Source organism: Arthrobacter celericrescens, assembly GCF_003614925.1.
GTDB lineage: Bacteria > Actinomycetota > Actinomycetes > Actinomycetales > Micrococcaceae > Arthrobacter > Arthrobacter celericrescens.
Genome location: NZ_QYLP01000036.1, coordinates 1 through 57,671, shown reverse-complemented (window position 1 = coordinate 57,671; position 57,671 = coordinate 1). Strand labels below are relative to the sequence as shown.

Here is a 57,671-nt window from a genome sequence, read left to right as displayed (position 1 = left end):
ACGGCGGCGGTCTGCGGCACGCCGACCACGGTTGCCGGCGCCCTGATCCGGCGCCTCGAGCACATGGACCGCGGACCGTACGCCGGGCCCGTGGGCTGGCTGGATGCCGCGGGCAACGGGGAATGGGGCATCGCACTGCGCGGGGCCGTCATTGAATCCCCCACGTCGGTGCGGATGTTCGCCGGCTGCGGGATCGTGGAAGGCTCGGTGCCGGAAACCGAGCTTGCCGAAACCTGGGCGAAGTTCCGCCCGATGCTCGAATCCCTCGGCATCGAGCGCTGAATCTGGGATCTCAGACTTGAGCGGGCCCCGCGGGCTTGATTTTTCCACGACTTGGTTATCCAATAGTGAAACTTAGTTTCCTGTGACGAACATCTCACGGTCGGCGCTACACTAAAGACCGATTTGCTTCGAGTCCCCCGCAACAAAAGGTAAACAAATGCATATCTCCCGTTCGTTCCTCGGCAGTTCCAAGGTGAAGGCAGCAGGTCTTCTCGCTGCAGGTGCACTCGCCCTGACCGCCTGCGGCGGCGGCTCCCCGGCCCCCGCGGCCAGCACTCCCGGGGGCGTCACCCTGATCAACGCAGGCAAGCTCACCGTCTGTTCGGACGTCCCCTACGAGCCGTTCGAATTCCAAAAGGACGGCCAGACCGTCGGCTTCGACATCGACATCGCGAAGGAAATCGCCAAGGACCTCAACGCAGAGTTGAGCATCGTGGACAGCTCCTTCGAGGCCATCGAGACCGGCACCGCCCTGACCCAGTGCGATCTGTCCATCTCGTCGATCTCCATCACGAACGTCCGGAAATCGGTCATGGACTTCTCCACCCCGTACATGGATGACGACCTGACGCTCCTGGCAACCACGGCCTCTGGCATCACCAACATTGACAGCGCCAAAGGCAAGAAGGTGGGCGTCCAGCAGGCCACCACCGGCGCCAAGTACGCGGCCGAAAAGGGGATCGACGCCCAGCAGTTCGAGGACACCGGTCTCCTGGTGCAGGCAATCCAGGCCGGCACCATTGATGCGGCCCTGGGCAACCAGTCCGTTCTCGCCTACGCCATCAAGGACAACTCCGCCTGGAAGCGCGTGGAGGACTACGCGAGCGGCGAAAAGCTCGGAATCGCCTACAAGAAAGGCAACACCGCCATGGGGGACAAGGTCAACGCGACCCTCAAGCGCCTCACGGACGACGGCAGCCTGAAGAAGTTCGAAACCACCTGGTTCGGCGAAGCTTCCAAGTAGCGAGCGCTTCGGGCCCGCTACTGAGGCCTTCGCCCTCCTGAGAACCACACAGCCGGGGCCCCGGACACGCTGAAACCCAGTACGTCCGGGGCCTCAGCCACGCACTACGAATGTGAGCACCCCATGGCAATGACCGCACGTCAACGCGCCAGAGTAAGCCTGTATGTCCAGGCCGGAATCTTTATCGTGGCTGTGGCCGCCCTGATTCTGGCCACGGACTGGAAGACCGTCGGCAACAGCGTCTTCAACTTCGGCAAGATCGGCCCGATGTTCCCCGGCATCTTGGTGACCGGTTTGCTAAACACCTTGATCTACACGGCTTTGGGCTTCGCAGTGGGCTTGTCCGGCGGTTTGCTGCTGGCCCTCATGAAGCTCTCCAGCTTCCCGCTCTACCGCTGGATCGCCACCGGATACATCGAGTTCTTTCGCGGCATCCCGGCCCTTCTGGTCTTCATCGCCTTCGGCTACGGCGTTCCCTTGGCGTTTGGCGTTCAGTGGAACGTCACCATCATCGTGATGGTGTCGCTGGGCATGGTGGCCGCGGCCTACATCGCCGAAACCCTCCGCGCCGGCCTGCAGGCTGTACCGAAGGGCCAGACGGAGGCCGCCCGCTCGCTGGGAATGCCGCAGTGGCGGGCCATGGTGACTATCGTGATCCCCCAGGCATTCAAGATCGTCCTGCCGCCGCTGACCAACGAGATCATCCTGCTCACCAAGGACTCCTCGCTGATCTACGTGCTGGGCCTGACCGCTTCGCAGTATGAACTCACCAAGTTCGGCCGCGACGGCATTTCGAGCCTCGGAGCCGGCCTGACGCCCCTCCTGGTTGCGGGTGCGCTCTACTTGGTCATCACCATCCCGTTGAGCCTCTTGGCCCGGAAGTTCGAAAGCCGCAGCGCGCGGACCAAGCGATAGGCAGGAACCATGAACGACGTCGAACAAAACACCAACCCGGCCCAGGTCAAAGCCGCCGGTGTGTCTATCAAGGACCTCCGCAAGTCCTACGGCTCCAACGAAGTACTCAAGGGCATCAGCCTGGATGTGCGGCCGGGTGAGGTCGTCTGCCTGATCGGGCCCTCCGGATCCGGCAAGTCCACCCTGCTGCGCTGCGTGAACCTGCTCGAACAGCCCAACGATGGCGCCATCCATGTGGGCGGCTTCGAGGCCACGGACCCCGACGTGGACATCGACAAGATGCGCCGCAAAGTGGGCATGGTGTTCCAGCAGTTCAACCTCTTCCCGCACCTGGATGTGCTGCGCAACTGCACGGTGGCCCAGACCAAGGTGCTCAAGCGCTCCCAGGACGAGGCGGACAAGATCGCGCAGGCGAACCTGGACCGGGTGGGCCTGGGACATCTCTCCAAGCGCTTCCCGGACCAGCTCTCCGGTGGCCAGCAGCAACGCGTGGCCATCGCCCGTGCGCTCAGCATGAACCCCGAGCTGATGCTCTTCGACGAGCCCACCTCGGCGCTCGACCCTGAAACGGTGGGCGACGTGCTAGCCGTCATGCGCAAGCTCGCCCGCGAAGGCATGACCATGCTCGTGGTCACGCACGAAATGGCCTTCGCCCGCGAAGTAGCCGACCGCGTGGTCTTCATGGACGGCGGCGTGGTGGTGGAGGAGGGCGTCGCCGAGCGCGTCATCGGCGCCCCGCAGCAGCCGCGCACGCAGGAGTTCCTGCGCCGCGTCCTGGACCCGACCCACATCGAGGTCGCGGAAGACTAGGCGCTTCCAAGACAACGAAAGGCTCCGGCATTTCTGCCGGAGCCTTTCGTGTGCCTGCGTGGCGTTAGCCGAGCTGGCTGCGCAGGCGGTCCAGCTCGGTCTTGGTGACCGGCAGGACGGTGCCGTGGCGCGGTGCCCGCGGCAGTTCGTAATTGGTGGCGAGCTTCCAGTCCGGGTTTTCGAGGCTGGTGCTTTCCAGCGGGATGTAGCCGCGGCCGCCGAACTCGTCGACGAACAGGTAGTACTTGTCACCCGTGTTCGACTTGAAGACGGTGGGCCCCTCAACTCCGCCGGTTCCGGCCTTCTTGCCGATGCAGTTCACCATCAGGGACCAGTTGCGCGGGCTGCTTCCCGGCAGGTCTACCGCCAGGAGATCGTCCGACTTCTCCTGCATGATGTCCAGGCAGCCTGAGACCTGGCCTTCGTCCTTGGTGAAGCGGTAGAACGTGCCGTTCTCCTCGATGACCGTGGAATCAATGACCGAGTTGCCGGGATCGTTCCAGACCTTGGCCTCGGTGAAGGTGCGGAAGTCCCGCGTGGTGGCGTACATCATCTTGTTGTAGGTGCCGCCGCTGTGGTTGGGATCGTTGTCGGCGTAGATCTTCGAGGCCCAGTACACGACATACGCGCCGATCGTGGCGTCGTAATGCGCCTCCGGCGCCCAAGTGTTCCCGGCGGTGTCCGGGGAAACCTTCACGTGCCGCTGCGCGGACCAGCTGACGAGGTCGGTCGATTCCCACACCTCGATGTACCGGCTACCCTGGCGCTGGGATGCGTCCCAGCTGGTGCCGCTGCCGATGGAGAGGTCGGTGGCGATCAGGTAGAACTTGTCGCCTTCGGGCGAACGGATCACGAACGGATCGCGCAGGCCCTTGGTGCCGAGGCTCGAGGTGAGCACGGGCTTGCCGCCGTTCAATTCGTCCCATTTCAGGGCGTCATTGCCACGGCTGGCGGCCAGGTAGATGTTCTCGCCGGCGAGGTCGTTGCCGGTGAAGTACGCGAAGGCGTAGCCTTCCTTCGCCTCGGCCTTGGGCAGCGGCAGCACCGTCACGCGGAACTTCTTCCGGACCTTCGCCTTGCCGAAGCTCACGGTGGCCTGGAGGTTGAGGACGGCGGACTTGCTGCCGTAGGCGGGCCGGGTGACTTCGCCCGTGTCGGTGATGACGGCGTCGTCGCCCGACTTCCATTCCACCGTGGTGCCGTGCAGTCCCGCCGTGGGAAGGGTGATGTTTCCACGGATCGCATCGGCGTCCCACACGGTCAGGGCTACGGAGGCCTCACTGACTTTCTGGTCGTCGCTGATGTCCTCGAGCACCGTGATGTCGAAGGATTTCGACGCCGATGCCCCGCCCGAGCTGGCGGTGGCCGTGAGGGTCACCGCAGCGTTTCCGCTCCGGTAGGCCGGTCGGGTGACCGTGCCGTCGGCGGACACGATGGCCGGGTTGGAGGAGGACCAGCTGTAGGCGGAGCCGTTGGGGCCGCTGGCGGGCAGCGTGAGGTTCGCGGTGACGGCGCTGGTGTCCCCGAGGGACAACTCCTGCAGGTCGAGGGCGACGCGCTGTTCCGGGGAAACGTAGCCGAGCTCGCGGACCTCGTCGGCCGAGAGCGCGCGGTTGTAGATGCGGAAGTCGCGGACCTGGCCCTTGAGGTACTTGTCGCCGCTGTAGACGGAGCGCCCGAGGTAGTTCGCCGTCGTCGTCCCTGCCCCGATGCTGCCCGGCGTGATGGTGACGCCGGTCTTCCGGGCGACTTCGGCGCCGTCCTCGTAGAGGACCGCGGTTCCGCCGCTGAGGGTGTAAGTGATGGTCTTCCAGGCGCCGCGGGCGAGGTCACGGTTGGCGCTGGTGGTCTGCTCGGTGGACCAGTTGCCGGTGGCGATGGAGGTCCGGTACGCGTTGCCCGTGGTGAAGAGGTAGCCGTTGCCTGTCCCGTTGCTGGTGTTGCCCAGGCCCCAGATGAAGTAGGGCGTGCCTTGGTCGGCGGCGATCTTCACGTCCGTGGAGACCGTGATGGAGTCGAGGCCGCGCATGACGTCGTTCGGCAGCCTGACGTGGCCGTTGCTGCCGCCGAGCCGCAGCCCCTCGCTGCCGAGCGAAGTGGCGTCGCCGCTGATCACGCCGTCGCGTCCGTTGCCGGAGCTGTCCTGGGCCACCGTCCCGGCGGTGTCGGTGAGGTTGTACTTGAGGACCAGGCCATCGTCGACGGCGGCATTTGCCGGGGCAGCGGCGACCAGGCCGCCGAGCGCCAGGGCTGCCGACGCGGCCAGCGCGGCCGCCATCGTAATTGCCGGGCCCGTGCGGGCCCGTGGGTGTGTGGGGAGCATGGGGACTCTTTCGTTCGGGCGACCCGAAGGCCGCTGTGGGTTGATGGGAGGAAGCTCAGGGGGCCAGCCGGGCTGTCAGCGCTTCTCGCTTGCCGACGTCGTGAATACCGCCCGCTGCGCCGCGCTGCAGACGCGGTCAGCGTCCGCGCGGCTGAGGGAGCTTTCGGCAACCCAGGCGTCGGTCACTTGGGCGACCCGGCGGAGCAGTTCGGATTTGTTGGCGAACGGGGCGGCCTGCCAGACGTCGTCGAGGAGCGTCGTGTTGTTTGCCCGGGCAGGGTTGGCCACCCCGGAGTCCACGCCGCCGATCACCACGGAAGGCTCGGTCCGGCGGAAGTAGGAGTGGAAGGCATCCTCGGTGCCCTCGAGGAAGGGCGCCAGTTCGACGCCGGCGAGGGTGAAGTGCAACGGCTTGCCCGCCACGGGCCGCAGGGCCGGGGCGAGGTCGCCGTTGAGCCGGGCGGTCCCGTAGAGGCCGAACGGGAGGAGCCCGGTGCGCTTGTCGCGTGCCACGAGGTGCACCGGCCCGTACATGAGGCTCTGCACCGTGGGGTCGTCCAGTGCCCGCTCGGCGCGGAGCGTGAACGGCATGTCGACGTCCACCGTGTCCCCGTTCTTCCAGGTCCGGGCGAGGCCGAGGTAGCTGCCGGGCACCGCCGTCGCCGTCACGGGGGCGCCGTTGATTCGGACCGTGAAGCCGGCGGTGGCCCAGGCCGGGACCCGCAGCCGTAGCTCGAACCGGCCGGATCCTCCAATCTGCAAAGTGGTCTTTTGTTCGAAGGGGAAGGAGGTGGACTGCGTGACGGTGACGTTCTTCGCGGTCCAATCCAGGGTGGACGGAATATAGAGGTTGACGTAGAGGGCGCTGCCGTCCTCCGCGGCGAAGTACACGGAGTCCTGGTATTTCGTCGCCGATTCCAGTCCGGTGCCTTCGCAACACGTGGTGCCCTGCTTCGGCGTGAAGTCGCGGACGGCGCCGGGCTGCAGGCCGATGAAATAGGTGGCCAGCGGCAGTTCCGCGCTTTCCTTGTCCTGCTTGGAGCCGAGGACCTGGTTGAACAGCGCCCGCTCGTAGTAGTCCATGTAGGCGGGGTCCTGCCGTCTGAAGAACAGCTCGCGCGAGAGCTTGAGCATGTTGTAGGCGCAGCAGGATTCGGCGTCGGTGGTGTTCAGGGTGGCCGCGATCTTTTCGCGTTCCTTCCAGAACTCGCCCTGGCTGGTGCCGCCGATGCTGAACATGCGGGTGGGCACCACCATGCCCCAGAAGTTGCGGGCCGCCGTCAAGTAGCGCTCCTCGCCGGTGGCGTTGTGCATGAGCACCAGGCCGGTGAAGATCGGGATGTGCTGGTTGGCGTGCAGGCCGGCGAGCACGTCCTTGTTCTGGGCGCACGCGTCGATGAGGTAGTCGAGGTCGAAGTACCTGGCGAGCTCCAGGTGCTCGGGCTTGCCGGTGTGGCCGTACGTCTCCAGGATGGCTTCAACGACGCCGCCGTACTCGCCGCTGGAGAAGATGCCCCACATGCGCTGCCGCACCGCTGGGGTGAGTTTGCCCAGCCGCGAGTGCATCCAGTCGCAGAGCCCGGCGGCCAGGTCCAGGGCCTGTGGTTCGGCGGTGGCCGCGTAGGCGTCAAGGAGGCCCTTCAGGATCTTGTGGGCTGTGTAATAGGGAGCCCAGACGCGGAAATAGTCGGGAGTGGTCCGGCTTTCCAGTTCGATGAACTGGGTTTCCGGGTAAGCCGCCAGGAAGCCGGGGTGGCTGGGCAGGCCCCAGGTCCGCCGGACGGCAGCGTTGCGGCCCTTGCCGGAGGCATCGGCCAGCACGGTGCCTCCGCTTTCGCCGCAGGCGAGGGAGACGACGTCGCCGTTCCCTGCCGAGGTGCCCGACGCCGGGGCTGCCGCCAGTTCCTCGAGCTGGGCCGCGGTGAGCGCGGAGGACCAGATGTTGACGTCCTGGTAGGTGCCGGCGAAAACGGGGTCGTTGTACTGCGAGCGGCCGAGCCACACATTGGCCAGGCTTCCCAGCTGGGCCGGGGTGAGGGTGAGGGCGTTGTTCCGGCCGGCCTGTTTTCCGTTGACGTACAGCGTTCCGGCCTGGCCGTCGAGGCTGACGGCAACGTGGCTCCACTCGTTGACCGGCAGCGGCGCGGCGCCCACGATCGTCTGCTCTCCCCCGGCGAAGTTGCGGGTGATGGCGAACCGGGGCAGTCCGGCGCCGTCCCGCTGCGCGAGGAAGGCGTAGGTTTTGGTGTCGTTGCCGAAGTCGAAGACCCTCGCCCAGTTCGCCGAAGCCGTCGGGCGGATCCACGCGGCGAAAGTCATCGCCGTCAGGCCGTCCACGGAACCGGCGGGCAGCTGGCCGTACAGATAGGCGCCCCGGGCGAACTCGACGGCGGTCCCATCGAGGCGGCCCGCGGTGGCCTGGATGGCGGGTTCCCGGGAGAGCGCGTCCCGGCATTCGTGGAGGGACGCCACCATGTTCCGCAGTTTGGTGCCGAACAGCTCCTCCCCCGTGCCGGCGTAGGCCTGGGCCAGCATCGACATATGGTGGCCGGTGAAGTGACCGCGCAGGTTGCCGTTGGCCTCGCCGTCGAGCCCCTCCCAGCCGCCGGCGGGCAGCGGCACCACTCCGGGAACCGGCTGCAGGCCGGCGTTGGCGCGGAAGACGTTCAGGTAGCGGCGTTCGTCGTACCCGCGGGCGAAGTTCAGGATCAGCTCGCGCTTCCGGGCGAAAACGCCGGGGCCCAGGCTGACGTCGGACAGTTTGAAGGGACTGAGCCTGCCTGCGGCGGTTGCGGTTGCCGCGGGGCCTTCCGCCGCATTCGCTGCCGCGGCGGCGAGCGGCGGCAGCCAGGGCAGGGCGGCCGTGGCCGCGCCGAGCCGGAGGATGTTGCGTCGGGACACGTGATTCGTCATTGGATCTCCTCGGGATGGTCCGGGTGGAATGTCCGGGTAGGGGGAAGGCCCGGCTGTGCAAGCCAGCCGGGCCTTCCCGGTCAAAGCCATGGGGCCTTGGTGGTTGCCTACTTTCCGGAGCCTGCGGCGAGCCGGATGAAGGTGACCGACTTGGGCTCGAACGTGTAGGTGAACGCCGTGCCGGCGCCGTTGAACGTGCTCGACGCCGGGGCCAGGTTCAGCCCGTCGGCGGTCTGGGCCAGTGTGGTCACCGCCGCCGTGCTGCCGATGGTGGCGGCGCCGTCCACCTTGATGTCCACCGGGGTCTTGTCGGTGGAGGTGTTGACCACCTTCACGATGGTGTCGCCGGATGCGGCATCCTTGGTGACCACGGAGTAGACAGGATCGGCCTGGGTGTCATCCACGGTGCCCCACAGGACGTTGTCCAGGTAGAGCTTGGCCGTGCGTCCGGTGACCTCGATCCGGATATCGTATTCGCGGCCGGTCTGGATCACGGTGTTCTTTTCCAGGACGTTGGTCTTGCCGCCGTTGACGGCCTTTTCGACGACGGACTTCGAGTTGTTCCAGCCGCCCAGGTTCCACCAGTAGTAGTTCCCGGTGTCCTTGACGCCGAAGGCGACCAGGAAGCCTTCCGAACCTGCCAGCTTGGTGGCCTTGGTACTGAGCGTGTAGTTGTTCCAGGCTGCGTTCCCGGCGGTGACCATGGTGTTCTGCGCGGTGGTGCTGGACTGGACGTAGCCGCCGTCCTGGATGGACCAGGACCCGGTGCCGTTGCCGGTCCAGGCCGCGGCCGTTCCGGAGAAGTCGTCGCTGAACAGGGTGCTGCCGTCGGCTGCGGTGACCTTGACGTCGTCGTACTTGGCGGAGGTTGCCCAGGTGGACAGGCCCACCTTGCCGGCGATCGGGACCACCATGGACGCGGGGTTGAGCTGGGTGCTCGGCACTACGGCGGTTCCGGTGTTGTTCATGAACAGCTTCTGGACTTCGTAGTTGGGCGTGGTCCGCACCGTGGTCCCGTCGAAGAACATCATGTCCGGGCTCCACTGGGTGTTGGCCTCGTTGGCGATCAGCGGGGCGTAGGACGCCATCTTGACCACGTCGGCGTTCCGTTCGAGTCCGGTCATGTAGGACGCTTCGGCCAGGGCGTTGTCCGGCTTGTTGCCCTTGGAGGCGTATTCGCCGAGGAACACCTTGTAGCTGTCGCGGCTGTAGGAGTCGTAGCGGTGGTTGTTGTTCAGGAACCAGGACGGCTCGTTGTAGTAGTGCTCGTCCACCAGGTCCACGCCGGTGGTGGCGTTGAATGCTGAGAGGTCGTCGAATTCCGGTCCTTGGCTGAACGGGCCGGTGTTCCCGATGATCTTGATCCCGGGGTGAGCCTTGCGGACGGCGTTGTAGAACTGGGTGAAGTACGCCTTGAATTCCGGCTTGTACTCCTCGTTGCCCAGGCTGATGCGGTCCAGCTTGTAGGGTTCCGGGTGGCCGTAGGCGATGCGCTTTGCACCCCAGGTGGTGCTGGCGTCGCCGTTGGCGAACTCGATCAGGTCGAGGGTGTCCTGGATGTAGCGGTCCAAGGTGGCCTGGTCCGGGGCCTGCTTGTTATCTCCGCAGCCGGTCACGCCGACGGGCACAACCGGCACGGGGATGGCGCCCATGTCCTCGGCCCACTGGAAGTACTCCATGTAGCCAAGCCCGTAGCTCTGGTTGTAGCCCCAGAAGTTCCGGTTGGCCGGACGCTGCTCCACCGGGCCGATGGTTTCCTTCCACTGGTAGGTGCGCGCCCGGGTGTAGTTGGGTGCCGAGTAGCTGTCGTAGTTGCCGGTGTTGACGATGCAGCCGCCCGGGAAGCGCAGGAAGCCCGGCTTCAGCGCCGCGATCTTCTCGGCGAGGTCCTTGCGGAGCCCGTTGTCCCTGCCGTTCCAGGTGTCCTGCGGGAACAGGGAAACCATGTCGAGGCGGACGGTACCGGTGCCCTGGACAACGGTGGCGAGGCGGCCGGCGGCCGTGGAGCTCTTGGGCGAGAGGGTCACCGTGTACTTCGCCCAACTGTCGCCCTTGACCTTGACGGTGGCCAGGGCCAGCCGCGTCCCTTCGGGCGTTTCGAGCGTCACCGCGAGGGTGGATCCGGCGGGGTTCGTGGTGCGCGCCCACACCGAGTAGTCGTACTTCTTGCGCGCTTCGAGCTTCTGCCCGGCGTTCCATCCGCTGTTGCGGACGCCGACGCCGGCCCCGCTGCCTGCGCCCGCGCTGGTGGCATCGATCCGCAGGTAGTTCCGGTTGTTCCCGTTCAGGCGGTTGTCATCGTCGACGACGGCGACCGTCCCGTCGCCGCCGCGCCGCAGCGTCTCCCACGCGGTCATGGGCGTGTAGGCGCGGTTGTCGGCGGAGTTGAACTCGAAGGAGCGGTTCTGCACGAGTTCGGCGTAGATGCCGCCGTCGGCGCCCTGGTTGATGTCCTCGTAGAAGATTCCGTACATCGCCGGATCGATGGCGGGGCCGCTTTGCGCGGCGTTGACGGTGATGGTCCGGTTCTCGGTGGGCTCGGCGCTGGCGCCGATGGCCGGCGCGACGGCCAGGACGGCTGCTGCCAGGGAGCCGGCGAGCACCATGGTGCATACCTTCCTGGCGGGGGTGCTTGCTTTGTGTGACATGGGAAAGGGCCTTTCTCCATTGAATGGTCCGCCGGGACTGCGGCACTGGATCGGGGCGGCATCCCTCGGTTGTGAACGCTAACAACGGGACCGCCGGAAACGAGTATTCGCCATGGCGGCGCCACTTGTAAAGGGGGTTTTCAAAAGCCAGGAGCCGGTTCCGCGCTGGCCCGGATTTGTGACACAGGCTACTTGACGACCAAATTGTTAGCGTTCACAATGTTTCGCAGAGCGCATCAGCTCACTTGCAGCAATGGCGGTGTACGAGTTTCTCCCGCCTGCATGTACCTACGCCTCCGGGAGGAAGTTGTGTTCAAGAAATCCCTGTTTGCGGTGGCCGCCGCATCCCTGCTGACCCTCACTGCCTGCGGTGGAACCGCCGGCGCCGGCGGCGCTGCCGGCACCTCCGGCTCCGACAAGATCACGATGGGCTTCGCCCAGGTCGGCGCCGAAAGCGGCTGGCGCACCGCCAACACCAAGTCGGTCCAGGACTCGGCCAAGAAGGCCGGCATCGACCTTAAGTTCTCCGACGCCCAGCAGAAACAGGAAAACCAGATCAAGGCCATCCGCTCCTACATCCAGCAGAAGGTGGACGTCATCGCCTTCTCGCCGGTGGTGGAATCGGGCTGGGACACCGTGCTGAAGGAAGCCAAGAACGCGAAGATTCCGGTGATCCTCACCGACCGCGCTGTCGACTCCGCGGACAAGTCCCTGTACAAGACCTTCCTCGGCTCCGACTTCGTGGAAGAAGGCAAGAAGGCCGGCGAATGGCTGGTGCAGGATTCCAAGTCCGCCAGCGACACGGTCAACATCGTCGAAATCCAGGGCACCACCGGCTCCGCCCCGGCCAACGACCGCAAGGAAGGTTTCCAGGAAGCCATCAAGGCCGATCCGAAGCTGAAGGTCATCGCTTCCCAGAGCGGCGACTTCACCCGCAGCGGCGGCAAGCAGGTCATGGAGGCATTCCTGAAGAACAACGCCGACATCGACGTCGTGTTCGCGCACAACGATGACGAGGGCCTCGGCGCCATCGAAGCCATCGAAGCGGCAGGCAAGGTGCCCGGCAAGGACATCAAGATCATCACGATCGACGCGGTCAAGGACGGCATGACCGCCCTGAGCAACGGCAAGATCAACTACATCGTCGAATGCAGCCCGATGCTCGGCGACCAGCTCATGGACCTGGCCAAGAAGGTCGTCGCCGGCGAGAGCGTGCCCGAGCGCGTCGTCACGGAGGAAACCACCTTCACGCAGGAGCAGGCCAAGCAGGTCCTGGCCACGCGCCCCTACTAGGCCCGTACCCGGTCCCGGCGCTCCCGGAAGTACCGTGCGGCGGCGGCCCAGCGCCGCCGTCGTACGGTCTCCGGCCGCAAGAAGACCCAGCACAGAAAAGACAAGAGGATGAACGAAATCGTTCCGGTCGTCGAGATGACCGATATCTCCATCGGCTTCCCGGGGGTGAAGGCGCTCGACGGCGTCGGCTTCCGGCTCTACCAAGGCGAGGTCCACGCCCTGATGGGCGAGAACGGCGCCGGGAAGTCCACCCTGATCAAGGCCCTGACGGGGGTGTACACGATCGACTCCGGAACCATCACGGTGCTCGGAGAGAACAAGCGCTTCTCCGCGCCGGCGGAATCCCAGGCCGCCGGCATCAGCACCGTCTACCAGGAAGTCAACCTCTGCCCCAACCTCACCGTCGAGGAAAACATCCTGCTGGGACGCGAGCCCCGGCGCCGCGGATCGATCGACTGGAAGGGAGTCCGGAGCCGTGCGCGGGAGGTCCTCGCGGAACTGCACCTGGAGCACGTCGATCCCGGGTCCCTGCTGTCCAGCCACTCCATCGCGGTCCAGCAGTTGATCGCCATCGCCCGCTCCGTGGAGGTCAGCGCCAAGGTCCTGATCCTCGACGAACCGACGTCGAGCCTGGACGCGGGCGAAGTGGCCCAGCTCTTCGGCGTCATCCGCCAACTGCGGGACAGCGGGGTGGCCATCCTCTTCGTTTCGCACTTCCTGGAGCAGGTCTATGAAATCTCCGACCGCATGACGGTGCTCAGGAACGGAAAGCTGGTGGGCGAATACCTGACCCGGGACCTGTCCCGCATGAGCCTGATCTCCAAGATGATCGGCAAGGAGCTGGAGGCCCTCGCCGAACTGGACGAGGCGCCCGCCCGGACGCGCACCCGTTCCGAAGAAGGCAGCACGCCCTTCCTGGAAACCGAGGGCATCGGCCGCAAAGGCTCCGTGGCGAACGTGGACCTGTCCATCCACCCGGGCGAGGTCCTGGGACTGGCCGGACTCCTCGGCGCCGGCCGTACCGAGATCGCCCGGCTGCTCTTCGGCGCCGACAAGGCAGACGCAGGACTCATCAGGATCAAGGGAAACGAAAGGAAAATCCGCTCCCCGCGTGCCGCCATCGACCGCCGCATCGCCTTCTGCTCGGAAGACCGCAAGAAGGAAGGGCTGATCGGGGACCTGTCGGTCCGCGACAACCTGGTGCTGGCCATGCAGGCCAGCAAGGGCTGGGCCCGCCGCATCCCCCGCCGGACCCAGGACGAACTGGTGGCCGAATACATCGAAGCGCTGGACATCCGGCCGGCCAACCCCGATGCCCTCATCAAGAACCTCAGCGGCGGCAACCAGCAAAAGGTGCTCCTCGCCCGCTGGCTGGTCACCCATCCGGAACTCCTCATCCTCGACGAACCCACCCGCGGCATCGACATCGGCGCGAAGACCCAGATCCAGAAGCTCGTGAACCGGCTCGCCGCCGAGGGCATGTCCGTGCTCTTCATCTCCTCCGAGCTCGAGGAAGTCCTGCGCGTCAGCGACCGGATCGCGGTCATCAAGGACCGGGAAAAGGTCGCCGAAATCAACAACGACGGCGTCTGCGCCGAAGACGTCATGGCCGTCATCGCCGGAGGTACCCAATGACATCCCTGCTCAAACACCGCCTCGCCTGGCCGGTCATCGCGCTGGCCGCGCTGCTGCTGCTCAACCAGCTCTTCCGCCCGGACTTCCTGGCCCTGAGGATGCAGGACGGACACCTGTACGGCAGCCTGATCGACATCATGCGCAACGGCGCACCCACCATCCTCATCGCCCTTGGCATGACCCTGGTGATCGCCACCCGGGGCATCGACCTCTCGGTGGGTGCCGTGGTGGCCATCGCCGGCGCGGCATCCTGCGCCTACATCGCCGCCTCCCCGGAACCGGGGTCCCCCGCAACGGCACTCACGGCGGTCCTGATCGCCGTCGTCGCCGGCCTCGCGGTGGGCGCCTGGAACGGATTCCTGGTGGCCACCATCGGCGTCCAGCCGATCATCGCCACCCTGGTGCTGATGACGGCCGGCCGCGGCATCGCACAACTCATCACCGGCGGCCAGATCATCTCGGTCACGAACGACGGCTACAAGGCGATCGGCGCCGGCTACCTGTTCACGCTGCCGGTCTCGATCCTGATCACGGCGGCCGTCTTCGTGCTGGCCGCGGGCCTGACCCGGCGCACCGCGCTCGGCACCCTCATCGAAGCCGTCGGCATCAACCCGGTGGCCAGCCGTCTCGCCGGCCTACGGTCGCGGAACATCGTGTGGATCGTCTACGTCTTCAGCGCCGTCTGCGCAGCCTTCGCCGGCCTCATGATCAGCTCCAACGTCACGGCGGCGGACGCCAACAACGCCGGCCTCTACATCGAGATGGACGCCATCCTGGCCGTGGTGATCGGCGGTACCTCGCTGGCAGGCGGCCGCTACACGCTCACCGGCACCGTGGTGGGCGCCTTCATCATCCAGACCCTGACCACCACGGTCTACACCCTCGGGATTCCGCCGGAAGTGACCCTCGTCTTCAAGGCGCTGGTGGTCATCACCGTCTGCCTGCTCCAGGCGCCCAAGGCCAGGAAGCTGTTCGCCCGCGTCAAGGCCCCCGCCCGGCCCGCCGCAACGGAACCCGCCAAGGAAGAGGTGGCCCTCTGATGTCCCCGAACTCTACGCTCGCACCCTTCGCCATCCGGAAGGGCTCCGCACCGCGCAGGCAGCTGCGCGGGAACGCCCGCTACGCCCCCACCTTCGCAACGCTCGGACTCTTCCTCGCCATGTTCGCCGTGGGTGCGGGGATGTACCCGAGCTTCCTGTCAGGCCAGGTGTTCCTGAACCTGTTCATCGACAACACCTTCCTGATCGTCCTGGCCGTCGGCATGACCTTCGTGATCCTCACCGGCGGGATCGACCTCTCGGTGGGGGCCGTCGTCGCGCTCTCCATGATGGTGGCCGCCACGCTGCTGCAGCAGGGCTGGAACCCGGCCGCGGTGATCGTCCTGGTGCTGCTGATCGGCAGCACCCTCGGACTCGCGATGGGCCTGATCATCCACCACTTCGAGATCCAGCCGTTCATCGTGACCCTTGCGGGCATGTTCCTGGCCCGCGGCCTCTGCTACGTCATCAGCCTCGATTCGATTCCCGTGACCGAAGGCTTCTTCACCGGCATGGCGCAGGCCCAGATCCCGCTTCCCGGCGATCTCTTCGTCTCCCCCGGCGTGATTCTGGCCCTGGCCATCGTTGCGGCGGCGTTCTTCGTGCTGCACCACACCCGATTCGGCCGGACCGTCTACGCGATCGGCGGCAACGAAAACTCGGCCATGCTGATGGGCCTGCCCGTCCGCACCACCAAGGTCCTTGTCTACGCGCTGAGCGGCTTCTGCTCCGCCGTGGCCGGCATCCTGTTCTCCTTCTACAGCCTCTCCGGATACAGCCTCGCCGCCCAGGGCATGGAACTCGACGCGATCGCCGCCGTCGTGATCGGCGGAACCCTCCTGACCGGCGGCACGGGCTATGTCCTGGGATCGGTGGTGGGGGTGCTGGTCCTCGGCATCGTCCAGACCTTCATCGCCTACGACGGAACCCTCAGCTCGTGGTGGACGAAGATCGTCATCGGCGCCCTCCTGCTGGCCTTCATCCTGCTGCAACGCCTCTTCACCCGGAAAACCACCTGACCCTGCACCACCGCCACCGCTGGCCGATGCCCGCCGAAAGGACCACCCCATGGATATGAACCGCCACCTGTCCCGCCGCCTGCTCCTCGGTTCGGGGAGCGCCGCAGCAGCCGCCGCCGCGTTCGCGGGAGCCGGGGCGGGCAGCCTATTGCTCGCCCCCGGCGCCGCCGCCGCGCCCGCTCAGGAACCCCCCGTCATCAACCCGGTCGTCCCGAAACGGGCGGATCCGTGGCTCATGAAGCACACGGACGGTAAGTACTACTTCACGGGGTCCGTCCCCGAGTACAACCGGATCGTCCTGCGATCCTCTGCCACCATCGCCGGGCTGGGTGCCGCAACGGAAACGGTCGTCTGGACCCGCCCGGCGTCCGGCACCATGGGCGGGCACATCTGGGCCCCGGAACTGCACCACTTCGACGGCAAGTGGCACATCTATTTCGCCGCCGGCGACAGCAACGACGTCTTCCGGGTGCGCATCTACGTTATCTCCACGGATGCCGCCGATCCGACCGCCGCCGTCTGGGGACCGCCCGTCCGCGTGTACACCCACGCGGATACGTTCTCCCTCGACGCCACCACCTTCGAGCACGCCGGCATCCGCTACCTCCTCTGGGCCCAGAGCGACACCGGCGTGAACTCCAGCCTGTACATCGCCTCGATGTCCTCGCCGTCCACGCTCTCCAGCGCCCCGGTCCGCATCGCCGTCCCCACCCTGGACTGGGAGACACGCGGCTACAAGGTGAACGAGGGCCCGGCGGTGCTCACGCGGAACGGCCGGGTCTTCGTCACCTTCTCCGCGAGCGCCACCGATGCCAACTACTGCATGGGCCTGCTCACGGCGGACGCCTCCGCGGACCTGCTCAGCGCCGCCTCCTGGACGAAGACGCCGACGCCGGTGTTCACCACCAACGACGGTTCCAAGCAGTACGGGCCCGGGCACAACTCCTTCACCGTGGACGAGGACGGCAACGACGTGCTCGTCTACCACGCCCGCTCCTACCGGAGCATCGTGGGCGATCCGCTCTACGACCCCAACCGGCACGCCCGGGTCCAGCACCTGCACTGGCGTGCGGACGGCACCCCGGACTTCGGCGTCCCGGTGGGCGACGGCGAACTTCCGGTCCGCTTCAAGCCCGCCTCGGTGCCCGGCAGCTTCCTCGCGCACGACGGCGTGACCGTCACCGCCGCTTCCTCCCCCGCCCTGGGCGCCTCCCAGTTCCGCATTGCTCCCGGCTACGCCAAGAAGAACTCGGTGGTCATCGAACCGGTCCTGGCCAAGGGCCACTACCTCCGGCTGCAGGGAACGGCGCAGGGTTCGGCGGTGACCATCGCCGCCACGGAGGGATCGTCGTCGGCGTTCCTGAAGCGGGCCGGCCTTTCCGACTCCGCCGGAGCCTCCTTCGAATCGGCCGACATTCCGGGCTCGTACCTGCTCCTGAGGGACGGCGTGCTGTGTGTCGCCAAACCCGGTAGGGAGGAGCGCCCGGCAGCCACTTTCTTCCTGCAGGACTGACCTCCATCCCCCGGCGTCCTGTGAGTTGCTTCACAGGACTTCGGGGGATATCATGTCCATTAATTGTTAGCGCTAACAGCATCACAAGGAATTACAGCAGGAAATCCACGTGGCGCTGACACCACCATGCCGGGCGCAGATGGCCGGCCACGCGACGAGCACCGACGCTCCCGCGCAAGCACGATTCGCCGCCCCCAGTGGGCCGCGGAAGGAGAACAACGTGAGAATCAAGAAGCTCCTGGGCGCCGTCGCCGTCGTCCTGGCCCTTGCAGCAAGTACCACCGCGTGCGGAAGCCGGCCGGGCGCGGCCCCGGCCAGCGGAGGCGCCGACGCTTCCGGCGCCCTGGTGGGAATCTCCATGCCGACCCAGACTTCCGAACGGTGGATCGCGGACGGCAAGAACGTCTCCGAGTCCCTCACGAAACTCGGCTACAAGACAGACCTCCAGTACGCCAATGACGATATTCCCACGCAGGTCTCCCAGATCGAAAACATGTTGACCAAAGGCGCGAAATCATTGATCGTCGCCGCCATCGACGGCACCACCCTCACCGACGTCCTGGCCAAGGCCAAGGAACAGAACGTCAAGGTCATCGCCTACGACCGCCTGATCAACGGCACCCCCAACGTGGACTACTACACCACCTTCGACAACTACGAGGTGGGCGTCCAGCAGGCCACGTCGCTGCTGACCGGCCTCGGGCTGCTGGATGCCGACGGCAAGAAGGTCGAAGGCAAAGGCCCGTTCAACGTGGAACTGTTCGCCGGCAGCCCGGACGACAACAACGCGAACTTCTTCTGGACCGGCGCCATGGACACCCTGAAGCCCTACCTCGACGCCGGAACCCTGAAGGTGCCCAGCGGCCAGACCAAGTTCGAGCAGGCCGCCATCCTGCGCTGGCAGGCCGCCACGGCGCAGAAGCGCATGGAGGACATCCTCACCGCCGCGTACGGTTCCGGCAAGAAGCTCGACGGCGTGCTCTCGCCGTACGACGGCCTGTCCATCGGAATCATCTCGGCCCTGACCAGCACCGGCGGCTACGCCAAGGACAAGCTGCCCGTGGTGACCGGCCAGGACGCGGAAAAGGGCTCGGTCAAGTCGATCATCGCCGGCGAGCAGTACTCCACGATCTTCAAGGACACCCGCAAGCTCGGCGAGCAGGCCGTGAAGATGGTGGACGCCTCCCTGAAGGGCCAGCAGCCGGAAATCAACGACGACAAGACCTACAACAACAAGGTCAAGGTGGTTCCGGCGTACCTGCTGAAGTCCGTGGTGGTCACCAAGGACAACTACAAGCAGGAGCTGATCGACGCGGGCTACTACACGGAAGCCGACGTCAAGTAGCCACCATGAACGTACCCATTCTTCAGATGCGCGGGATCACCAAGACGTTTCCCGGCGTCAAGGCCCTCCAGGATGTCACCCTGGACGTGAACCGCGGCGAGGTCCATGCGATCTGCGGCGAAAACGGTGCGGGCAAGTCGACCCTGATGAAGGTGCTCTCCGGCGTCTACGCGCACAACACCTTCGACGGCGACATCCTCTTCGAGAACGAACCGTGCACTTTCACGTCGATCAACGACAGCGAAAAGCGCGGCATCGTGATCATCCACCAGGAGCTCGCCCTCAGCCCGTACCTGTCCATCGCGGAGAACATCTTCCTGGGCAACGAGATCGCCTCCCGCGGCTGGGTGGACTGGCGCAAGACCAACCTGGAGGCGGCCAAGCTGCTGGCCAGGGTGGGCCTGGACGAGAACCCGGTGACGCCGATCCAGCACATCAGCGTGGGCAAGCAGCAGCTGGTGGAGATCGCCAAGGCCCTGTCCAAGGAGGTCAAGCTCCTCATCCTGGACGAGCCGACGGCGGCCCTGAACGATGAGGACTCCGATCACCTGCTGGACCTCATCCTGCACCTGAAGGGCCAGGGCGTCACCAGCATCATCATCAGCCACAAGCTGAACGAGATCCGCAAGGTGGCGGACGCCGTCACCATCATCCGGGACGGCAAGTCGATCGAGACGCTTCGCCTGGACGGGGGTGAAGACGGCCGGAGCCAGATCACCCAGGAACGCATCATCCGCGGCATGGTTGGCCGGGACCTGGACAGCCTCTACCCGGAACGGACTCCCGTGATCGGCGACGAGGTGCTCCGCATCGAAGACTGGACCGTCCAGCACCCGCAGGACCACAGCCGCACCGTGGTGCACAACGCCAGCCTCCACGTCCGCAAGGGCGAAGTGGTGGGCCTGGCCGGGCTGATGGGTGCCGGCCGCACGGAGCTGGCCATGAGCGTCTTCGGGCGCAGCTACGGCAAGGCCGTCTCCGGGAAGGTGTTCAAGTACGGCAAGGAGATCGACACCTCCACGGTTCCGGGGGCTATCGCGCACGGGATCGCCTACGCCACCGAGGACCGGAAGCATTACGGCCTGAACCTGATCGACGACATCAAGCGGAACGTTTCCATGGCCGCCCTGCCCAAGCTGGCCAGGCGCGGCTGGGTGGACAAGAACCGCGAAACAACCGTGGCCAACGGCTACCGGAAGAGCATGAACATTAAGGCTCCCGCCGTGTCCGCGATCACCGGGAAACTCTCCGGCGGCAACCAGCAGAAGGTGGTGCTGAGCAAGTGGATGTTCTCGGATCCCGATGTGCTGATCCTTGACGAGCCCACCCGCGGCATCGACGTCGGCGCCAAGTTCGAGATCTACACGATCATCGCCGGGCTCGCGGCCGAGGGCAAAGCCGTCATCGTGATTTCCTCGGAGCTTCCCGAGCTGCTCGGCATCTGCGACAGGATCTATACCCTGTCCGCCGGCCGCGTCACGGGTGAAGTCCCCATCGCCGAGGCCTCGCAGGAGACCCTCATGCACTACATGACCCAAGAGAAGGAATAGCGAGCATGTCCGCCCTACGAGAATCCCTCGGCTTCCTGGCAAGCCGGCTCCGCCAGGTCGGCATCTTCGTCGCCCTGATCCTGATCGTCCTGCTGTTCCAGCTCCTCACCGACGGCATCCTGCTCCAGCCCCAGAACGTCACCAACCTGGTGGTCCAGAACAGCTACATCCTGATCCTGGCCATCGGCATGGTGATGGTCATCATCGCCGGCCACATCGACCTCTCCGTGGGGTCCGTCGCCGGATTCATCGGGGCCGTGGCCGGCGTGATGATCGTGCACTGGGGCTGGCCCTGGTGGGCCGCGATTCCCGCGTGCCTGCTGGTGGGCGCGCTGGTCGGCGCCTGGCAGGGGTACTGGATCGCCTACGTGGGCATCCCGGCCTTCATCGTCACGCTGGCCGGCATGCTCATCTTCCGCGGCCTGACCCTGATCACGCTGAAGAACCAGCAGATCACGCCGTTCCCGGATGAACTGCGTGCCCTCGGCGGCGGCTTCCTGCCGGACATCTCCGGCGGCACCTCGGTGCTGGAGTGGCTCACCGTGCTCCTGGGCGTCGTCGGCACCGCCGCCCTGTTGTTCCAGTCCATCAAGGAGCGCCGGGTCCGCGGCGCACTCGGCCTGGAAAACGAGCCGCTGGCCTGGTTCGCCACCAAGACGGCCTTCATCGCGCTGCTCATGCTCGCCATCACCTTCCTGCTGGCCAGCTACCGCGGCACCCCGATCGTCCTGGTGGTGCTCGCCGCCCTGGTGATCGGCTACTCGGCACTGATGAACAACAGCATCTTCGGCCGCCACACCTACGCCATCGGCGGGAACCTGCACGCCGCGGAGCTGTCGGGCATCAAGACCAAGGCGGTCACCTTCCGGCTCTTCGTGAACATGGGCGTCCTGGCCGCGCTGGCGGGCCTGATCTTCACCGCCCGCCTGAACTCCGCCCAGCCCGCGGGCGGCACCGGCTTCGAGCTGGATTCGATCGCAGCGGCCTTCATCGGCGGTGCCGCCGTGCAGGGTGGCATCGGAACCGTGGCCGGCGCGATGATCGGCGGCCTGATCATGGGCGTCCTCAACAACGGCATGTCAATCCTGGGCCTCGGCACCGACTACCAGCAGCTGATCAAGGGCCTGGTGCTCCTGCTCGCCGTCGGCTTCGACATCTTCAACAAGAACCGCGCCGGCGGCGGCTCCTCGATCGCCAAGCGCTTCAAGTTCCGGACCACCCCGCCCGCGGCGGAGGACGTCAAGGCCCCGGCCGAGCCGGTGGCGGTCCCCGCAGCCCGGTAGCCGGCTAGAACCGGGACGACGACGGCGGCCCCGCACCTTTCGCGAAAAAGGTGCGGGGCCGCCGTCGTACTTAGCTGTGCGGGAGCGCGCGCTATCAGCGGGGTGCCGTTGACGCCCGGACGACGAGGCCGGGGCTGAGCACCGAGCCGGTTCCGGCGGCTCCGCCCTCGATGTCGGCGAGCAGCATGCCGATGCAGCGGGCGCCGAGCTCCTTGAAGCCCTGGTTGACGGTGGTGAGGGGCGGGACGAAGTAAGCGGCTTCCGGCTGGTCGTCGAAGCCCACCACGCTCATGTCTTCCGGGACGCGCAGGCCGGCCTCGCTGAAGGCACGCAGTGCTCCGAGGGCCATCTGGTCGTTGGCAGCGAACACGGCCGTGGCCTGCGCCGACGCCGCGAGTTCCAGGCCGGCGCGGTAGCCGCTGCCGGCGCTCCAGTCGCCCTGGAGAAGCGGGCCGGGGGCGAGGCCGGCGCCTGCGAGGGTGTGCCGCCAGCCTTCGGTGCGTGCGGCGGCGTCGATCCAGTCCGGGGGCCCGGAGATGTGCGCGATGGAGGTGTGGCCGAGGTCGAGGAGGTGCCGGACGGCGTGGGCGGCACCGGCCGCCTGGTCCACGGCGACGTCGCCCGGGCGCCCGTCTGCACCGAAAACCGCCGCGCCGAAACCGTCCGCACCGGATCCCGCCGCGCCGAATCCCACCGTGACGAGCGGCACGGGGACGTCGATGCTGCGCAGGGCCGCGAGCATCGTTTCGTGCGGCGCGATCACCACGATGCCGTCCGCCGGCTGGAGCATGAAGTGTTCCAGGGCGTCCCTGATACCCGACGGCGTCACGCGGCTGAGGCTTGCCATGCTCACCGAATAGCCCTGCTCGCGTGCGGCCTGCTGGACGCCGAGGAGGGTGTTGGCGGGGCCGTAGAAGCCCATTCCGGCGCCGAGGACCCCGATCGCCTGGGAGCGGCGGGTGACGAGGCTGCGGGCGGCGGTGTTCCTGCGGTAGCCGAGGTCGGCGATGGCACGTTCGACGCGCGCACGGGTGGCGGCGCTGACATGCGGGTGGGCGTTGAGGACCCGCGACACCGTCTGGTGGGATACCCCGGCCAGGCGCGCCACGTCCTCCATGACGGGAGGACGTGGCGCGGCTTTGTGGTTCGGAACGTGGGTCACACCGCGAAGATAGTCCACGCCGTGCTGTGCGTGGCGCCTGCTTCGAGCCGCACCAGATCCCTTCCGCTGTTGAAGGCATCCGGCGGGCAGGTCATGGGTTCCACGGCCAGGCCAAGCCGGTTCGGCGCCGGCGGTTCCTTGTCCGCGGTGTGGATCTGCAGCCAGCGGCAGCTGCTGTCCCAGGACATTCCGACGCCGGTCCCGCCGGGGTCCCGGACCAGCACGCGCGCCTGCCCGCCGCCGTCGAACGTTATATCCGTAAAGGCGTGGTCGATCTCCGTGCCGCCGATGGCGCGGGGCGAGCGGAAGTCGAAGGCGTGGCCTTCCACGCTGCGCGTTTCCTTCGGCAGCAGTCGGTCCGGGGTGACCTCAAGGAACGTTCCGGCCGGAATCTCGAGGACCCATTCATCGAGGCGTGACGGCCCCGCCACCAGGTACGGATGCGGGCAGACCCCGTAGGGCGCCGCCGTGCCGCCGAGGTTGGCCGCGGTGACGGCGATGCGCAGCCCGGCCTCCGTCAGCCGGTACTCGGCGGTGAGGCGCAGCGCGTGCGGGTATCCCGCCGTCGGCGCGGGTTCGCAGAAGAGCGTGACAGCGGATTCCTCGTGCGATTCCAGGGTCCAGTCCTGTTCGAACGCGAAGCCGTGGAGGGCGCAGCCGCGGGCGGGCTCGTTGCTCGGGACCTGGTATCCGGCGCCGTCGAAGGTGTACTTCCCGTCCGCGATCCGGTTGGGCCAGGGCGCGGCGATGATGCCGCGGAAGTCGGGGATAGGGCCGCCGGCCGGGAACGGGACCACCAGGTCCCGTTCCCGGTGACGGAGTACGCGCAGCGCCGCGGCGTGTGCCGTGACAACGGCGCTGTACTCCCCCGAGCGGATGGGGTATTCGTCCACGTGCCCGGTCACAGCCCGCCGGCCAGCTTGTAGTAAGCGGCGTTCCAGGCGAGTTCCTTCTTGAACTGTTTGATGGTGGTGCCCTCGTCGATGGTCAGGAGTTCGGTCTTGGCGATGTCGGCGAAGTCCTCGAACACGTCCAGGCCCACCTGCGTGGACAATACCGTGTGGTGGGCCGCGCCGGCGGTGAGCCACGCGGCCGCGGAGGTGGCGAAGTCCGGCTTCGGTTCCCAGAGCGCGCGCGCCACCGGCAGGTTGGGCAGCGGCTGCTCGAGCTCGACGACGTCCACGGCGTTCGCCACGAGGCGGAAGCGGTCGCGCATGTCGGACAGCGCGACGACGACGCCCGGGCCGGCGTCGGTGTCGAACACCATGCGGACCGGGTCTTCCTTGCCGCCGATGCCGAGCGGGTGGATCTCGACGCGGGGCTTCGTGGCGGTCAGGGACGGGCAGACTTCGAGCATGTGGGCGCCGAGGATCTTCTCCGAGCCGGGCGCGAGGTGGTAGGTGTAGTCCTCCATCAGGGAGGCGCCGCCGGGCAGGCCGGCGCCCATGACCTTGGCGGCGCGGATCAGGATGGCGGTCTTCCAGTCGCCTTCGGCGCCGAAGCCGTAGCCGTCGGCCATGAGCCGCTGCACGGCCATGCCCGGCAGCTGCCGCAGCTCGCCCAGGTCCTCGAAGGACGTGGTGAAGGCAGCGGAGCCGTTGGCTTCCAGGAAGGACCGCAGGCCGAGTTCGATCCGGGCGCTGTAGCGCAGCGATTCGTGGCGGGCGCCGCCCACCGTGAGCTCCGGTGCCACGTCGTAGAGGCGCTCGTACTCGGCAACCAGGGCGTCGACGTCGGACTCTTCCGCGGCGTGCACCGCGTCGGCGAGTTCGTTCACGGACCAGGTGTTGACCGAGACGCCGAAGCGCAGCTCGGCTTCGGTCTTGTCGCCCTCGGTGACGGCGACATTGCGCATGTTGTCACCGAAGCGGGTCAGCTTCAGGGTGCGGACGGCGGCCCAGCCCGCGGCGGCACGCTGCCAAGTGCCCAGCTGGCGGGCGACCTCCGGGTTGGAGGCGTGGCCCACCACGGTCTTGCGCGGCACGCCCAGGCGGGACTGGATGTAGCCGAACTCGCGGTCGCCGTGGGCTGCCTGGTTGAGGTTCATGAAGTCGAAGTCGATGTCCGCCCACGGCAGGTCCCGGTTGGCCTGGGTGTGCAGGTGGAGCAGCGGCTTGCGGAGCAGGTCCAGCCCTTGGATCCACATCTTGGCCGGGCTGAAGGTGTGCATCCAGGCAGTCACGCCGATCACGGAGTCGTTAGAGTTCGCCTCCAGTGCGGTGCGGCGTATGGCGTCCGAATCGGTCAGCACGGGCTTCCAGACGAGCTTGACCGGGACCTCGGAGGAGGCGTTCAGGAGCTCGGCGATTTCCCGGGACTGGGCGGCTACCTGTTTCAGGACGTCCTCGCCGTAGAGGTGCTGGCTGCCCGTAAGGAACCAGACTTCGTAGTGGTCCAGGGAGGTGGTGTTGGCGGTGGGCATGGTGTCTCCTTGAAGTTTTGTTGGGCCTAACGGCCTGGTTGCTGGGCCTAACGGCCGTAGACGTTCTGGTAGCGCTCGTAGAGCGAATCGATCTTGGCCCCGTCGATGGGTACGGGCTCACCGAGCTGCCGTGCGATGTGGACCGTGCGGGCCACCTCTTCGCACATGACGGCGGCCTTGACGGCGGCGCGGGCGTCCTTGCCGATGGTGAAGGGGCCGTGGTTCTGCATGAGCACCGCCGGGGAGTTGGACGCCGTGAGGGTCTCCACGATGCCGCGGCCGATCGAGTCGTCACCGATCAGCGCGAACGGGCCCACCGGAATGGATCCGCCGAACTCGTCGCCCATCATGGTCAGCACGCACGGGATTTCCTCGCCGCGCGCGGCCCAGGCCGTGGCGTAGGTGGAGTGCGTGTGGACCACCCCGCCCACCTCGGGCATGTTCCGGTACACGTAGGCGTGGGCGGCGGTGTCCGAGGACGGCGATAGCCCGGGATTGCCCCAGTGGACCGTCGAGTCGCCGTCCACCGGAGTCCCATGGAGGTCGGTGACGACCATCAGCTCCGGCGTCAGCTCGTCGTAGGAGACGCCCGACGGTTTGATGACCATCAACTCATGGCCGGGGACGCGCCCGGAGACGTTGCCCGCGGTCCAGACGACCAGTTCATACCGGGTCAGCTCGGCGTGCAGCTCGCAGACGTCCCGGCGGACTGTGGCAATTGTTTCCAGCAAGGTGCTCATGCGGGGACTCCTGTTTCGTTTGCCGCAAGCGCTGCGTTGGCGGCGAGTTCGACGGCGGCGCTTGCGTCCAGCCCTGCCCGGGCCTTGCGCTGGATCGACTTGAGCCGGTGCATCACCTCGTTGCTCCCCCTGCCGAAGTAGTCGTGCAGGGTGCGGTACTCACGGAACAGTTCCTCGTAGGCTGCGACGTTTTCCGGGATCGGGGTGTACACGGCGCCAGGTTCCGCGCCCATGGCGGCGGCTGCGGACCTGATGTCCCGATAGCGGCCGGCGGCCACGGCGGCATGGATGGCGGAGCCCAGCGCCGGGCCCTGGGTGGAGCCGATTGTGGAGAGCTGCAGGCCGGTGACGTCCGCGTAGATCTGCATGAGGAGCCGGTTCTTCAGCAGGCCGCCGGCCACGATGAATTCCTGCACCGGAACGCCGGAATCCCGGAACGCGTCCACGATGGTGCGGGTGCCGAAGGCGGTGGCCTCGAGCAGGGCCCGGTAGATGTCCTCGGGGCGTGTGGCCAGGGTCTGTCCTACGATCGCGCCCGAGAGTTCGTGGTCCACAAGCACCGAGCGGTTGCCGGAGTGCCAGTCGAGCGCCACCAGGCCGTGCTCGCCGATGGCCTGCCCGGATGCGAGCGAGGTCAGGTATTCGTGAATCCCCTGCCCGGCCGCAGCGGCAGCCTGGTGGTATTCCGGCGGGACCCCGTGCTTGGTGAACCAGCCGAAGATGTCGCCGACGCCGGACTGGCCGGCCTCGTAGCCCCAGAGACCGTCCACGATGCCGCCGTCCACCACGCCGCACATGCCAGGGACTTCCCGCAGCTCGGCGCCGTTCATGACGTGGCAGGTGGAGGTGCCCATGATGGCCACGAGCTGTCCCGGTTCCACGGCCCGGGCCGCGGGTGCCGTGACGTGCGCATCCACGTTGCCGACAGCGACGGCGATGCCCTCCGGCAGCCCGGTCCAGGCGGCGGCCTCGGCCGTCAGGCGGCCGGCGGCGTCACCGAGGCGGCCGATGCTGTGCTCGAGCTTGCTGCTGACGAAGTCCCTGAACTCCGGGTTCAGCGCCGCGAGGAAGTCTTCCGAGGGGTAGCGGCCGTCCTGGTAGATGCCCTTGTAGCCGGCGGTGCACGCGTTCCGGACGTAGTTGCCGCACAACTGCCAGACGATCCAGTCCGCGGCTTCCACCCAGTGGTCCATCGCGGCGTAAGCCTCGGGGTCTTCTTCGAGCAGTTGGAGCCCCTTGGCGAATTCCCATTCGGAGGAGATCAGCCCGCCGTAGCGCGGCAGCCAGGACTCCCCGCGTTCGGCGGCGAGGGCGTTGATGCGGTCCGCCTGGCCCTGCGCGGCGTGGTGCCGCCACAGCTTCACGTAGGCGTGCGGCCGGTCCGCGAAGCCGGGGACCTCGTTGAGCGGGGTGCCGTCCGCTTTCACCGGCACCATGGTGCAGGCGGTGAAGTCCGTGGCGATTCCGACGACGGCGGCCGGGTCGATCCCGGCGTCGGCGATAGCGGCGGGGACTGCCCGCCGGAGCACCTCCCGGTAGTCATCCGGCACCTGCAGCGCCCATTCGCCGGGAAGCCGGGCAGCGCCGTCGTCGCCTGCTACGTCCGCCGGAAGCGCATCAGTGACCACCGCGTGCGGGTAATCGAACACCCCGCTGCCGAGTTCCTTGCCGTCCCGGACCCGCACCACAACGGCCCGGCCGGACAGGGTGCCATAGTCCACCCCGATCACATAGTTTTCGCTGCCGTCTGCAATGACGTCCATGAATCCTCCAAGAAATGCCGCCCGCCGCTTCGCGGGCTGACACCATTGTGAGCGCTAACAAATTCATCCGTCAAGTAGCCTGCGTCACGTTCCGTGCGCGTGTCAGGCCAGGGCCGCGGTGCTCCGCCGGATCACGAGTTCGGGCTCCACCACAGTCGTGGCGGTCTCGCCCTTCGCGAGGGCGGCGAGCATCAGGTCCATGCAGCGCCGGCCCAGCTCCTCGAAGTCCTGCCGGACCGTGGTGAGCGGCGGGGTGAAGTACCCGGACTCGGGCTGGTCGTCGAAGCCGACCACGGAGACGTCTTCGGGCACCCGGACCCCGGCCTCATTGAAGGCCCGGAGCAGGCCCAGGGACATCTGGTCGTTGCCGACGAAGATCGCGGTGGCTGACCGTTCCGCGGCGAGCTCCCGGCCGATTTCGTAGCCGCTGCCCGCGCTCCAGTCCCCTTCCATCAGGAGGTCGTCCGCCAGCCCGGCAGCCCGCAGGGCAGTGCTCCAGCCCTCGGCGCGGGCGGCGCCGTCGATCCAGTCCTGGGGTCCGGCGATGTGGCCGATCCTGTGGTGGCCCTGTTCGATCAGGTGCGCGACGGCGAGCTCGGCGCCGCGTTTCTGGTCCACCATCGCCCCGCTCACGGACCCGCTGCCCGAGGCGCCCACGGCAACCACCGGAACGCCCGGAGCCTGTTCCTCCAGGGCCAGCAGGGTTTCGACGTGGGGCACGATCACCACGATGCCGTCCACGGATTGGTCCAGGAAGTGCTGGATCGCATCGAAGATCGCCTCGCGGCTTACGGTCCGCAGCGCCGCGATGCTGACGAAATAGCCGGCGTCGCGCGCAGCCTGTTCCACTCCAAGGAGGGTGTTGGCCGGGCCGTACTGCGAAAGTTCGCTGCCCAGGACGCCGATGGTCTGCGAGCGCCTGGTCACCAGGCTGCGGGCCGCCGTGTTCCGCCGGTAGCCGAGTTCGGCGATGGCGGCTTCGACCCGCTCGCGGGTGGACTTGCTGACGTTGGGGTGGTTGTTGATCACCCGGGAGACGGTCTGGTGGGAGACTCCCGCGCGCTCCGCCACGTCCTCGAGCCGGGGAAGCCGGGCACTGCTGTTAGCCATGGGGCTATTGTGCTCGATACCACGCGTCGAGGCGAACGCCGGGCATCGACCGGTCCCTATACGATGGGTCCCGGTTCGATGGTCTCCTGCAGGCATGCCGCGCTCACCTACCCACGACACGCGAGTTCCCCGGCGCCGCCCAAACTTCCTGACGACACCCGCCGTCCCGGTGCGCGAGGAGCGAAGCGCGTCGGAAGGCACGAACCGCGTCGAATTCACAGCGCCGAGCGGGCAGGGCGTCGTGGCACGCCGGCCGCCAGCAGCTTCTTCTCCAACCCGGCAGGGTCCATCAGTTCACGCCATACCCAACGGCTCACGCCGCATCCGGTGGCGCGGATCCGGTCCTCCCGCTCCTTCTCCTTGACCACAGCTTCCGCAGGCGTCATCCCGTTGAGGTACTCCTCCTTTTGGTACTTCGCGAAACCATCGAATTCGCCTACGAGCCGGGCCTTTTTCCAGTAGAAATCCGTGTATCCGATCAAGCCACGCTGGTCCCTGAATTCCTGCTGCAGGATGGGTGGCTCAAATCCAGCGGCATGCATCAGGGCCCGGCTGTACGATTCACCGGCGGACCCGGACAAAGGATTCGCGAATGACACCACGGCATGGATCCTGCGCATCGCCGCCGCGCTGTACCGGCCCTCGGCCGCGGCAAGCAGTTCCTCTTTGCCAAGGGCCGGAAAACCGCGCTCCCGGTCACGCTTCAGGACATGGTCCACTGGTACAACGGCTTCGACGAACGACGTGTGCGCGGCCAGGTCCAAGACGGTACGGAGCCGGTCAGTGACCAACAGGCCATCCACCCTGCGGATCTCGACGCCGGCAGGATCGGCAAAGTGCCGCACCACACCGGCCCTGGAGCGGCCGCCATCGTTCCGGAAAGTCAGGGCACACACGGAATGGCTGCCAACCGTGGGAATTCCGTGCACCGACGCCGCCGACTGTCGTGCGAAAACGGTACGGCTTTCAAAGGTTTCGGCGGCCGCGCTGACCCTCAGCCGGTATTGTTCCCACGGCTTCAACCCCGCCCACGAGGCCCGCTCCACGTATACTCCCCGCCGCACCCGGTGGAGCAGGCCGGACTTCGCCTGCCGGGCGAGGTCCTTCGCGCTCGCACCATGGATGGCAGAGTCGCGGGCAAGGATGAGCCGTGGGATGTCCGTCATTCATCGAGCCTCACATCCGGAACAGCGGCCGCGAAAGCCACTGGAACCGCTATGTGGACAACCTCGCGCCCGTTCCCGGCGACCCGTTTCACGCCCGGCGACGCGCGAATTCCCTGTGCGTCGGGCAGGAAGCGCGTCGAAAGCAGAGGGTTACGCCGCCGCCAGTACTTTCGCGGCGGCCTCCCCCACCGCGGCCTTGATGCGCCCGTGGAGTGCCCGGAGGCCGGAACGGTCGGTGCGGACTTCCACGATGCTGCGGCCCTTCAGCGGCGCGGTCAGCGCGGCGGCGAGTTCCGCCGTCGTGCCCGCGCGCGAGTACGCGACGCCGTACGCGGCTGCCAGCGAGCGGATGTCCGCGGTGTGCGGGGTGCCGAAGAGGCGTTCGACGGCGGTGCCGTAGCCGCCGTCCGCTTCCACGCCGCTGCGTTCGAGGAAAGCCCCGTGCTCCAGAAGCCCGAAGATCGCGCCGCCGGAGTCGTTGAGGACCACGATCCGCAGGTCCGGCTCCGTTTCCCCGCTGCCGAGCAGCAGGCTGCCGGCGTCGTGCAGGAAGGTGATGTCGCCCAGCAGGAGCGTGGTTTCGCGGCCAGAGCCGAGGGCGATCCCGGTGGCGGTGGCAATGGTGCCGTCGATCCCGGCGAGGCCGCGGTTGGCATCCACGGTGGCCAGCGGCGCCGGCTGCGGCTGCCCGGCGAGGTCCACGTCGCGGATGCCGTTGGAGGAGCCCAGCACCAGCCGGCCGCGGGCGTGTTCCCAGACGGTCGCGGCCACGGCGGGCCCGGTGGGCAGGGCCTCCGCGGACATGACACCGTCCAGCGCGTGCTGCGCGGCGGCACCGGCCAGCAGCCAGGCGTCGAGCCATCCGGCGGCGCCACGGCCGGCGAATTCGCCGAGTGCCGCGAGGGTTTCGATGGGTGTTTCGCGGCGCCGGCCGTGCTCGTACCAGGCCACGGGGACGGGTTCGTACAGGGCCGTTTCAACCTCGGTGCGCGCCAGCAGCGCGGCCACCGGGCGCGAAAGCGTCGGGCGGCCGAACACCACCACGCGTTCGATCGGCAGCGCGGAATCCGCAGAGAAGTGCTCCAGGAGCAGCCGGTACGGGCCCACGGCGTTGGGGCCGAAGCGTGCGTTGGAGGACGGTTCGGCGAGCAGCGGCAGGCCGTGGGAGCGGGCGAACGCCTCGGCGACGGCGCCGGCATCGTGCCCGGCCAGGACCACGGTGCGCCGCTCGGGCAGCTCCCCGGAGGCGGCGGGCAGCTCGAGGACCTCCGGGCCGGCGTCGTAATGGAAGACGCCCCGGCCCTCGCGCGCCGGCAGGGCCTCCCCCGGTTCCGGAACCAGGGGCTCGCGGAAGGCGAGGTTCAGCTGCACCGGCCCGGGCGGGGTTCCTTCGAGGGCGCCGCTGGCGGCGTGCAGCGCGGTGCGGACCGCCCGTTGCGGGTTGTCCCCGGCCGGAACGTCGACGGCGAAGCGGACGTGTTCGCCGAAGAGGTCCATTTGGAGGGTGGTCTGGTTCGCCCCGGTTCCGTGCAGCTCGGCGGGCCGGTCCGCGGAGAGGACCACGAGCGGCACGGCGGAGTGGTTGGCTTCCATGACCGCGGGCAGCAGGTTCCCGACGGCGGTGCCCGAGGTAGTGAGGACTGCCGCGGGCGTGCCTGTGGACAGGGCCAGGCCCAGGGCCGTGAACCCGGCCGAACGCTCGTCGATCCGCACCAGCAGGGTGACCCGGCCGGCAGCTTCGGCCTCCGCGAGGGCGTAGGCCATGGGTGCCGAGCGCGAACCGGGAGAGACCACCACGTGCCGGACCCCGGCGTCGAGCAGGGTGGCCACGGCGATCCGTGCGGCGGCGAGCGAGGTCAGGGAGTCCGGGGAAGTCACGGACCTAAGTCTAATTAGCAACGCGGGGTCACTCACGGCCCATGTTTGGCGCAAACATGGGCGCGGAGTGACCCCGCGTTTGGAGACTGCGGAGGCGCTTAGTCCACGCGGTAGACCTGGACCACGGACGGACGCGGACCCTTGAACTGGCCGGGCTTGGCCTGGCCGGCGGCCGGCACGTAGTCCGGGAAGTACGAATTCGGCGCCTCGTAAGTGCCTTCCTCACCCGGGTGCTGCACGGAGACGAACACGTGGCGTTCCTCATCGTGGATGATCGGGCCGCAGGTTTCGGCGTCGCGCGGCACGGAGAGGAACTGCTCCACCTTGCCGCGCTCCGGTCCTTCCAGCGTGACCTTGAACAGGCCGTCGTTGTAGCCGATGACGCCCGGGGCGCCGTCGGTGGAGATCCACAGGTTGCCCACGGAGTCGAAGGCCAGGTTGTCCGGGCAGGAGATCGGGGAAACCTTGTCCGCCGGGTAGCCGGAGAAGTAGGTGCTGGTGTTCTTGGCGGGGTCGCCGGCAACGAGCAGCAGGTTCCAGGTGAAGGTGGTGGCGGTCTGGTCTCCGCCGTCCTCGATGATCTCCACCACGTGGCCGTCGCGGTTGAGGGTGCGCGGGTTGACCTCGGTGGCGCCTTCCTTGCCCACCTTGCCGCGGTCCGAGTTGTTGGTGCAGGCGACGTAGACCTTGCCGGTGGCGGGGTTCGGCTGGACGTCTTCACAGCGGTCCATCTTGGTGGCGCCGGCCTTGTCCGCGGCGAGGCGGGTGTAAACGAGAACCTCGGCGACGGTCATGCCCGCAACGGCGGATGCGCCGTCGACCACGAGCGGCAGCCAGCGGCCGGTGCCGTCGAAGGAACCGTCGGCCGGCAGCGCGCCGGTTCCGGTGATTTCGGAGACCGGGGAGTCGCCGGTGAACTGCGCAACGTAGAGGTCGCCTTCGTGCAGCAGGGTCTTGTTCAGTTCGCGGTCTGCAACGGTGCTGCCGGTGCGGAAGGTGCCTTTGGAGACGAACTTGTAGAGGTAGTCGAAGCGCTCGTCGTCACCGGTGTAGGCCACGGCCTTGCCGTTCGCGGCGATCTGGATGTTGGCGCCTTCGTGCTTCAGCCGACCCAAGGACGTGTGCTTCTTGGGGGTCGACGTCGGGTCCATCGGGTCCACCTCGACGATCCAGCCGAAGCGGTTGGCTTCGTTCTCGTAGCCCGGGTTGCGGGTGTCCCAGCGCGGCTCGTCCAGTTCCCAGCCGAAGGTGGACTGCTTGTCCTTCAGGCCGTAACGCAGATCGCCGGCCGAGGTGCCCGGGGCGCGGAAGTAGCCCTGGAAGTTCTCTTCGCCGGAGAGGATGGTGCCCCACGGGGTGGTGCCGCCGGAGCAGTTGCCGATGGTGCCCTTGGGGCGGCGGCCAGAGGGGTCTGCAACGGTCTTGAGCAGGGATGAGCCGGCGGCCGGGCCGGTCAGCTGGTACTCGGTTTCGGTCAGGAAGCGGCGGTTCAGCGGGGCGCCCTTGACGTAGCTCCACGGCTGGTTCCTGTTCCCGCGCTGCAGCTCGACAACGGTCAGGCCCTGGGCCGCGCGGGCCACGGCACGCACACGGGCCGGATCGGCTGCGGTCTCGGCCTGCGAGAACATCAGGCTGTCGTTCGTGTACTCGTGGTTGGCGAACATCACGGCGCGGCGGCCCTTGCTGCCGGGCAGCTCAATGATGTCCGAGTAGTCGTTGTTGTAGCCGAACTGGCGGGCCTGTGCCTCGGGGCTCTGCGCAGCAGGATCGAAGTCCGGGCTGTCGTTGAAGAGCGGGTCGCCCCAGCGGATGATCGGACGCCACGCGTAGCCTTCGGGAACGGTGAATTCGTCCACGGTGTAGTCCACCGGAGCAATCGGGGTGAAGCCGAGCTTGGATGTGTTAAAACCGGCCTTGGCGGCGGCGGACAGCCCTTCAGCGGCTTCTGCACCTTCAGCAGTGGCCAAGTTCCCGCCGAGCGCGACGGCGAGCGCACCGGCCGCGCCCAGGCCCAGGGCCGCGCGTCGGGACATTGCCGCGGAAGCAATGTCGCGGAAGTAGGAGTTGGAGCTGGTGTTGCACGCGGGGCTGGCGCACGCGTTGTCGCACTTGAGGGCGCAGGTCACCGGGCTGCGCTTGCCCCTGGTGTGGCCGAGCATCGGCAGGAGCGGGAAGGTACGGGCGGGCGTTTCAGACATGGGAGGCCTCCGGGTAGTCACTGGGTCCCGGCCACCCTTTCAGCGCAAGGGGAATCTGAGAGGACGCTCTGGTTAAGTCTGGGTGAACTCGGTCCGTGCCGAGGATTCCGCGGTTGCCAGGACGCCGTGCACCCGGCGGAGCCGTTCCAGCCACCAGCCGCGGCGGTCCGCGGGTGCCGCGTACCGCTCCAGCAGCCCGGGGTCGGCCACCGCGTCGCGCACGGCGATGGCGCCGTCGTCGGGCACCAGCGGATCCAGGGTGATGTCCGACTCGAACAGCCGGACGGTCCCCAACCCGCACGCGTACGGCAGTTCCGGCAGGGAGGCAGCGAGCGCGAGGCCCGCGCGGATTCCCACGGAGGTGTCGAGGGCGGAGCTGACGACGGCGGGCAGCCCGGCCTGCGCCACGATCTCCAGGGCACGCCGGACCCCGCCCAGCGGCGCCACCTTCACGACGATCAGGTCAGCGGCCCCGGCCCGGGCCACCTTCAGGGGGTCGTCCTCCTTGCGCACGGACTCGTCGGCGGCAATCAGCACGTGTGTGCCACGTGCGGCGAGCCGCCGGCGGACCTCGGCGAGCCCGTCGATGTCCGGCACCGGCTGCTCGGCGTATTCGAGCCCGACGGCGGCGAGCCGGCCGAGTGCCTCCACCGCCTGCGGCACGTCCCAGCCGCCGTTCGCGTCCACCCGGACCGCGGCGTCCGGTAGTGCTTCCCGGACGGCTTCGACGCGGGCGATGTCCTCGGCCAGATCCTGGCCCCGCTCTGCGACCTTGACCTTGACGGCGTCCACGCGGCCGAAGCGGGCGAGCACTTCGGGCACCCGGGCGGCATCGACGGCGGGGACCGTGGCGTTGACGGGGATGCTGCGGCGGAGCGGTTCGGGGAATCCGGTCCAGGCGGCCTCGACGGCGGCGGCGAGCCAGCGGGAGGCCTCGGCGTCGCCGTACTCGGGGAAGGGGCAGAATTCGCCCCAGCCGGCCGGCCCCTCGATGAGCAGCGTTTCGCGCTCCATGATGCCGCGGAACTTGACCCGCATCGGCAGGCTCACCACGCGGGCGGTGGCCAGGAGTTCCTCGAGGGCGGGCAGCGGCGTGGTTGCTCCGGCGGCGCGTTCAGGCATGTTGCCACTGTATCCGGGGGTGTCCGACGAGGGGGCGCGCGTTTACAGGCCTACGCCGGGGTGCCTGGGGGTCCGGCGGAAATGCCTTCGTTGGGCTGCTTGGCGAGGTCAAGGGCGGCATTGACATAGCTGCGCAGTTCCGCTTGCGCTGCCTGGAGGTCCTGTCCATCGAATAGCGGATGGCTGCCCGAGACGAACAGGTTCCCGCTCATGCTCATCATGAGGAGCCACTTGTCGCTGAAGCCCGGCCCGGTGATGGTGTACACGTAGCTGAAGGACTTCGAGCCGTTGAGGTCCGGCCAGAGTCTGTCCAGTTCAAGCTTCATCCGCTGCTTGTCGACGGTAAGCGTTGCGCCATCGCAGTACCCGAGGAACCTGTCGATGCCATGCATCTTCGCCCAGAGAAGACCGGAACTGTCCGAGGAGATCATCAGGAACGAAATACTGTCCCTGTCGCTAAGCATCGCTCCTGCGCTTTCGATCCGGACGTCGGACAATTGCGTGGCCCGGAAGTCGTCGGTGCATTCAGCGGGAACGCTGGTCATGTCCTTAGGAGCATAGGTTTCCGGGTCCTGGCGGGAAAGGAGTTCCTCTTCGTCGAAGACGTCTGCCTCTGCTCCGTCGCTTGAGCGGAGGCTGCCGACCATCGCGTGCAATTCAGCTCTGGAGTACAACGGCAGCGGCTTGCCCCTCGACAATGTACTAGCGCCAGGCCCCGCGGAAGAGGACGTCGGTGAACTCGGGGCAGTCCCGCCCTGACCCAGGGCGCAGGAACCAAGACAAAGAAGCAGCAAAGGAACCAGGACAAACGCAAGAATCCTGCGGCAAATTGACATCGACCCACCCCCATAGAGCCTGCCGGTGACAACCGGCAGGCCTAGGCTACAACCTTGCAGACGGTTTCGACAGGAGCCGGTTTCGGGTGGCTCCGTATGCGCCGCAGGTCCGTGCACGGGAGGGGGCGCGCGAATGCCCCGGGAGGATTATCCTCAGGGGACAAGCACAGTTTTGGGAGCCCACAATGACGCACCCCGGCAGCGGTTCCACCCCACCTCCAGGCTGGTATCCCGATCCCGCGGACACGCGACGGTCCCGCTGGTGGGACGGCACGGCGTGGACACACCAGGTGGCCGGCGGCGGGCCACCATTCCAACAGGCGCAACCCATCCAAGCCGGGCAGCCGCTCCAGACCGGGCAGCCCCTCCGGGCGGGCCCGCCCCCGCGGCCGCAGATAGACAGCCGGACCCCCGTCGACAACCCGTATATCTGGGGCGTCGTACTCCTGCCGCTGCTGTCCGTCACTTTCCTGCTGGCATGGAACCCCGAGATCCGCTTCCGGACCGTGGGCACCCGGCAGGTGCTTGATCCTGCCTCGTTGTTCACGCCGTGGTACTTCGCGATCGTCGTTTCGAGCTTCCTGCTCTACGGGGTCTCGGTGCTTCTGGCGTACCTCGATTGGCAGAAGCTCAGCCAGGACGGCGTGGTCCGGCCCTTCCATTGGGCCTGGTGCTTCCTCAGCCCGGCCGTCTACGTCATCGGGCGCTCCGTCATCGTGTACGGTGTCGCCGCAGGGCGTGGCCTTGCTCCGGTGTGGGCGCTGATCGGAACCTTCGTGCTGAGCGCCGTGGTTGCCAGCATTAAGGTCTCCATCATCATGGCGCAGGTGATGTCCTCGATCCCGCGCTAGACGCTCCCAGACAGCCTCCCGGTTGCTCACGCCGGCCCTCCTGCAGCGGTAGCAAATGCCCCCTTTCCCTCACACGCGTTAGGTAGACTGCAAGGGAAAACGCAGTGTGAAGGAGTTGGGATGCAACGCAAGGCAACCGCGCTCGACGTCGCCAAACGCGCGGGCGTCTCCCGCAGCGCCGTTTCCCTGGTGCTCAACGGCCGCGGGGACGGCAACGTGGCCAAGGAAAGCCAGGACCGGATCCGGCAGGCTGCCGCGGAGCTGAACTACTCCCCCAACCCCATCGCCCTGAGCCTGCGGAACCAGCGCACGCGCGTGATCGGCATCGTCTCGGACGAGGTGGTCACCAGCCCCTTCGACGGCAACATCATCGGCGGCGCGGACGACGTCGCCCGCAGCCGCGGCTTCGTCACCGTGGTGATGGACACCGAACTGGACTCCTCGCGGGATGCCAGCGCCGTGGAAACCCTGCTCGACCGGCAGGTGGACGGGCTGATGTACGTGACCGTGGGCCTCAAGCCGCTGGACGTGCCGCAGGGCATGCTCCGGGTGCCGTCGGTCCTGGCCAACTGCATCGACAACGCCCCCGTGCCGCGCCTGCACCACGTCATTCCGGACGAGGTGTCCGGCGGCCGCGAAGCCACCGAACACCTGCTGGGCCTGGGGCATCGGGACATCGCCTTCCTCGCCGGTGCGCAAAGCTCCCCGGCGGCGCCCCTGCGCGTGCAAGGCTTCCGCGCGGCGTTCGACAGCGCGGGGCTGCCCGTCCGGGCGGACCGCGTCTTCCTGGCGGGCTGGGACATCGACACCGGTTTCAACGGGGCGATGAAACTGCTCGACGGCGTGTCCCCGGCCGAACGCCCGACGGCGATCATGTGCGCGAACGACCGCCTCGCCGTCGGAGTCGTGCTGGCCGCCGCCCGGCTGGGGCTCAGCGTGCCGCGGGACCTGTCGATCATGGGCTACGACGACGAATTCCGCATCGCGAACACGATGGTCCCCGCCCTGACCACCATGGCGCTGCCACTGCGGGACATGGGCGCCACTGCGATGACCCGGCTGCTGGACGCGGTGGAGAGCGGGGATCCCGTGGACTCAGCCGGCACCCTGGAAACAATGGTCCCCTGCCGCCTGGTGATCCGGGAGTCCACGGGCCCGGTCCCGTCCCTGGCTTAACTCCCCAACTAGCTCGCAGTTGTTGTCTTTTTGAGGGCTCAAAACGACGTTAACTGCGAGTCAGTTGGGTGAGCGCACCGCCTACTTCGCCGCCAGCTCCCACACCTCCGCCGAGGCACCGGCGGGAAGTTCCAGCCGCCATTCCTCGCCCGGCGCGGGGTAGGCCCGGAGGGTTGTGGCCACTGCACCGCTGCGGTACACCTCCACGAGGGACGCATCGATGAAGACCCGCAGTTCCTCGCCCGCCGCCAAAGCGCCTGCGAAGACGGTCTGGTCATCTCCCAGCACGAGCCGCACCTCGCCGCCGGCAAAGTCGGAGGACGCCGTGACCCTTGCTTCCGCGAACGCCGGCAGGTCCACATGCCCGACGGCGGCGCCCGCCAGCCGTGCGGACCGGTAGCCGTCGATCTCCGGTGCCGGAGCCACCGCAAGCTCGCCGTCCGCGAGGGACAGCACGCGCGGGTGGGTCAGGACACCGGCCCAACCGGCGGCGTCGATCTCTTCCTGGCTGCGGCCCCGGCGGCCGTCCCGGCCCGGCCCTTCGTTGGCCCAGCCCCAGAGCAGGGCCCGCGGGGTTCCGTCCGCCGCGTCGTCGAGCTGGGTGACCTGCGGGGCGTAGAAGTCCCGGCCGAAGTCCGACTTGCCGGCGCTGTGCGGGGTGAACACGGGCAGGCCCGTTGCCGGGTCGGCGGCCATGGTGCCGATCAGGTGGCCGACGCCGAGGGCGTGTTCGTGGTCGTCGTCTTTCTGCCAGAGCGAGAACATCGCCACCCAGGCAGTGCCGCCTTCGCCGTCCGGAATGCGCACCAGCTGCGGGCATTCCCAGATCTCGGCCCGGTTCACGTCATGGCCCGTACCGGCCGCGTTGTCCGTGGTCAGCCAGATGCCCTGGTATTCCCAGCGGTCCATGCTGTCCACGCGGTAGAGCAGCAGCGCGGCGCGCCCGTCGGCCAGCCCGGCACCCTGAATGGCGTAGCGCCGGCCCTCGAAGCGGAACAGAAAGGGGTCCCGCACGGCCGTGACCTGCGGATCCTCCGGCATCGAGACCGCCACATGCCCGTCCTGGGCCCAGTCCACCAGGTCCGCCGAGCCGCGGGCGATGACCACCTGCGAGGCACCCTCACCGGAACGGACGCCCGAGTACGCGGCGGTGGGCACGCCGCCGTCGTCCGTCACCACGCCGGTCCAGCAGCCGAAGTCGTCCGGCCCGCCGTCCTGGGGCCGCAGCGCCACGGGGTGCTCGTCCCAGTGCAGCAGGTCCGCGGAGCTGACGTGGCCCCAGCAGATCCGGTGGTGCCGGGCGGAGTCCGGGTTGTACTGGAAGAAGACGTGGTAGCGGCCGTTGAGGTAGCTGATGCCGTTGGGGTCGTTGATCCAGCCCTGCGCCGGGCGGGGGTGCAGGCGCGGAAACGCAGGGTCCGCAGGGCTGTCGGCGTGGCCGGCCGCGGTGACGGCTGCGGCCAGGTCCGGGTTGCTCATTGAGGTTCCTTTTCAGACGTTGTGATTACTTGCCGGTGCCGGCCGTGAGTCCGTCCCGGAGGGCGCGCTGGCCGAACATGAAGACCACCAGGGCCGGGATCATGGAGAGCACCACGCCGGCGAGCACCACGGAGATGCTTCCGGTGCCGAGGTTGCCCTGCAGTGAGACCAGGCCCAGCGGGAGCGTGAAGTTCTGCTCCGAGATGGTCATGATGAGCGGCCGGAAGAATTCGTTCCAGTGGAAGTTGAACGCCAGGATGCCCACGATCGACAGGCCCGGCATCGCCAGCGGCGCGTACACCGAACGGAAGGTCCGCCACGGGGAGGCACCGTCGATCGCCGCGGCTTCGGCGAGGTCGGCCGGCAGCCCCAGGAAGTACTGGCGCATCAGGAAGGTGCCGAACGCCGTCGGGATGGCCGGGAGGATCAACGCCATCAGCGTGTCGGAGAGCCCGACGCCGCGGATGAGCATGAACACGGGAACGATCGTCACTTGGGCGGGCACCATCATGGTGGCCAGCACGATCGAGAACAGGGCGCCGCGGCCGCGGAACTTGAGGTTCGCGAAGGCGTAGCCTGCCAGTGCGGCGGTGATCATCTGCCCGACGGCGATCAGGCCGGTGACGAGCGCGCTGTTGATCACGAGCCCGATGATGTTCAACTGCTTGAAGACCTGCCCATAGGAGACGAAGTCCGGGTCCAGCGGCAGGAACGACGGCGGCAGCTGGAACGATTCCGCCGGCGGCCGCAGGGAGGTGGACAGGGTCCACAGCACGGGTCCCAGGACCAGGACCGCGGCGATGGAGAGCAGCACGATCCGGCCTGCGACGGACCAGTCGCGCTTACTGCGGCGGACAACCCGCTCAGCGGCGGGGCGCTTGATGGTGGTGGTCATGGCGGGCCTCACTGGTAGAAGACGAATCGTTTGCTGAGCCGGAACTGCGCGGCCGTGATGGCCATGATGATCAGGGTGAGGATCACGCCGATCGCCGAGGCCTGGCCGAATTCGAGCCGCTGGAATGCGGACTCGAAGATCACCATCACGGCCGTGCGGGTGGAGTCGCCGGGGCCGCCGCGGGTGAGCACAAAGGGCTGGTCGAAGACCTGGAGGGCGTTGATGATCGCCATCACGGAGGCCACCAGGGTGGTGGGGCTGAGCAGCGGCAGGGTCACGTGGATATGCTTGCGCCAGCCGGTGGCGCCGTCGAGCGACGCGGCTTCATAGGTCTCCACCGGGATCGAGGCCAGCCCGCCGATGAACAGCAGGAAGGAGAAGCCGAAGTTCTGCCACACGTACACCAGGATCACGACGGCGGCCGAACCGCCCGGCGTCGTCAGCCAGGGAACCGCTGGGATGCCCACGAGGGACAGCAGCCAGTTGACCACGCCGAACTGTTCGTTGAAGAGATACCGCATGAAGATCGACACCGAGGCGGCGGAGAGGATCAGCGGGAAGAAGAAAGCGCTGCGGAAGAAAACCCGCAGCCAGGCCGGAAGCTTCTCCTGGACCATGATGGCCAGGCCCAGGGCCAGTCCCAGCTGCAGAGCCACGGCCACCACCACGAACAGGATGGTGTTCAGGAAGGACACCCGGACCGTGGGGTCCTGGACCACTTCGGCGAAGTTGTCGAAGCCCACGAAACTCGGCGCCGAGATGATGTCCCAACGGAAGAAGGCCAGCGCCACGGAGGCGATGATGGGCAGCACGGTGAAGATGCCCATGCCCACGATGGTCGGGGCCAGGAAGACCCAGGGCAGCCAGGGCTGGCGTTCGCGGCCGGAGCGGCCGGGCTTGCCCGCCTTATTGGCGCCGTTGGCGCGCTGTGCCTTTCCGCGCACGGCCTTGGTGCGCACGCGCGTGTCGCTTGCGGTGCTCATGGCTGCCTCCTCAAGGCAAATTCGAGGTCCCTCTGCAGCGAGTCGAGTGCCGACTTCAGCTGGCGTTCGTCACCGCTGACGGCCAGGGACACGTTCTTCATCAGGGCCGTCTCGACGGCGGCCTGCTGGGGCGGGGCGGGAATGGGACCGGTGCTGGGGAACCGGTCGAGGGTGTCGTAGAAGACCTTCCAGTGCCGCGGACCTTTGCCGGCGTAGAGCTGCTCGTTGACCATGGAGCGCCGGGCCGGGGTGGTGTTCGGCGTGGGGAACACGATCTGCATGGCATCCAGGCTGGAGCTGAACTTCACCCATTCCCAGGCGGCGTCCTTGTCCTTGGCGGTCTTCATGATTGCGTAGCCGGCGGTGCCGAACTGGTGCCGCTGGGTGCGCCACTTCGGGAAGAACTGGACGTCGTAGTCGTCCTGCTTCATGCCGGCCTCGCTCAGGCCCTGGACCCAGTAGCCGCCGGCCGGCGTGGTGCCGATCCGGTTGGAGGCGAAGAGTCCCACCAGGGAGTTGCCGCCGCCTTCTTCGGGGCGGACGCCCAGGCCGTCCTTGACCAGTCCGCGGAGGAAGTCGAAGGATTCGAAGACCTTGGGATCGTCGGCGTTGGGTTCGAGCCACTGGTAGCCGCCCGAGCGCATGCCGCGGGTGGGGTCGTTGGCGTAGAAGCTGTCCCACAGCCACCGGCCGCCGGTGGACTTGGTCTCCTTCAGGAAGCTGGTGTCGTTGGCGTAGAGCCACGGCACCACGCCGCCGAAGAGCCGGTTGGTCCAGTAGTACGGGGTGAAGTCCGAGGGCCGCGCCTTGCGCATGGCGGCCAGGGTGCTGCGGAAGTCCTGGTGGTTCCAGTCGTCCGCCGGCCGCTCCAGGCCTGCCTGCTGGAGGGCCTTGGTGTTGTAGTACATGTTGGCGGCGTTCCAGTCGATGGGAAGCTGGAACAGGCTGCCCTTGTACATGAAGGCTTCCACCAGGCTGGGGTGGACGTCCGCGAAGTACTCCTTCATATGGTCCGCGTCCCGGCGCAGGTACTCGTCCAGCGGGTGGGCCAGCTTCTCGGCGAACAGCTGGGCGCCTTCCGTGGCCACGTACACCACGTCCGGCGGGGTCCCGGCGGCCACCATCGTGAGGATCTTGGTGAAGAAGTCCTTCCAGTCCACGGCCTGGATGGCCTGGACCTTCACCTTGATGTCCGGGTGGACCTTGGCGAATGCGTCGACCACCTTCTGGCGGGCAGCGGCATCCGCGGCGGTACCCATGATGGCGATGCTGAGGCTGTTGTCGCCACGGCCCGGGATGTCGGTTCCGGTCAGCCGCGGCCACGACGCCACGGTTGTCCCGACAATTCCCACGCCCAAGGCGCCAAGGGCAGTCCTGCGTGAGATTTCACGCAGCTTCCCGTTGCTTCCTGGCATGTCTAATTCCTCCCTAACACGTGTTAGGAACTGTAAATCCTCGACCTAACACGTGTCAAGAGTCACATGCTGATTGCCTCTTCCTCACCGCCACCCAGCTCCCGCCCAGGGAACTCGATGTGTCCTGCAGGGCCCGGTGTGGCACCCTGAAAGGGATGATCTTTCGAAGGGACAGCGACCTCCGGCACGCTCGACAGGAAGCCGGAGGACAGGGGGAAACCGACTGGCGGCGCGACAGCGGCCGTCCGGCGGAAAGCAGCGGAAACAACGGCAGGCGTCCGGCGGCCAAGGGCAGCGGCCTGCTCTTCGCCCTCGCCACTTTGGCCTGCGCCGCCGGATTCGCGGCGAGCTACTACTTCTTCGTCCAGACCACCACCGGCCAGTACATCGACGAATCCGCCCTCGTCGAGGCCGGGGAACTCCACGGACCCGCCGGCAGGGCCACCACGCGTTTCCTGGACCTGTTGCCGGGCATCTCCCTGGCGATCGCCGCCGTCGTGGTCCTGTTCGTCACGCTGGCCAGGCGGCGCTGGAAGGCGGCGGGAATCGCGGTGGCGGCCTGCGCCGTCGCGAACCTCGCCACCCAGCTGTTGAAGGACTCGTTCCCGGACCGGCCGTTCACGGGGGTCCAGACCCTCGGGCTGAACTCCCTGCCCTCTGGGCATACGACTCTGGCGGCATCGGCCGCGGCGGCCGTCTTCCTGGTGGTGTCGCCGCGCTGGCGTCCGCTGGCCGGATTCCTGGGCGGCACCTTCGCCGTGGCGGCCGGGGTCTCCACCCTGGTCAACCAGTGGCACCGGCCGGCCGACGTCGTCGCTGCCTTCCTCGTGACCGGCGCCGTGATGCTGCCGGCGGGCTGGCTGGTGATGCGCACCGGCAACCGCTGGAACGTGTGGGGAGGGCACGCCGAACACTGGGCGTCCTCGCGGCTGTGGCTATCCCTTTCCGTGCTGGCCGGGCTGGCATCGGCCGGCTTGGCCGTCTACTCGCTGGCCAGGATCGCGCCCTACGGGCTGGGAATTCCCGGCCTGGCGCAGGAGGAAAGCACCACCGACTACTTCTGGGCCGGCGTCTCGCTGATCGTGATCACAGGGTATCTGGGGACCGTGGCCGCCACCTGGCTGTTCGGCCACGCCGCGCGTCGGCGCCGCTGACTCCTCGTAGTTCGGCCGGTGGCCCGGCTCCCACCGCACATGTCCACCTCGCGACGCCAACAATGCGCATATCCCTGTCATGTCCATTGCCCGCCGCTGCGGACGGACATGTCCACCGGGAAGCTAGTAGTTCCGGCGGTGCTTCAGCTTCGGAAGCGCGACGGCGAACACCGCCACAGCCGCCAGGCCGAGTACCCCGCACGACCAGATCCCGGCGGCCAGGGACACGGCCGCCGTCATCGCGGAGAGCAGCATCGGCCCGCCGGTGCTGCCGGCGTCGGCGATGAACCGCCACAGGCCCAGGAACTGGCCCCGGCCGCGTTCCGGCGAGAAATCGGCACCCAGGGTCATGACCAGCCCGGAGCTGATGCCGTTGCCGAAGCCGATCAGCATGGCCGCAAAGCCCAGGCCCACGAATCCTCCGGACAGCGGGATCAGGAACAGTGACACGCCCATGATCACCGTGGATGGCAGGGCCACCCACAAGCGGCCCTTGCGGTCCATGAGCTTGCCTGCCGGGTAGAAGACCAGCATGTCGATCGCGCCGGAAACGCCGTAGATCAGTGAGGCGTGGGTGGCATCCAGGCCCAGGTGGTCCGCCCAGAGCGGGATGACCACCTGCCGCGAAGCACGCAGTGCCGCCAGCAGCAGCACGCCGCAGCCCACCGCGAACAGCACCATTGCATGGGCGGACGCGACGTTCCGCAGGGTCGGCTCCGGGCCCGCGGCGGCGTCCGGCGTTCCGGGCCCCTTCGCCACGAGGTCCGGGATAGTGAGGGAAAGGCCCGCGGCAGCCGCCATGGCCACGGCCCCCACCCAGAACGCGCCGGAGATGCCGATGAACTGCATGGCTGCCGCACCCACGAAGGGGCCGATGAACACCCCGATCCGGGTGCTGCCGCCCAGCGTGGAGAGCGCGCGGGCACGGAATTCCACCGGCACGGCTTCGGTGAGGTACTTCTGCCGGGCAAGGTTGAAGACGCTCGTGGCCATTCCGACGACGGTCATCGCCACCGCGAGCAGCCACAGCCCCTGCTGCAACTGCGGAGCGAGGGCTGCCGCCACCAGCGCCAGCGCACCGATCGAGCCCGCGCCGGTGATGGCCCAGCGCTCCCCGAAGCGGATGGTGATGAGCGACGCCGGGATGTTGAACAGCCAGGACCCCACACCGATGAGCGTGACCAGCAGGGCCGACAGGGCGGCGGAGGCGCCCAGGTCCCGGGCGGACAATGCGACCACCGGCAGCACCGCGCCTTCGCCGAGGCAGAACAGCACCGTGGGCCCGAACGCGGGGAGGGCAATACTGCGGAGCGAAAAGGTTGTGGAGGCCTTGGTGGTGCTCATTGGCTTGGCGACCCTGCGCAGACCACGCGGTTCCGGCCCTGTGCTTTGGCCTTGTAGAGCGCCGCGTCGGCCTCGGAGATCATGCCGGCGAGGTCCGCTTCGGAGCCGGTGCTGAGGGCGACGCCGTAGCTCACGGTCGGCAGCACGGGTTCGGCTTTCGTGTCCGTGAGCCTGCGGCTGATTGCGGCGGCGATGGTCTTCGCGCTCTCGAGGTTGGCCCCCGGCAGGAGGATGACGAACTCCTCGCCGCCGTACCGCGCCACGAAATCCGTGGAGCGGACGGAGGCCAGGCACGCCGAGGCGAAGGCTTTGATCGCGGCGTCGCCGGCACTGTGGCCGTGGACGTCGTTGAGGGTCTTGAAATGGTCAAGGTCCGCCAGGATCAAGGCGGCCACGGAGCCCTTGGCGTGGACTCGCCGAACTTCCTCGGAGGCGAGTTCCATGAAGGCGGAGCGGTTGAGGAGGCCGGTCAGGCCGTCCCGCGTGGCGCGTTCGCTGAGGCCGTTGATGAGCTGTTCGTTGCTCAAGGCGGTCATGCTGTACGAGACGGAGACCAGCAGCACCAGCGTGATGAGGCTGGTCATGGCGGGGTTGAAGTACGTCCGGAACACCGGCCCGAGCGGTCCGTCCACGAGGTACACCACCCAGCGGCAGCAGTAGTAGGCGGCCATGAATCCCGCGGCCACTGCGATGGTCCTGTGGACCTGGGACGCTCCCGGCTTCAGGAGCCACAGCTCACGCGATGCAAGCGCAATCCCCACCGTCATCATGCCGAGGTAGGCCAGCCCGCCGGACCAGGTGTCCGAGCCCGGGCTGTCAAGCAAAGATGCCACGGCGGTGAACGCAGGCCCGGCGGCGAACAGCCAGCGGGGCGTGCCCAGCAAGCGCAGGGAACGGGAGCCCGCCCAGACGCTGAAGGCCCCGGTCACCAGGAGCACGTTCCCTGCGGGGTTGGCCCAGGCCTGGTGCGGCGTGCCGTTCAGCAGCAGGGCCAGGTTGCCCGTGAGGAAGAACAGGAGCGCCACTGACCACCAGCCGCTGTAGCGCGAGCGCGTGCGGCGGAACGACGAATAGAACAGCACGAACAGGGTGAGGGTGACCACGCCAAGGGCCACCCTCAGGGTCACGGTATCGAGCACCATGTCTTGCCTGTCATCGTCGGCTAAACATAGCCGTCGACGATCGCGGCGGCGATCTCCTTGTAGGCGCGGCGCGTCTCAGGCCGCAACACGTCCAGGGTGACGAGGTCGCCGTCGGCCACTCCCCTGTCGTGCGGCACGGCAATCAGCTGGCGGCAGATCCCGGAGAGGTGTTCCTCGATGGCGCTCTTGTCCACGCGGGAGGACACCTCGTCCTTGTCCGTGATGACCACGATCGCGTTGCGTGCCAGCTCCTCGTAGCCGTGGCTGGCGAGCCAGTGTAGGGTGCTGCGGGCCCGTTTGGCGCCGCTCACCGCATACCCGGCGGCGATGATGAGGTTGTCCGCGGACTGCAGGATGCCCTTCATGGCGTTGTGGGTGACGCCGGTGCCGCAGTCCGTCAGGGCCACGGAGTAGTAGCTGGAAATCAGCTGGCGGATCTTCAGGTACTCCGCCGCCGTCAGGGAGTCCGACACCTCCGGGTCCTGCTCCCCCGCGATCAGGTGCAGGCGTCCGGCGTGGTGCATGTAGCGGGAGAGCCCGGTCAGCGAATCGATGCTCTCCAGGTTGCCCAGCAGGTCGGTGATGGTGCGCGGGGTGGAGCGCTGGTAGATGCCCTCGCCGAGCGCCCGCTCCACAAGGTCGCCGGAGTCCGGGTTGGCGTCGATGGCACACGGCGGGTCGCCGCGGTACTCGGCCAAGGTCAGGCCCACACCCACCGTGGTGGAGGTCTTGCCGATGCCGCCCTTGAGGCTCAGGATCGCGGTATTGAAGCTGCCCTGCAGCTGCCGGGAGATCCGCCGGGCCAGTTCGTCTTCCTGGCGCTGCTTGGCGCTGGGGCCGAGGTTCCAGGCGCCGCCGGTGAGCCGGTAGATCGCCCCGCGGAACCCGCCGACGGGCCGAGGCTTCTGCTCCTTCACGAATGAACCCGGGGAACTGATGAAGTCGGGCATCGGCGCCGAACGCAGGGCCGTTCGTTCCGTTGATCGGTCCTCTTCCGTGCCGGATTCCGTGCGCCGATCGTCGACGACGGCGGGAGTCTCCGCTGCCCGTGTCTCGGGGCCTGTTTCGGGGCCGTTTTCCGGGCCGCTTTCCGTGTCCGAGGCGTCGGCTGCGGCGGCCGCCGCGGCCCAGGAACTGCTCTGGATGAGGCCGCCCGAGGCGGATCCCTGGTCCGGCGGGTTTGCGGAGACGATGGGCATGGTTCCTGTCCGGGCATCGTCCTGGGCACGCCGGCGGTCGCGGCGGCTGCGGAACTCTGGCTGCCCTTCGGTAGCAGTGGCTGGGTCGTTGTCGTTCTGCACGGAATCCGCCATGGTGTCGTCCCCCCGGACCCGCAACGGCGCACGCTGCGGAGCTCGATTGAAATGCATCAAACGCCAAGTCTAAGGGCCAGCCGACACCGCTGCAGGTCAAAGCCGCCTCCGGTGCCCGTTCCACCCTGCGCTGTGTGACAAAGCGAACACACGCAGGAACAAGTCGCGGCCTGCTCCGGCGGACCATACTCCCTGCATGAAACCTTCACCACAGTCCCTTGGGCAGCCCACCGTGACGGCGCCGCGGCAGGATCTGCGGCGCGATGCGCTCGGCGTCGGCGGCATCGTGTTCCTCGTCCTCGCCGCCGTCGCCCCGCTGACCGGCATCATCGTGATCGCAACCATCGGCATCGCCGTCGGCAACGGCGGCGGCATGCCTGGTTCGTTCCTCATTGCCACCGCCATCCTGCTGCTCTTCGCTGTGGGGTACGCGCAGATGGCCCGCACCCTGGTCAGCGCCGGCGGCTTCTACGCCTTCGTGGTACGCGGCATGGGCCGGCCGTTCGGCCTCGCCGCCGGCTTCATTGCCATGCTGGGCTACAACTGCTTCGTCGCCGGGGCCATCGGGACCTCCGGCTTCTTCACCGCGACGGTGGTCAAGGACCTCACCGGACTGGACCTTCCCTGGTTCGTCTGGAGCCTGGTCTCGGTTGCCGCCGTCTTCCTGCTCAGCCGCCGCGGCATCGATGTCAGCGCCAAGGTCCTGGGGGTCTGCCTGGTGCTGGAAGTGTCGATCCTGCTGGTCCTGGATTTCTCGATCCTGTTCCGCCACGGTTTCGTGCCCGCGGCGTTCTCGCCCGAGTTCGTGTTCTCCGGTTCGCTCGGCCTCGGCCTGCTGTTCGCCGCCAACTGCTTTGTGGGCTTCGAAGCCACCGGTCTGTTCGGCGAAGAGGCGAAGGATCCGCGCCGCACCATCCCGAAGGCCACCTACCTGTCCATCCTCTTCATCGGCGCCTTCGCGGCCTTCACCAGCTGGGCGATCGTGAGCGCCCTCGGCGTCGAACAGGCGCAGGGCACGGCCGTGGAACATCTGGCCACCGGGGACCTCGTCTTCGCGATTTCCACCGAGTACCTGGGCGACTTCCTCACCAAGGCCATGATGGTGCTGCTGCTTGTCTCGCTTTTCGCGGCACTGCTGGCGCTGCACAACTCCGCATCCCGGTACATCTACGCCTTCGGACGCGTCGGCGTCTTGCCGCGCGCACTCGGCCGGACCCGCCCCGGCAGTGGCGCCCCGCAGAACGCCAGCATCGCCCAGCTGGCCTTCGGCACGGGCATCGCCTTCGTCTTCTGGATCGCCGGGCTCGACCCGATCACGGCACTCACGGCGTCCATGACGGGCTTCGGAACCCTCGGCATCCTGAGCCTGCAGCTCCTGGCCGCGGTGGCCGTCGTCGTGCATTTCCGGCGCCAGCGGGACCCGCGGCTCTGGCGGACGCTCGTCGCTCCCGGGCTCGGAGCCCTGGGCTTGGCATTGATCGTCGGGCTGGCGGTCTCGAACTTCCCGGCTCTGGCCGGTTCGGACAACCCCGTGATCGGCGCCCTGCCGTGGCTGCTGCTGCTTGCGGTGGTCGCCGGCGTGGCCACGGCGGCGTGGCTGAAGTCCCGGCGGCCCGCAGTCTATGAGGGGCTGAACCGGGACATGGAACGCTTCAGCGATTCCCCCCGCTGAGTGCTCGCTTGTGGCGGGATATTCCGCGGAATACCCGCCATAAATGAGCACTCAACCCGTAAGTCTCAGTAGTGGGGCTGCGTTTCCTGGAGCCGCTTGATGAACCAGCGCGACTGTTCCGGACCGTACGGCAGCACGGGGATCGCCTTGGTGGCGTCGGTGGGCATGTCCCGGATGGACTGCCGGGCCTGGCGCACCGCGGTGGTCATGGTGTCGGCGAGGGTCTTGACGAACAGGTCGCTGCAGGGCTTTCCGTGGCCGGGGATCAGGAACTCGTAGCGGTGGCGCAGGGCCGAGATGTGCCGAAGCACGTCCGCCCACTCTTCGGGGTAGGAATCCTCGAACGACGGGTGCGCGCCCTGTTCCACCAGGTCGCCGGTGAACAGGGTGCTCGGGGTGCCTACCAGGAGGTCGCCGTCGGTGTGGCCGCGGCCCAGGTAGAACAGGGTGACGGTCAGCCCGCCCAGGTCCACCAGCACGGGCTGGTCCTTGACGATGGCGTTCGGGATGACGATCTCCACCGCTTCGCCGCTTCCGGCGGCCATTTCCGGCTCGATGTCCGCCACCAGGCGGCGCTGGTGGTCGGCGTCGTCGTCGATGGTTGCAGCACAGTTGACGTGTGCCCAGAACTCGGTGACCCCGGCGTCGGCGAACACCGCGTTACCGAAGAAGTGGTCGTAGTGGGCGTGGGTATTGACCACCACCAGCGGCAGGTCCGTCTTTTCCCGGACGGCGGCCAGGATCTCGCGGCCCTGCCGGGGTCCGCTCCCGGTATCGATCACCATGGCGCGCTCCTGGCCCACCACCAGGCCCGTGTTCAGCAACCGCCCAGGGGTTTCCAGCACATAGTTATCCGGGCCTACTTCGAGCCAAGCTGACATTTCGTCTCCGTATCCAGACGCGTTCCGGCGGTGTTCAGGCCTCGATTCTACCCACGCAACGGCGGCACCCAGGGCAGATTCCGTGCCGTGCCAAGCCGCGTCCGCCGGGAAGCGATACACCCCCGACGGCGGCGGAGAACCCCTTGTTTCCCGCCCCGCCGTCTGCTTCCCTGAAGGTGTGCCGGGCCGCCGACGGACCACCCCAGGCGTGGTTGCCCCGGGCCGGCGGAAGGGACTTCTGCCATGGATTCCTTGTGGCTTCAGGGCAGCACCAGGATCGACAGCGATCAGTTCACTCCCGGAAGCAGCTACGACGTGGTCGTTGCGGGCGCGGGGATCACCGGCCTGGCTACAGCCGTGATGCTTGCCCAGGCGGGTTCCAAGGTGCTGGTTCTTGAAGGGCGCCATATCGGGGCGGCGGCCACGGGAAACACCACGGCCAAGCTGAGCCTGCTGCAGGGCATGGTGCTGTCCGGACTGCGCAGCATGTATTCGATCCGGCAGGTCCACGCCTACGTGGACGCGAGCCGGGCGGCACAGGAGTGGCTGCTGGGCTACCTCGAAGGGCGCGGCGTGCCGTTCCAGTACCGCGACGCCTACACCTTCGCCACCACGGCCGCGGGGGCGGAGAAGCTGCGCACAGAACTGGAGGTGTCCCTGGCGGCCGGCCTCGAAGTGGAGGCGACCCGCGAAACGGGGCTTCCGTTCGACGTCGAAAGCGCCCTGCGCCTTCCACGCCAGGCCCAATTCAACCCGATGGATGTCCTCAGGGCGCTGGCCGCGGATGTCCGGTCGGCCGGCGGAACCATCGTCGAAGGGGTGCGCCTCATGAACGTCCGGGCGGGCAATCCCCTCACCGTGGTCACGCGCCGCGGCGACGTCCGCGCTGGAACCGTGGTCCTGGCCACCGGCACGCCGGTCCTGAACCGTGGACTCTACTTTGCCAAGCTCCGGCCCAACCGCTCCTACGCCGCCGCGCTGCGGCTCCCGGACGGGCTCACCCCGCCGCCGGGAATGTACCTCTCGGCCGAGCCGCCCACCCGGTCGATCCGCGACTATCCGGGCGCTCCCGACGGCGGAGCTTCCGACGGCGGGTCCCCCGACGGCAGGCTCCTGCTGGTGGGCGGCTTCGGGCACCCGGGCGGGCGGGCGCCGTCGCCCAAGGCCAACCTGGACGAGCTCGTGGCCTGGGCGAAGGGACATTACCCCGGCGCCGAGGTGACGCACACCTGGTCGGCGCAGGACTACCAGGCGATCAACCTCATGCCGTTCTTCGGCAAACTGCCCCGGGGACGCGGCCGGATCCTCTTCGGCACCGGCTACAACAAATGGGGCATGACCAACGGCGTCGCCGCGGCCCTGGACATCGTCTCCGACATCACGGGAAGTCCGCAGGCCCCCTGGGCACGCACTATCCATTTCCGCACCACCGGACCCCGGGGGACGTCGTCGGCGGTGTCGTTCAACCTGGACACCCAGCTGCAGAACGTGCGCGATAACGCCGCCCTGAAAAAGAAGCCCGAGATCACGGAGGAGACCACGCCCGCGGAAGGCGCCGGCGTCACCGGGCTCTTCCATGGCAAGCCTGCCGCGGTCTGCACCGTGGACGGAGTCACCTGCCGGCTGTCTGCGCACTGCGCACACCTGGGCGGCATCCTGCACTGGAACGACGCCGAAAAGTCCTGGGATTGCCCGCTGCACGGCTCGCGCTTCTCAGCCTCGGGCAAACTCCTGGAAGGCCCGGCAACCCACAACCTGCTGAAGCTGCAGTAGAGCCGGTCCGGTCCCGATCCTAGAGGTCCGAGAGCACGGCTCCCGGGTTTTCGATGGCGTCCGCCACGTAGCGCAGGAAGCCGGCCGCGGTTTCGCCGTCGCACACCCGGTGGTCGAAGGCGAGGGTCAGTTCGGTGACTTTGCGGACAGCGAGCTGGCCGTCGACCACCCACGGCTTGTCGATGATCCGGCCGAGCCCCAGCATCGCCACTTCGGGGTAGTTGATGATCGCGGCGGACCCGTCCACGCCGAACACCCCGTAGTTGTTCAGGGTGAACGTGCCGCTGCCCAGTTCCGCGGGCGTGGCCTTGCCGTCACGCGCGACGGCGGTCAGGCGGCGGATCTCAGCGTCCAGTTGGCGGGCGCTGAGCTTCTCCGCACCCCGGACGGAGGGGACGACGAGGCCGCGGTCTGTCTGGGCGGCGAAGCCAAGGTTGATGCCGTCGAAGGCCACGATCTCCTGGCTGCCATCCGGCAGTGTCTCGAAGCGCGTGTTCAGCTCCGGGTACTTCTTCAGTCCGGCGGTGACGAAGCGGGCGATGAACGCGAGCAGGCCCGGCACGTGCTGGTCGCCGGCCTTCTTCAACCCTGCCCGCAGCTCCAGCAGCGCGGTGGCATCCACATCCACCCACACCGTGGCCTCGGGAATCTCGGAACGGCTCCGCGCCATGTTCGCGGCCACGGCCTTGCGCACCCCGCGGACGGCGGAGCGCGACGCCACACCGAGCCCGGTCCGGGCATCCAAGGAACCGGCAGGCGCTTCCGCAACGGCAGGTGCCGGCGCAGCCTTCCGAGGCTCCGCGATCGCGGCCTCCACGTCGCGCCGCAGGATCAATCCGCTCTCCCCCGACCCCGGAACGCTATCCAGCGAAACCCCATGGTCCCGGGCCATCTTCCGCACCAGAGGCGAAATCACGGCAGAAAGCTTCCCAGGAACCCGCGACGCCGCCACCGGAGTTTCCAGCGCAGGAACGACGACGGCGGCAGGAACCTTCCGAGGCCGGGTCCGCCGGGCCTCACCCCCACCGGACGTCCCATACCCAATAAGCACATTCCCAGACCCGGCCCGCTCCTCGGTGCGATACGCCTCGGCAGCGGGAGACGCAGAAGGTGACGATGAAGCACCGGCAGAAGGCGAGCCGACAGCGCCAGCCGGAGCGGATGATGCCGCCCCGGGAGTGGCATCGGGCCTTCCTGAGGCGGCAGCACCGTCCGCAGGACGAGTGCTGTCCGCCGAAGGGGCGGGGGCGGCATCATCCGCGGAGGCGCCGGAACCACCAGCGGAGGCAGCGGCCCCAACCCGAGCCACCGAAATCAGCGGCTTCCCGACGTCGAGCGTCTGGCCGGGTTCGCCGTGCAGCACGGCCACGGTGCCGGCGTACGGCGAGGGCACCTCGACGACGGACTTGGCGGTCTCCACTTCGGCGATCGGCTGGTCGACGCGGATTTCGTCGCCCACGGCCACGAGCCAACTAAGGAGTTCGGCTTCGGTGAGGCCTTCGCCGAGGTCCGGGAGGCGGAAGACTTGCAGTTCGGCGCTCATGGTCAGTTCTCCCATTGCAGGTCGTCAACGGCGTCGAGGATCCGGTCGACGCTTGGCAGGTAGTAGTGCTCCAGCTTCGGGGCGGGGTAGGGGACGTCGAAGCCCGTGACGCGGCGGATGGGGGCGGCGAGCTGGTGGAAGCAGCGTTCCTGGACCCGTGCCACGATCTCGGAAGCCACGGACGCGAAGCCGTGCGCTTCCGCGATCACCACGGCGCGGCCGGTCTTGCGCACGGACGCGGCTACGGTCTCGTCGTCGAATGGCACGATGGTGCGCACGTCGATCACCTCCAGCGAGCGGCCTTCCTCGGCGGCTGCCGCGGCGGCTGCGAGCGCGGTGGGGACGGAGGGACCGTAGGCGATCAGGGTGGCGTCCGTTCCCGAACGGGCGACGGCGGCCCTCCCCTCGCTGCTGGATCCTGCGGCCCGGTGGGCGGCGTGTTCGGCGGCGAGCGCCTCCAGGTCCACCTGGTCCTTTGACCAGTAGAGCTTCTTGGGCTCCATGAACATGACGGGGTCGTCGGAGTCGATCGCCTCGCGCAGCATCCGGTAGCCGTCGGCCACGGTGGCCGGGGTGTACACCTTCAGGCCCGCGGTATGGGCGTAGTAGGACTCGGAGGAGTCGCAGTGATGCTCCACGCCGCCGATCCCGCCCGCGTAGGGCACCCGGATGACCATGGGCAGCTTGAGGGCGCCGCGGGTGCGGTTGTGCATCTTGGCCACGTGGCTGACGATCTGTTCGAAGGCCGGGTAGGCGAAGGCGTCGAACTGCATCTCGATGACGGGACGCATGCCGTTCATGGCCATGCCCACCGCCATGCCGACGATCCCGGACTCGGCCAGCGGGGTGTCGAAGCAGCGCTGCTCGCCGAAGGCGTCCATGAGGCCGTCGGTGATACGGAAGACGCCGCCCAGGCGGCCGACATCTTCACCGAAGACCAGCACCGAGGCGTCGTCCCGCATGGCGTCGGCCATGGCGGTGTTGAGCGCCTTGGCCATGGTGACGCTCTGCGGTCCGCGGGCTTCGGCCGCCGCGGCGGCGCTGGCTGCCGCGCGGGCCGTGGCGGCGCTGACGTTGCCGTTCGCTTCCGAAGAGGTGGTGATGGTGGGGCTCATTTTCCTGCCTCCTTCTGGGCGGCTTTGCCGGCCTCTTCGCGTGCGAGTTCGTCGGCCAGCAGCGCGGATTGTTCCTGCAGCTGCGGCGTGGGGCTGGAAAAGACGTAACGGAACAGGTTCTGCGGCTCCACCGGCACGTCCTCGCCCAGGCCCTCGCGAAGCTGGGTGGCCACCGCTTCGGCGTGGTCGGCGATCCGGGCAGCTCCGTCGTCGTCGAGCAGTCCGCGGCTCCTGAGGTAAGTGTCCATGCGGCTGAGCGGGTCCTTGGCCTTCCACTCGCTGACCTCGGCGTTGTCCCGGTAGCGGGTGTCGTCGTCGGCGTTGGTGTGGGCCTGCATGCGGTAGGTGTTTGCTTCGACCAGCAGCGGCCCGGACCCCTCGCGGGCCAGCTTCACGGCACGGTCCAGCACAGCCAGCAGGGCCACGAGGTCGTTGCCGTCCACGCGTTCGCCGGCCATGCCGTAGCCCACGGCCTTGTGCGCCAGAGACGGGGCCACGGACTGGTGGCTCAGCGGCACGGAGATGGCGTACTTGTTGTTCTGCACGAAGAAGATCACCGGCAGGTGGAAGACGGCGGCGAAGTTCAGGGCCTCGTGGAAGTCGCCCTCACTGGTGGCGCCGTCGCCGCACATGGCCATCACCACGGTGTCCTCGCCGCGCAGCTTGGCCGCATGGGCCACGCCGACGGCGTGCAGCAGCTGGGTGGTCAGCGGGGTGCACTGGATGCCCACTTTGTGTTCTTGGGGGTCGTAGCCGCCGTGCCAGTCGCCGCGGAAGATGGTCATGGCCTGCACCGGGTCTACGCCCTTGGCCATGACGGCGACGGCGTCCCGGTAGGTGGGGAACAGCCAGTCGCCCTCGGACAGGCACATGGCCGCGGCCACCTGGCAGGCCTCCTGCCCGTGGCTGGAGGGATAGACGGCCATGCGGCCCTGCCGGACCAGCGCGGAGTTCTGGTCGTTGACGCGGCGGCCGACGACGAGGCGTTCGTAGGCGGCGATGAGTTCGGCGTCGCCCGGGATGGGATACTCGTGGCCGGGCTCGGTGCCTTGTTCGGCGTCCGGCTTGAGGGCGCCGTCCGGGGCCACCATCTGGATCTGGCGGCGGGCCGGGAGCATGTAGTCCTCGACGCTGATGCCGAACTTGCGCTGCACCTCGGATGCCTGGTCCGCGGTGGACTCCTGGCTTGCGGAGATCGTCATTGGTCCGTCCTTAGCTTTTCACTATTTGCCTCAAGTATGGTCCCCGGCGAAGTTTCGTATCCAGCTCTGGCCGAAATCATGGAAGGCCTTTCGAAAAGTGGCTATCCTTGAAGACGAATTGCGGAATGTGAGCTGGGTTACCGGCCGCACGTGGACGAATTGCGCGAAGTTCCTGCGCCTGAAGGAGTCACCATGGCCGAAACGGAAGAAGAACGGACGAAGGCCCTGCCGGCGCCGCCCGAGGTGCCGCTGGAAGTCTCCCTGGACGATGTGGACCGGGACATCATCGCCGAGCTCACGCGGGACGGGCGGATGTCCGTGACTCAGGTGGCCGGGAACGTGCACATCAGCCGCGCCCACGCCTACTCCCGCATCGGGCGGCTCACCGGCGAAGGGGTCATCACCAAGTTCACGGCCGTGGTGGATCCGGTCAAGGCAGGGCTGAAGTCCTCCGCTTACGTAACCCTGAAGGTGCAGCAGCATTCCTGGCGGACCCTGCGCGAACAGCTCCGGGCGATACCCGAGATCCAGCACATCGCCCTCGTGGGCGGCAGCTTCGACGTGATCCTGCTGGTGCGGGCCACGGACAACGTCCACTTGCGCCGGGTCATTTTCGATCAGTTGCAGTCCATGCCGGGGGTCATCGACACCCAAACCTTCCTGGTGTTCGAGGACGTGGATACCCGCTGAATGTCCATCGCCACCGGTGCCGTCGTCTCCTTGTTGCCGGGACTTCTCCTCCATCGCAAGCATGAACTGCCAACTCCTAGAATGAGCGGGTGAACCTTTCGCATCTCGGCGCGCCGATCGGGCCGTTGATTCGCGTCCACGGCGGGTACGCCAACCGGATGTACCGGCTCGACACTGACCAGGGGTCATTCGCGGTGAAGGAGTTGAATCTCGACGACCGTCGCTGGACCCATAACGTCGAGGACGTGTTCAGGTTCGAGCGGGCGGCCTTTGATGCCGGCATTCCGATGCCAGAACCAATCTCGGCCAGCCACGGCACCCTCGTTCACCGATGGGTCGAAGGCGAGAAGGTGCCTGAGGCGCCGGTATCGGCGGCGTACGCGTTTGAGATCGGTGAGATCCTCGCGCGCATCCACGCTCTCGACGTCGCGTGGACCCGTGTGTCGATCGAGGACCCGACGCCACGGGACTGGTCCGAGCTCGCCGCGCGGGCGGCGGCGACCGGACAGCCGTGGGCCGACGAGCTCGCCTCTCACGTAGAGACGTTCCTCGCAATTGCCCACTTCGTCGACACCTGCGAACGGCCCGGCCCCGTCGTGCTGACCCACAGGGATATCCAACCGTGGAACCTGCTCTCTCGGGAGGGTCGGCCGGTTGTGCTCGACTGGGAGCTCTCGGGGATGCTCGACCTGTCCGGTGAGCTCGGCTCGACCGCGCTGAGCCTCGCGAAGGGACCTGGCTTCGACGACATCAGGCCCGCCATTTTCCGCTCGGTTCTCGACGGCTATGTCGCAGGGGGCGGAGCGTTGCCGCCTCCAGGTCCAAGCTGGTTTGTGTTCATGATCGGCGGCTGGCTGGGGCACACCAGATGGAACATCCTCCGATGCCTCGCCGGTGTCGAGGTGAGCACCGGCCCCGGCCTCGCTCTGTCCCACGAGTCCGTGCGCAACGGGGTGCGCGGCCTCCCCGAACTGTTCGGCCGACTTCCGGAGATCGAGGCGTTGCTCGTGTAACAGTGACCTGCACGTCCTAGGAGACTGCTGAACAACGTGATCGTGGGGCGGGCGGAACGCCACCAATGGCCGTCAAGCGGCGTGTTCGGGTCAGCACCCGTGG

44 protein-coding genes (1 of these 44 running past the window's edge) are annotated in these 57,671 nt (G+C 67.6%); 19 read left to right on the top strand and 25 right to left on the bottom strand.

Going from position 1 to position 57,671, the window contains the following annotated elements; all coding sequences use genetic code 11:
• The 4 genes from D3654_RS09470 to D3654_RS09455 form a co-directional block, all read left to right on the top strand.
• Positions 1–282, top strand: partial view of an isochorismate synthase gene (locus tag D3654_RS09470; RefSeq protein WP_120521254.1) — the 3' portion only. 1,044 nt of this gene lie to the left of the window's left edge; the window shows 282 of its 1,326 coding nt (coding positions 1,045–1,326); the start codon falls outside the window, past its left edge; it ends in the stop codon at positions 280–282.
• 157 nt (positions 283–439) lie between these two features.
• A complete protein-coding gene (locus D3654_RS09465; protein WP_120521253.1) occupies positions 440–1,246 on the top strand; it encodes an ABC transporter substrate-binding protein in 807 nt (268 codons plus the stop codon).
• Between the two features lie 123 nt (positions 1,247–1,369).
• Entirely contained in the window at positions 1,370–2,161 is a 792-nt protein-coding gene (locus D3654_RS09460) for an amino acid ABC transporter permease (RefSeq protein ID WP_120521252.1), read from the top strand.
• A gap of 9 nt (positions 2,162–2,170) precedes the next feature.
• Complete coding sequence (locus D3654_RS09455) at positions 2,171–2,971, top strand: amino acid ABC transporter ATP-binding protein (RefSeq protein ID WP_120521251.1); 801 nt, start codon at positions 2,171–2,173, stop codon at positions 2,969–2,971.
• A 64-nt stretch (positions 2,972–3,035) separates the two neighbouring features.
• Here D3654_RS09455 and D3654_RS09450 read toward each other — a convergent pair whose 3' ends face one another.
• From D3654_RS09450 to D3654_RS09440, 3 genes are all read right to left on the bottom strand, one after another.
• The gene (locus D3654_RS09450; protein WP_120521250.1) at positions 3,036–5,294 is read right to left on the bottom strand and encodes an immunoglobulin-like domain-containing protein; all 2,259 of its coding nucleotides are present in this window, start codon (positions 5,292–5,294) and stop codon (positions 3,036–3,038) included.
• A gap of 75 nt (positions 5,295–5,369) precedes the next feature.
• Complete coding sequence (locus D3654_RS09445) at positions 5,370–8,207, bottom strand: beta-L-arabinofuranosidase domain-containing protein (RefSeq protein ID WP_120521249.1); 2,838 nt, start codon at positions 8,205–8,207, stop codon at positions 5,370–5,372.
• Positions 8,208–8,314: 107 nt separating this feature from the next.
• A complete protein-coding gene (locus D3654_RS09440) occupies positions 8,315–10,855 on the bottom strand; it encodes an alpha-L-arabinofuranosidase C-terminal domain-containing protein (protein ID WP_120521248.1) in 2,541 nt (846 codons plus the stop codon).
• 309 nt (positions 10,856–11,164) lie between these two features.
• Here D3654_RS09440 and D3654_RS09435 point away from each other — a divergent pair, with 309 nt between their 5' ends.
• From D3654_RS09435 to mmsB, 8 genes are all read left to right on the top strand, one after another.
• Positions 11,165–12,148 carry an ABC transporter substrate-binding protein gene (locus tag D3654_RS09435; RefSeq protein WP_245413163.1) on the top strand — a complete coding sequence of 328 codons (984 nt, stop codon included), beginning with the start codon at positions 11,165–11,167 and terminating at the stop codon, positions 12,146–12,148.
• A 108-nt stretch (positions 12,149–12,256) separates the two neighbouring features.
• Entirely contained in the window at positions 12,257–13,783 is a 1,527-nt protein-coding gene (locus D3654_RS09430) for a sugar ABC transporter ATP-binding protein (RefSeq protein WP_120521246.1), read from the top strand.
• A complete protein-coding gene (locus D3654_RS09425; RefSeq protein ID WP_120521245.1) occupies positions 13,780–14,823 on the top strand; it encodes an ABC transporter permease in 1,044 nt (347 codons plus the stop codon). The genes D3654_RS09430 and D3654_RS09425 overlap by 4 nt, the downstream gene beginning before the upstream one ends.
• A complete protein-coding gene (gene yjfF, locus D3654_RS09420; protein ID WP_120521244.1) occupies positions 14,823–15,839 on the top strand; it encodes a galactofuranose ABC transporter, permease protein YjfF in 1,017 nt (338 codons plus the stop codon). Before D3654_RS09425 ends, yjfF begins: the two co-directional genes overlap by 1 nt.
• 49 nt (positions 15,840–15,888) lie before the next feature.
• Entirely contained in the window at positions 15,889–17,352 is a 1,464-nt protein-coding gene (locus tag D3654_RS09415; protein WP_120521243.1) for a family 43 glycosylhydrolase, read from the top strand.
• Positions 17,353–17,572: 220 nt separating this feature from the next.
• Positions 17,573–18,697 carry a multiple monosaccharide ABC transporter substrate-binding protein gene (gene chvE / locus D3654_RS09410; protein WP_120521242.1) on the top strand — a complete coding sequence of 375 codons (1,125 nt, stop codon included), beginning with the start codon at positions 17,573–17,575 and terminating at the stop codon, positions 18,695–18,697.
• Positions 18,698–18,702: 5 nt separating this feature from the next.
• Complete coding sequence (gene mmsA / locus D3654_RS09405; protein ID WP_120521241.1) at positions 18,703–20,247, top strand: multiple monosaccharide ABC transporter ATP-binding protein; 1,545 nt, start codon at positions 18,703–18,705, stop codon at positions 20,245–20,247.
• 5 nt (positions 20,248–20,252) lie between these two features.
• On the top strand, positions 20,253–21,530 hold the full coding sequence (gene mmsB / locus D3654_RS09400; protein WP_120521240.1) for a multiple monosaccharide ABC transporter permease: 1,278 nt from the start codon (positions 20,253–20,255) through the stop codon (positions 21,528–21,530).
• A gap of 94 nt (positions 21,531–21,624) precedes the next feature.
• Here the strand turns inward: mmsB and D3654_RS09395 are convergent, their stop codons facing one another.
• The 11 genes from D3654_RS09395 to D3654_RS09345 all read right to left on the bottom strand — a co-directional run bounded on the left by D3654_RS09395 (position 21,625) and on the right by D3654_RS09345 (position 35,738).
• Entirely contained in the window at positions 21,625–22,647 is a 1,023-nt protein-coding gene (locus D3654_RS09395; protein ID WP_120521239.1) for a LacI family DNA-binding transcriptional regulator, read from the bottom strand.
• Positions 22,648–22,688: 41 nt separating this feature from the next.
• Positions 22,689–23,597, bottom strand: a complete 909-nt coding sequence (locus D3654_RS09390; RefSeq protein WP_120521238.1) for an aldose 1-epimerase family protein — start codon at positions 23,595–23,597, stop codon at positions 22,689–22,691.
• On the bottom strand, positions 23,594–25,114 hold the full coding sequence (araA, locus tag D3654_RS09385) for an L-arabinose isomerase (protein WP_120521237.1): 1,521 nt from the start codon (positions 25,112–25,114) through the stop codon (positions 23,594–23,596). Before araA ends, D3654_RS09390 begins: the two co-directional genes overlap by 4 nt.
• 47 nt (positions 25,115–25,161) lie before the next feature.
• Positions 25,162–25,854, bottom strand: coding sequence for an L-ribulose-5-phosphate 4-epimerase (locus tag D3654_RS09380; RefSeq protein ID WP_120521236.1), 693 nt, complete (start codon positions 25,852–25,854; stop codon positions 25,162–25,164).
• Positions 25,851–27,617, bottom strand: coding sequence for a ribulokinase (gene araB, locus D3654_RS09375; protein ID WP_120521235.1), 1,767 nt, complete (start codon positions 27,615–27,617; stop codon positions 25,851–25,853). Before araB ends, D3654_RS09380 begins: the two co-directional genes overlap by 4 nt.
• A 102-nt stretch (positions 27,618–27,719) precedes the next feature.
• Positions 27,720–28,727, bottom strand: coding sequence for a LacI family DNA-binding transcriptional regulator (locus D3654_RS09370; protein ID WP_120521234.1), 1,008 nt, complete (start codon positions 28,725–28,727; stop codon positions 27,720–27,722).
• Positions 28,728–28,942: 215 nt separating this feature from the next.
• Complete coding sequence (locus D3654_RS09365; protein WP_120521233.1) at positions 28,943–29,893, bottom strand: type IV toxin-antitoxin system AbiEi family antitoxin domain-containing protein; 951 nt, start codon at positions 29,891–29,893, stop codon at positions 28,943–28,945.
• 150 nt (positions 29,894–30,043) lie between these two features.
• The gene (gene menD, locus D3654_RS09360) at positions 30,044–31,771 is read right to left on the bottom strand and encodes a 2-succinyl-5-enolpyruvyl-6-hydroxy-3-cyclohexene-1-carboxylic-acid synthase (RefSeq protein WP_120521232.1); all 1,728 of its coding nucleotides are present in this window, start codon (positions 31,769–31,771) and stop codon (positions 30,044–30,046) included.
• Between the two features lie 98 nt (positions 31,772–31,869).
• Positions 31,870–33,969: a PhoX family protein gene (locus D3654_RS09355; protein WP_120521231.1), complete on the bottom strand. Its 2,100-nt coding sequence runs from the start codon at positions 33,967–33,969 to the stop codon at positions 31,870–31,872.
• Between the two features lie 72 nt (positions 33,970–34,041).
• Positions 34,042–35,091 carry an o-succinylbenzoate synthase gene (locus D3654_RS09350; RefSeq protein ID WP_120521230.1) on the bottom strand — a complete coding sequence of 350 codons (1,050 nt, stop codon included), beginning with the start codon at positions 35,089–35,091 and terminating at the stop codon, positions 34,042–34,044.
• Between the two features lie 50 nt (positions 35,092–35,141).
• A complete protein-coding gene (locus D3654_RS09345) occupies positions 35,142–35,738 on the bottom strand; it encodes a hypothetical protein (protein WP_120521229.1) in 597 nt (198 codons plus the stop codon).
• A gap of 374 nt (positions 35,739–36,112) precedes the next feature.
• Here D3654_RS09345 and D3654_RS09340 point away from each other — a divergent pair, with 374 nt between their 5' ends.
• Positions 36,113–36,778 carry a DUF2510 domain-containing protein gene (locus tag D3654_RS09340; RefSeq protein ID WP_120521228.1) on the top strand — a complete coding sequence of 222 codons (666 nt, stop codon included), beginning with the start codon at positions 36,113–36,115 and terminating at the stop codon, positions 36,776–36,778.
• 120 nt (positions 36,779–36,898) lie between these two features.
• Positions 36,899–37,954: a LacI family DNA-binding transcriptional regulator gene (locus D3654_RS09335; protein WP_120521227.1), complete on the top strand. Its 1,056-nt coding sequence runs from the start codon at positions 36,899–36,901 to the stop codon at positions 37,952–37,954.
• Positions 37,955–38,035: 81 nt separating this feature from the next.
• On the opposite strand, the gene D3654_RS09330 is transcribed toward D3654_RS09335, so the two are convergent.
• The 4 genes from D3654_RS09330 to D3654_RS09315 are packed head-to-tail and all read right to left on the bottom strand — an operon-like array spanning position 38,036 to position 42,726.
• Positions 38,036–39,433 (bottom strand): glycoside hydrolase family 32 protein, encoded by a 1,398-nt coding sequence (locus D3654_RS09330; protein WP_120521226.1) that lies wholly within the window; start codon positions 39,431–39,433, stop codon positions 38,036–38,038.
• A gap of 25 nt (positions 39,434–39,458) precedes the next feature.
• Positions 39,459–40,328: a carbohydrate ABC transporter permease gene (locus tag D3654_RS09325; protein WP_120521225.1), complete on the bottom strand. Its 870-nt coding sequence runs from the start codon at positions 40,326–40,328 to the stop codon at positions 39,459–39,461.
• 8 nt (positions 40,329–40,336) lie between these two features.
• The gene (locus D3654_RS09320; protein ID WP_120521224.1) at positions 40,337–41,311 is read right to left on the bottom strand and encodes a carbohydrate ABC transporter permease; all 975 of its coding nucleotides are present in this window, start codon (positions 41,309–41,311) and stop codon (positions 40,337–40,339) included.
• Positions 41,308–42,726, bottom strand: coding sequence for an ABC transporter substrate-binding protein (locus D3654_RS09315; protein WP_120521223.1), 1,419 nt, complete (start codon positions 42,724–42,726; stop codon positions 41,308–41,310). The genes D3654_RS09320 and D3654_RS09315 overlap by 4 nt, the downstream gene beginning before the upstream one ends.
• Before the next feature lie 155 nt (positions 42,727–42,881).
• Here D3654_RS09315 and D3654_RS09310 point away from each other — a divergent pair, with 155 nt between their 5' ends.
• Positions 42,882–43,880, top strand: a complete 999-nt coding sequence (locus tag D3654_RS09310) for a phosphatase PAP2 family protein (protein ID WP_120521222.1) — start codon at positions 42,882–42,884, stop codon at positions 43,878–43,880.
• A gap of 123 nt (positions 43,881–44,003) precedes the next feature.
• Here D3654_RS09310 and D3654_RS09305 read toward each other — a convergent pair whose 3' ends face one another.
• From D3654_RS09305 to D3654_RS09295, 3 genes are read right to left on the bottom strand one after another with little or no spacing between them, the layout of a single operon-like run.
• Positions 44,004–45,224: an MFS transporter gene (locus D3654_RS09305; RefSeq protein ID WP_120521221.1), complete on the bottom strand. Its 1,221-nt coding sequence runs from the start codon at positions 45,222–45,224 to the stop codon at positions 44,004–44,006.
• Positions 45,221–46,366, bottom strand: a complete 1,146-nt coding sequence (locus D3654_RS09300; protein WP_120521220.1) for a GGDEF domain-containing protein — start codon at positions 46,364–46,366, stop codon at positions 45,221–45,223. The genes D3654_RS09305 and D3654_RS09300 overlap by 4 nt, the downstream gene beginning before the upstream one ends.
• A 20-nt stretch (positions 46,367–46,386) precedes the next feature.
• Positions 46,387–47,736 (bottom strand): MinD/ParA family ATP-binding protein, encoded by a 1,350-nt coding sequence (locus D3654_RS09295; RefSeq protein WP_245413162.1) that lies wholly within the window; start codon positions 47,734–47,736, stop codon positions 46,387–46,389.
• Between the two features lie 139 nt (positions 47,737–47,875).
• On the opposite strand from D3654_RS09295, the gene D3654_RS09290 reads away from it, so the two are divergent.
• Entirely contained in the window at positions 47,876–49,351 is a 1,476-nt protein-coding gene (locus D3654_RS09290; RefSeq protein ID WP_120521219.1) for an APC family permease, read from the top strand.
• A gap of 65 nt (positions 49,352–49,416) precedes the next feature.
• Here D3654_RS09290 and D3654_RS09285 read toward each other — a convergent pair whose 3' ends face one another.
• The gene (locus D3654_RS09285) at positions 49,417–50,232 is read right to left on the bottom strand and encodes an MBL fold metallo-hydrolase (protein ID WP_120521218.1); all 816 of its coding nucleotides are present in this window, start codon (positions 50,230–50,232) and stop codon (positions 49,417–49,419) included.
• 243 nt (positions 50,233–50,475) lie between these two features.
• On the opposite strand from D3654_RS09285, the gene D3654_RS09280 reads away from it, so the two are divergent.
• On the top strand, positions 50,476–52,005 hold the full coding sequence (locus D3654_RS09280; RefSeq protein ID WP_120521217.1) for an FAD-dependent oxidoreductase: 1,530 nt from the start codon (positions 50,476–50,478) through the stop codon (positions 52,003–52,005).
• A 19-nt stretch (positions 52,006–52,024) separates the two neighbouring features.
• Here D3654_RS09280 and D3654_RS09275 read toward each other — a convergent pair whose 3' ends face one another.
• Genes D3654_RS09275 through D3654_RS09265 form a run of 3 tightly spaced genes read right to left on the bottom strand, consistent with a single transcriptional unit; the run spans position 52,025 to position 55,865 of the window.
• Positions 52,025–53,548: a dihydrolipoamide acetyltransferase family protein gene (locus D3654_RS09275; RefSeq protein WP_245413161.1), complete on the bottom strand. Its 1,524-nt coding sequence runs from the start codon at positions 53,546–53,548 to the stop codon at positions 52,025–52,027.
• A gap of 2 nt (positions 53,549–53,550) precedes the next feature.
• Entirely contained in the window at positions 53,551–54,663 is a 1,113-nt protein-coding gene (locus D3654_RS09270; RefSeq protein ID WP_120521215.1) for an alpha-ketoacid dehydrogenase subunit beta, read from the bottom strand.
• Positions 54,660–55,865 carry a thiamine pyrophosphate-dependent enzyme gene (locus D3654_RS09265; RefSeq protein WP_120521214.1) on the bottom strand — a complete coding sequence of 402 codons (1,206 nt, stop codon included), beginning with the start codon at positions 55,863–55,865 and terminating at the stop codon, positions 54,660–54,662. Before D3654_RS09265 ends, D3654_RS09270 begins: the two co-directional genes overlap by 4 nt.
• Before the next feature lie 192 nt (positions 55,866–56,057).
• On the opposite strand from D3654_RS09265, the gene D3654_RS09260 reads away from it, so the two are divergent.
• Together D3654_RS09260 and D3654_RS09255 are read left to right on the top strand one after the other, a co-directional pair.
• Positions 56,058–56,555, top strand: a complete 498-nt coding sequence (locus D3654_RS09260) for an Lrp/AsnC family transcriptional regulator (protein WP_120521213.1) — start codon at positions 56,058–56,060, stop codon at positions 56,553–56,555.
• Between the two features lie 89 nt (positions 56,556–56,644).
• Positions 56,645–57,568, top strand: a complete 924-nt coding sequence (locus tag D3654_RS09255; RefSeq protein ID WP_120521212.1) for a phosphotransferase family protein — start codon at positions 56,645–56,647, stop codon at positions 57,566–57,568.
• Positions 57,569–57,671: the final 103 nt, after the last annotated feature.

Excerpts from the sequence above, each read along its gene's own strand:
- araB (WP_120521235.1), bottom strand. The coding sequence starts at position 27,617 with ATGGACGTCATTGCAGACGGCAGCGAAAACTATGTGATCGGGGTGGAC.
- D3654_RS09295 (WP_245413162.1), bottom strand. The coding sequence starts at position 47,736 with ATGCATTTCAATCGAGCTCCGCAGCGTGCGCCGTTGCGGGTCCGGGGG.
- D3654_RS09455 (WP_120521251.1), top strand. The coding sequence starts at position 2,171 with ATGAACGACGTCGAACAAAACACCAACCCGGCCCAGGTCAAAGCCGCC.
- D3654_RS09370 (WP_120521234.1), bottom strand. The coding sequence starts at position 28,727 with ATGGCTAACAGCAGTGCCCGGCTTCCCCGGCTCGAGGACGTGGCGGAG.
- D3654_RS09325 (WP_120521225.1), bottom strand. The coding sequence starts at position 40,328 with ATGACCACCACCATCAAGCGCCCCGCCGCTGAGCGGGTTGTCCGCCGC.
- D3654_RS09425 (WP_120521245.1), top strand. The coding sequence starts at position 13,780 with ATGACATCCCTGCTCAAACACCGCCTCGCCTGGCCGGTCATCGCGCTG.
- yjfF (WP_120521244.1), top strand. The coding sequence starts at position 14,823 with ATGTCCCCGAACTCTACGCTCGCACCCTTCGCCATCCGGAAGGGCTCC.
- D3654_RS09280 (WP_120521217.1), top strand. The coding sequence starts at position 50,476 with ATGGATTCCTTGTGGCTTCAGGGCAGCACCAGGATCGACAGCGATCAG.
- D3654_RS09460 (WP_120521252.1), top strand. The coding sequence starts at position 1,370 with ATGGCAATGACCGCACGTCAACGCGCCAGAGTAAGCCTGTATGTCCAG.
- D3654_RS09330 (WP_120521226.1), bottom strand. The coding sequence starts at position 39,433 with ATGAGCAACCCGGACCTGGCCGCAGCCGTCACCGCGGCCGGCCACGCC.
- D3654_RS09260 (WP_120521213.1), top strand. The coding sequence starts at position 56,058 with ATGGCCGAAACGGAAGAAGAACGGACGAAGGCCCTGCCGGCGCCGCCC.
- D3654_RS09465 (WP_120521253.1), top strand. The coding sequence starts at position 440 with ATGCATATCTCCCGTTCGTTCCTCGGCAGTTCCAAGGTGAAGGCAGCA.
- D3654_RS09380 (WP_120521236.1), bottom strand. The coding sequence starts at position 25,854 with ATGAGCACCTTGCTGGAAACAATTGCCACAGTCCGCCGGGACGTCTGC.
- D3654_RS09440 (WP_120521248.1), bottom strand. The coding sequence starts at position 10,855 with ATGTCACACAAAGCAAGCACCCCCGCCAGGAAGGTATGCACCATGGTG.
- D3654_RS09310 (WP_120521222.1), top strand. The coding sequence starts at position 42,882 with ATGATCTTTCGAAGGGACAGCGACCTCCGGCACGCTCGACAGGAAGCC.
- D3654_RS09335 (WP_120521227.1), top strand. The coding sequence starts at position 36,899 with ATGCAACGCAAGGCAACCGCGCTCGACGTCGCCAAACGCGCGGGCGTC.
- D3654_RS09275 (WP_245413161.1), bottom strand. The coding sequence starts at position 53,548 with ATGAGCGCCGAACTGCAAGTCTTCCGCCTCCCGGACCTCGGCGAAGGC.
- D3654_RS09300 (WP_120521220.1), bottom strand. The coding sequence starts at position 46,366 with ATGGTGCTCGATACCGTGACCCTGAGGGTGGCCCTTGGCGTGGTCACC.
- D3654_RS09450 (WP_120521250.1), bottom strand. The coding sequence starts at position 5,294 with ATGCTCCCCACACACCCACGGGCCCGCACGGGCCCGGCAATTACGATG.
- D3654_RS09270 (WP_120521215.1), bottom strand. The coding sequence starts at position 54,663 with ATGAGCCCCACCATCACCACCTCTTCGGAAGCGAACGGCAACGTCAGC.
- D3654_RS09265 (WP_120521214.1), bottom strand. The coding sequence starts at position 55,865 with ATGACGATCTCCGCAAGCCAGGAGTCCACCGCGGACCAGGCATCCGAG.
- D3654_RS09350 (WP_120521230.1), bottom strand. The coding sequence starts at position 35,091 with ATGCCTGAACGCGCCGCCGGAGCAACCACGCCGCTGCCCGCCCTCGAG.
- D3654_RS09285 (WP_120521218.1), bottom strand. The coding sequence starts at position 50,232 with ATGTCAGCTTGGCTCGAAGTAGGCCCGGATAACTATGTGCTGGAAACC.
- D3654_RS09290 (WP_120521219.1), top strand. The coding sequence starts at position 47,876 with ATGAAACCTTCACCACAGTCCCTTGGGCAGCCCACCGTGACGGCGCCG.
- D3654_RS09355 (WP_120521231.1), bottom strand. The coding sequence starts at position 33,969 with ATGTCTGAAACGCCCGCCCGTACCTTCCCGCTCCTGCCGATGCTCGGC.
- mmsA (WP_120521241.1), top strand. The coding sequence starts at position 18,703 with ATGAACGTACCCATTCTTCAGATGCGCGGGATCACCAAGACGTTTCCC.
- mmsB (WP_120521240.1), top strand. The coding sequence starts at position 20,253 with ATGTCCGCCCTACGAGAATCCCTCGGCTTCCTGGCAAGCCGGCTCCGC.
- D3654_RS09415 (WP_120521243.1), top strand. The coding sequence starts at position 15,889 with ATGGATATGAACCGCCACCTGTCCCGCCGCCTGCTCCTCGGTTCGGGG.
- D3654_RS09305 (WP_120521221.1), bottom strand. The coding sequence starts at position 45,224 with ATGAGCACCACCAAGGCCTCCACAACCTTTTCGCTCCGCAGTATTGCC.
- araA (WP_120521237.1), bottom strand. The coding sequence starts at position 25,114 with ATGCCCACCGCCAACACCACCTCCCTGGACCACTACGAAGTCTGGTTC.
- D3654_RS09395 (WP_120521239.1), bottom strand. The coding sequence starts at position 22,647 with ATGGAGGACGTGGCGCGCCTGGCCGGGGTATCCCACCAGACGGTGTCG.
- D3654_RS09445 (WP_120521249.1), bottom strand. The coding sequence starts at position 8,207 with ATGACGAATCACGTGTCCCGACGCAACATCCTCCGGCTCGGCGCGGCC.
- D3654_RS09345 (WP_120521229.1), bottom strand. The coding sequence starts at position 35,738 with ATGGTCGGCAGCCTCCGCTCAAGCGACGGAGCAGAGGCAGACGTCTTC.
- D3654_RS09320 (WP_120521224.1), bottom strand. The coding sequence starts at position 41,311 with ATGAGCACCGCAAGCGACACGCGCGTGCGCACCAAGGCCGTGCGCGGA.
- D3654_RS09430 (WP_120521246.1), top strand. The coding sequence starts at position 12,257 with ATGAACGAAATCGTTCCGGTCGTCGAGATGACCGATATCTCCATCGGC.
- D3654_RS09365 (WP_120521233.1), bottom strand. The coding sequence starts at position 29,893 with ATGACGGACATCCCACGGCTCATCCTTGCCCGCGACTCTGCCATCCAT.
- D3654_RS09340 (WP_120521228.1), top strand. The coding sequence starts at position 36,113 with ATGACGCACCCCGGCAGCGGTTCCACCCCACCTCCAGGCTGGTATCCC.
- D3654_RS09315 (WP_120521223.1), bottom strand. The coding sequence starts at position 42,726 with ATGCCAGGAAGCAACGGGAAGCTGCGTGAAATCTCACGCAGGACTGCC.